This is a genomic window from Stieleria bergensis, from assembly GCA_007745635.1.
In the GTDB taxonomy this organism is placed as follows: domain Bacteria; phylum Planctomycetota; class Planctomycetia; order Pirellulales; family Pirellulaceae; genus Stieleria; species Stieleria bergensis.
In genome coordinates this window covers 3599924-3646302 of record CP036272.1, presented here as the reverse complement: position 1 = coordinate 3646302, position 46379 = coordinate 3599924, and the positions used below count along the sequence as shown (strand labels likewise).

General features: G+C 54.8%; 40 protein-coding genes and 1 other RNA gene. 24 read left to right on the top strand and 17 right to left on the bottom strand.

The features are described from left to right. Together SV7mr_RS25370 and SV7mr_RS12725 are read left to right on the top strand one after the other, a co-directional pair. Positions 1 to 258: hypothetical protein (locus tag SV7mr_RS25370; protein WP_419187330.1), on the top strand; the 258-nt coding region annotated here is incomplete at its 5' end. Positions 259 to 451: 193 nt separating this feature from the next. Continuing rightward, on the top strand, positions 452 to 1720 hold the full coding sequence (locus SV7mr_RS12725; RefSeq protein WP_145272539.1) for a tagaturonate epimerase family protein: 1269 nt from the start codon (positions 452 to 454) through the stop codon (positions 1718 to 1720). A 58-nt stretch (positions 1721 to 1778) separates the two neighbouring features. Here SV7mr_RS12725 and SV7mr_RS12720 read toward each other — a convergent pair whose 3' ends face one another. Both SV7mr_RS12720 and SV7mr_RS12715 read right to left on the bottom strand, forming a co-directional pair. Further along, on the bottom strand, positions 1779 to 2009 hold the full coding sequence (locus SV7mr_RS12720; protein ID WP_145272537.1) for a hypothetical protein: 231 nt from the start codon (positions 2007 to 2009) through the stop codon (positions 1779 to 1781). A gap of 179 nt (positions 2010 to 2188) precedes the next feature. After that, complete coding sequence (locus SV7mr_RS12715; RefSeq protein WP_145272535.1) at positions 2189 to 2560, bottom strand: DUF6331 family protein; 372 nt, start codon at positions 2558 to 2560, stop codon at positions 2189 to 2191. 244 nt (positions 2561 to 2804) lie between these two features. On the opposite strand from SV7mr_RS12715, the gene SV7mr_RS12710 reads away from it, so the two are divergent. Beyond that, positions 2805 to 2990: a hypothetical protein gene (locus SV7mr_RS12710; RefSeq protein ID WP_145278394.1), complete on the top strand. Its 186-nt coding sequence runs from the start codon at positions 2805 to 2807 to the stop codon at positions 2988 to 2990. Here the strand turns inward: SV7mr_RS12710 and SV7mr_RS12705 are convergent. From SV7mr_RS12705 to SV7mr_RS12670, 7 genes are all read right to left on the bottom strand, one after another. Further along, positions 2975 to 3880, bottom strand: a complete 906-nt coding sequence (locus tag SV7mr_RS12705) for a hypothetical protein (RefSeq protein ID WP_145272533.1) — start codon at positions 3878 to 3880, stop codon at positions 2975 to 2977. The two genes, SV7mr_RS12710 and SV7mr_RS12705, sit on opposite strands and share 16 nt — an antisense overlap. 146 nt (positions 3881 to 4026) lie before the next feature. Then, on the bottom strand, positions 4027 to 6027 hold the full coding sequence (locus SV7mr_RS12700) for a vWA domain-containing protein (protein WP_145272531.1): 2001 nt from the start codon (positions 6025 to 6027) through the stop codon (positions 4027 to 4029). Continuing rightward, the gene (locus tag SV7mr_RS12695) at positions 6024 to 6917 is read right to left on the bottom strand and encodes a DUF58 domain-containing protein (protein WP_419187329.1); all 894 of its coding nucleotides are present in this window, start codon (positions 6915 to 6917) and stop codon (positions 6024 to 6026) included. Before SV7mr_RS12695 ends, SV7mr_RS12700 begins: the two co-directional genes overlap by 4 nt. Positions 6918 to 7184: 267 nt before the next feature. Further along, complete coding sequence (locus SV7mr_RS12690) at positions 7185 to 8996, bottom strand: tetratricopeptide repeat protein (RefSeq protein WP_419187328.1); 1812 nt, start codon at positions 8994 to 8996, stop codon at positions 7185 to 7187. 280 nt (positions 8997 to 9276) lie between these two features. Continuing rightward, positions 9277 to 10134, bottom strand: a complete 858-nt coding sequence (gene ygfZ / locus SV7mr_RS25365; protein WP_419187327.1) for a CAF17-like 4Fe-4S cluster assembly/insertion protein YgfZ — start codon at positions 10132 to 10134, stop codon at positions 9277 to 9279. A gap of 174 nt (positions 10135 to 10308) precedes the next feature. Next, positions 10309 to 12156 (bottom strand): Gfo/Idh/MocA family protein, encoded by a 1848-nt coding sequence (locus SV7mr_RS12675; RefSeq protein ID WP_145272525.1) that lies wholly within the window; start codon positions 12154 to 12156, stop codon positions 10309 to 10311. A gap of 110 nt (positions 12157 to 12266) precedes the next feature. After that, entirely contained in the window at positions 12267 to 13142 is an 876-nt protein-coding gene (locus SV7mr_RS12670; protein WP_145272523.1) for a DoxX family protein, read from the bottom strand. A 738-nt stretch (positions 13143 to 13880) separates the two neighbouring features. On the opposite strand from SV7mr_RS12670, the gene ffs reads away from it, so the two are divergent. The 3 genes from ffs to SV7mr_RS12655 all read left to right on the top strand — a co-directional run bounded on the left by ffs (position 13881) and on the right by SV7mr_RS12655 (position 17957). Next, positions 13881 to 13975: signal recognition particle sRNA small type (gene ffs / locus SV7mr_RS12665), an RNA gene on the top strand. A gap of 777 nt (positions 13976 to 14752) precedes the next feature. Continuing rightward, positions 14753 to 16459, top strand: coding sequence for a prenyltransferase/squalene oxidase repeat-containing protein (locus SV7mr_RS12660; RefSeq protein ID WP_419187326.1), 1707 nt, complete (start codon positions 14753 to 14755; stop codon positions 16457 to 16459). A 235-nt stretch (positions 16460 to 16694) separates the two neighbouring features. Further along, positions 16695 to 17957: an outer membrane protein assembly factor BamB family protein gene (locus tag SV7mr_RS12655; protein WP_145272520.1), complete on the top strand. Its 1263-nt coding sequence runs from the start codon at positions 16695 to 16697 to the stop codon at positions 17955 to 17957. Between the two features lie 35 nt (positions 17958 to 17992). On the opposite strand, the gene SV7mr_RS12650 is transcribed toward SV7mr_RS12655, so the two are convergent. From SV7mr_RS12650 to SV7mr_RS12635, 4 genes are all read right to left on the bottom strand, one after another. Continuing rightward, positions 17993 to 21067, bottom strand: coding sequence for a CRTAC1 family protein (locus SV7mr_RS12650; protein WP_419187325.1), 3075 nt, complete (start codon positions 21065 to 21067; stop codon positions 17993 to 17995). Positions 21068 to 21194: 127 nt separating this feature from the next. Then, entirely contained in the window at positions 21195 to 22619 is a 1425-nt protein-coding gene (locus tag SV7mr_RS12645) for an arylsulfatase (RefSeq protein WP_145272517.1), read from the bottom strand. Positions 22620 to 22859: 240 nt separating this feature from the next. Beyond that, positions 22860 to 23123 carry a (2Fe-2S)-binding protein gene (locus SV7mr_RS12640; protein ID WP_145272515.1) on the bottom strand — a complete coding sequence of 88 codons (264 nt, stop codon included), beginning with the start codon at positions 23121 to 23123 and terminating at the stop codon, positions 22860 to 22862. 76 nt (positions 23124 to 23199) lie between these two features. Then, positions 23200 to 24411 carry a M20/M25/M40 family metallo-hydrolase gene (locus SV7mr_RS12635; RefSeq protein WP_145272512.1) on the bottom strand — a complete coding sequence of 404 codons (1212 nt, stop codon included), beginning with the start codon at positions 24409 to 24411 and terminating at the stop codon, positions 23200 to 23202. A 187-nt stretch (positions 24412 to 24598) separates the two neighbouring features. Between SV7mr_RS12635 and rlmN the strand changes: the two genes are divergently transcribed. Both rlmN and SV7mr_RS12625 read left to right on the top strand, forming a co-directional pair. After that, complete coding sequence (gene rlmN / locus SV7mr_RS12630; RefSeq protein ID WP_145272510.1) at positions 24599 to 25702, top strand: dual-specificity RNA methyltransferase RlmN; 1104 nt, start codon at positions 24599 to 24601, stop codon at positions 25700 to 25702. Positions 25703 to 26363: 661 nt separating this feature from the next. Further along, positions 26364 to 28418 carry a glycosyltransferase family protein gene (locus SV7mr_RS12625; RefSeq protein WP_145272508.1) on the top strand — a complete coding sequence of 685 codons (2055 nt, stop codon included), beginning with the start codon at positions 26364 to 26366 and terminating at the stop codon, positions 28416 to 28418. A 61-nt stretch (positions 28419 to 28479) separates the two neighbouring features. Here the strand turns inward: SV7mr_RS12625 and SV7mr_RS12620 are convergent, their stop codons facing one another. After that, positions 28480 to 29991 carry a carboxypeptidase M32 gene (locus SV7mr_RS12620; protein ID WP_145272506.1) on the bottom strand — a complete coding sequence of 504 codons (1512 nt, stop codon included), beginning with the start codon at positions 29989 to 29991 and terminating at the stop codon, positions 28480 to 28482. 153 nt (positions 29992 to 30144) lie between these two features. Next, the gene (locus SV7mr_RS12615; RefSeq protein ID WP_473163635.1) at positions 30145 to 31386 is read right to left on the bottom strand and encodes an integron integrase; all 1242 of its coding nucleotides are present in this window, start codon (positions 31384 to 31386) and stop codon (positions 30145 to 30147) included. Positions 31387 to 31729: 343 nt separating this feature from the next. Here SV7mr_RS12615 and SV7mr_RS12610 point away from each other — a divergent pair, with 343 nt between their 5' ends. The 15 genes from SV7mr_RS12610 (at position 31730) to SV7mr_RS12535 (ending at position 43179) form a co-directional block, all read left to right on the top strand. Next, positions 31730 to 32203, top strand: a complete 474-nt coding sequence (locus SV7mr_RS12610; RefSeq protein ID WP_145272504.1) for an SMI1/KNR4 family protein — start codon at positions 31730 to 31732, stop codon at positions 32201 to 32203. A gap of 119 nt (positions 32204 to 32322) precedes the next feature. Continuing rightward, positions 32323 to 32721, top strand: a complete 399-nt coding sequence (locus SV7mr_RS12605; protein ID WP_145272502.1) for a hypothetical protein — start codon at positions 32323 to 32325, stop codon at positions 32719 to 32721. A gap of 400 nt (positions 32722 to 33121) precedes the next feature. Then, complete coding sequence (locus tag SV7mr_RS25360; RefSeq protein ID WP_419187324.1) at positions 33122 to 33355, top strand: hypothetical protein; 234 nt, start codon at positions 33122 to 33124, stop codon at positions 33353 to 33355. Between the two features lie 131 nt (positions 33356 to 33486). Next, positions 33487 to 33918, top strand: a complete 432-nt coding sequence (locus SV7mr_RS12595; protein ID WP_145272498.1) for a DUF7832 domain-containing protein — start codon at positions 33487 to 33489, stop codon at positions 33916 to 33918. 115 nt (positions 33919 to 34033) lie between these two features. Continuing rightward, positions 34034 to 35119: a serine hydrolase domain-containing protein gene (locus SV7mr_RS12590; protein ID WP_419187323.1), complete on the top strand. Its 1086-nt coding sequence runs from the start codon at positions 34034 to 34036 to the stop codon at positions 35117 to 35119. A 90-nt stretch (positions 35120 to 35209) separates the two neighbouring features. Beyond that, a complete protein-coding gene (locus SV7mr_RS12585) occupies positions 35210 to 35722 on the top strand; it encodes a DUF6714 family protein (RefSeq protein ID WP_145272494.1) in 513 nt (170 codons plus the stop codon). 538 nt (positions 35723 to 36260) lie between these two features. After that, positions 36261 to 37805, top strand: a complete 1545-nt coding sequence (locus tag SV7mr_RS12575) for an amidohydrolase family protein (protein ID WP_145272490.1) — start codon at positions 36261 to 36263, stop codon at positions 37803 to 37805. Between the two features lie 558 nt (positions 37806 to 38363). Further along, on the top strand, positions 38364 to 38996 hold the full coding sequence (locus tag SV7mr_RS12570; protein WP_145272488.1) for a hypothetical protein: 633 nt from the start codon (positions 38364 to 38366) through the stop codon (positions 38994 to 38996). 552 nt (positions 38997 to 39548) lie between these two features. Beyond that, positions 39549 to 40031, top strand: a complete 483-nt coding sequence (locus SV7mr_RS12565) for a phage tail protein (protein WP_419188471.1) — start codon at positions 39549 to 39551, stop codon at positions 40029 to 40031. A gap of 97 nt (positions 40032 to 40128) precedes the next feature. Then, positions 40129 to 40770 carry a hypothetical protein gene (locus tag SV7mr_RS12560; RefSeq protein WP_145272486.1) on the top strand — a complete coding sequence of 214 codons (642 nt, stop codon included), beginning with the start codon at positions 40129 to 40131 and terminating at the stop codon, positions 40768 to 40770. 356 nt (positions 40771 to 41126) lie between these two features. Next, positions 41127 to 41357, top strand: a complete 231-nt coding sequence (locus SV7mr_RS25355) for a hypothetical protein (RefSeq protein WP_419187322.1) — start codon at positions 41127 to 41129, stop codon at positions 41355 to 41357. After that, positions 41354 to 41896, top strand: a complete 543-nt coding sequence (locus tag SV7mr_RS12550; protein ID WP_145272484.1) for a hypothetical protein — start codon at positions 41354 to 41356, stop codon at positions 41894 to 41896. Before SV7mr_RS25355 ends, SV7mr_RS12550 begins: the two co-directional genes overlap by 4 nt. A 243-nt stretch (positions 41897 to 42139) precedes the next feature. Continuing rightward, positions 42140 to 42499, top strand: a complete 360-nt coding sequence (locus SV7mr_RS12545) for a hypothetical protein (protein WP_145272482.1) — start codon at positions 42140 to 42142, stop codon at positions 42497 to 42499. A 159-nt stretch (positions 42500 to 42658) separates the two neighbouring features. Then, the gene (locus SV7mr_RS12540; RefSeq protein ID WP_145272480.1) at positions 42659 to 42874 is read left to right on the top strand and encodes a hypothetical protein; all 216 of its coding nucleotides are present in this window, start codon (positions 42659 to 42661) and stop codon (positions 42872 to 42874) included. Further along, complete coding sequence (locus SV7mr_RS12535; protein WP_145272478.1) at positions 42874 to 43179, top strand: type II toxin-antitoxin system RelE/ParE family toxin; 306 nt, start codon at positions 42874 to 42876, stop codon at positions 43177 to 43179. Before SV7mr_RS12540 ends, SV7mr_RS12535 begins: the two co-directional genes overlap by 1 nt. Positions 43180 to 43267: 88 nt before the next feature. On the opposite strand, the gene SV7mr_RS12530 is transcribed toward SV7mr_RS12535, so the two are convergent. Both SV7mr_RS12530 and SV7mr_RS12525 read right to left on the bottom strand, forming a co-directional pair. Further along, positions 43268 to 43639: a helix-turn-helix domain-containing protein gene (locus SV7mr_RS12530; protein ID WP_145272476.1), complete on the bottom strand. Its 372-nt coding sequence runs from the start codon at positions 43637 to 43639 to the stop codon at positions 43268 to 43270. Beyond that, entirely contained in the window at positions 43636 to 43983 is a 348-nt protein-coding gene (locus SV7mr_RS12525) for a type II toxin-antitoxin system RelE/ParE family toxin (RefSeq protein WP_419187321.1), read from the bottom strand. The genes SV7mr_RS12530 and SV7mr_RS12525 overlap by 4 nt, the downstream gene beginning before the upstream one ends. 817 nt (positions 43984 to 44800) lie before the next feature. On the opposite strand from SV7mr_RS12525, the gene SV7mr_RS12520 reads away from it, so the two are divergent. Next, positions 44801 to 45886, top strand: a complete 1086-nt coding sequence (locus tag SV7mr_RS12520; RefSeq protein ID WP_145272474.1) for a hypothetical protein — start codon at positions 44801 to 44803, stop codon at positions 45884 to 45886. The last annotated feature ends 493 nt before the right edge of the window (positions 45887 to 46379 follow it).

The following is a 46379-nucleotide window of genomic DNA, read 5'->3' as shown; positions in this document are numbered from 1 at the left end:
CATAGCAGTTGGCTAGACTTTCTACGTAGGACACTTTCATTCCCTATCTCAATCCGGTTTTATCCCGGCACTCCCCTCACCTCGCTTAGGCTCGACTCTCCCGCAAGCGGGAGAGTTCAGTCAACGAATTTCCCCATCAGCAACAACCTCCTGCTCAACCCGGCGATGGCAGATAAAGAAATTCTTTTTCCAGAATATTCTGCTTCAATGGACCGTTTGCAAACGGGCTTGTTTTTGTGCTTTGCGACATTGAAATAGGATCGATCAGCCGAGCCAGCGAAGGAGATCAGGATTCGCTGGTGTGTTTGCGGTTCTCTGTGGCGATCGAGCACTGTGCGAGTGCTTTTAAGAATGGGCAAGTCGTTTTAAGCTAGGGGCTGTTGATTGGCGCCGCGGTCACAGCGGTTTGCCTCGTACTCCTCCCCTCCTCATTCCACCGGTCTTTGCGACAATGAGTAAAAAGTGCACCACCCTTGGTCTTGAACCTTCGTTTGGATTTGGTGATCGAACTGGACTAGCGACGCCGGGGCATGTTGCTGCGATGAAACGTTGCGGTCAGGGGATCGCGGCGATTTTCCCTCAGCAGTCCATTCGTGAAATGACTCGCACGGGGCGTAATCCTGAAGGCGTGATGGCCGATGCGATGAACGGTGCGTTGGCTGCGGGTTGGGACGGACCCATCGGAGCCGACGCGGATCACTTAAAAGTCAATGAGGATGTCGACATCACCGCGGCAGCCGGATTCACTTTCTTTACGATTGACCCGTCGGATGACGTTGATCAGCAGGCCGATGACTACGATGAAGCGACGCTGCGGGAGAAGTTTGCCGCCGCTCAAGATCATGCAACGTGGTACAACGACTATGTCGGCAAGACGATCACACTTCCAAGCGGCTCGAAGATCGAGCTGGATGAACAAGCCTGCATGCGAGCGGCTGTGAAGTATGGCCCGGCAATCACCCGGGCGCTTAAGCTGGGCGATTACATCAAAACCGTTAATGAAGCGGCGGGGCAGGATTATGAAATCGAATTGTCCGTCGACGAAACGGATCAGCCCACGACCTTGGCCGAGCACTACATCATTGCCGATCAGTGCTTAAAAGGTGGCATGAAGCTTGTGAGCTTGGCTCCGCGATTCATTGGTGATTTTGAAAAGGGAATTGACTTCATCGGCGATCATGACGCTTTGGAGGCATCGCTGGCCGATCACGCGGCGATCGCCGAAATGCTGGGGCCCTATAAGTTAAGCTTGCACTCCGGCAGTGATAAAGTTTCGATGTACGCTGCTCTAGCTCGCGCGACGAAGGGCAAGTTCCACGTCAAGACGGCAGGGACAAGTTACTTGGAAGCCCTGCGTGTGGTGGCAATCGAAGATCCGATGAACTTCGCAAAGATCATCGAGTTTTCTCGGGATCGCTACGAGACGGACAAAGCCACGTATCATGTCTCGGCAACCTTGGCCGATGCTCCGACCATTGACATGGGAACCGACAAAATCTTGCAGCGAGAATACTTGGAATTTTGGAGCGAAGTGCCGCAAGGTAAAGGTTTCACCAAGCCTGGCCGACAAATCTTGCACTGCACGTTCGGTTCCGTACTGACCGATCGCCATTGGGGCCGTATTGTGTTGGAGTGCTTGAAAGACAATCCGGACACTTACTGCCAAGTTCTGGACGATCACTTTGGTCGCCACCTTGATGCGTTGCGCAGCGGAATGTAATCCGCATCACTGATTGGCTATTCAATCAGCAGGTCCCCACCGGCTAGCCGCTCTGCCGCTAGCGGTGGATTCTTGTGCTGCGTTGGATCGCAATCAAGCGCGCTGTGTTGTACCCGCAATGCAGATGGCTGGATTCAGCTCTGTCCCGGTTCGGTGTCCAGGAACGGGAAAGCCCAAACACAGCAGTGATGAAGACTTGCTGGACCTTTCCGGAGACGCTGATCAGTTCGCTGCGCGACTCGACGATCTCGGGGGTTTTGTACTTCGGGAAATCGCTTTGCTCGCTCACGCTCTTTTCCGTGTTGGGTGGAGAGAAGATGGTGTGAGCACGGCACCTTATCGTTCCAATCAGCACCAGTGCCTGGAAACGCACACAACGGCACCCTCTGTACCAATCAGGTGTGGTGCTGTGTTGCAGCCCAACCACCGGGGCCATTCGCTGTGGGAACCTTTGCGTTGCCAACGATCCTAACTGTCAATCAAGCAATCGATGATGTGTTCAATCAGCGTCAGAAAGTCTTGCTTGATCATCCACTGATTTAAGATCTGCGACTCAATCGCCTGTGCATCAAGTTGTTTGACCGTGAGCTTTAGCTTCAGGAACTTTTTGCCGGTGCTGGCGTCATGCGTTGCGTCGCGTGCGTGATAGATCCCTTGGGCAGTCCAGTCAAAGGCTTCGATGCCGCAGCACTCGGCGTTGCAGTGGAGCTGCAGGTGGTTCCAGAAGGGTTGCAGCGTTTCCAATTGGCTGTCAATGTTGCGCCAGGTGCATTCAGTTCCGACGGTCTGCAGTTGCAGCACTCGGGTAGGCGATAACTGAATTTGCTGTTTGCTGGCCACACCAGATCCTTAGAGTCACGCTGGATCGCTTCCAGTCGGTTGAAGCGACGGTTGGGACCGCGGACCGACATTGTCTGTTAAAATAGGATGAGCTGCCGTTTGTGGGGTCAGTGGCGATTGCCATGCGTCGCCGGACTCTGGCAGAATCTGCCGTCATCCTTCATCGTGCTGGACGATGGTGCCCCTTGACCTTAATCCGCTGTTTGATCAAGTCTGCTGAATGATTACCGAGATTGCGATCTGGATGATTGTGTTTGTTGCCATTGGCACCTATTTTCTGCAGCTTTGGACCGGGATAGCCGTCGCCGGCTGGGCGGGCGATTTCAAGCTGGTCGAGCGCGAAACGAAGCCGGGGCCGTACTGGTTCGTCATGCTGCTGCAAACGGCTCTGATGATTGTGGTTCCCGCTCTGATCTACTTTTCTGAATAGGTTGCTCCATCGGCGTTGGGATGGATCAGGTTTGTTTTGTGTGACAAACGCTGGGGCGAGAGGGCTTCGTTGATCCACTGCCAGGCTTCATCGCGATAGCCACTTGGTTTCAATAGCCAGCGATCGTTGTGGCTGTGAATGACGATGTCATTGGGGATCACGCCGAAGATCTCCTGCATGTTGACATCGTAATAGGTGAAGTTTGTGGTGTCTGCGAGTCGCTGTTCGATGAAGGCTTGTGTTGCTTTGGAGTTGCGAACGTAGTAGGGCCGGCCGGCCACTCGTTGCAGTCGATTGGTTGCGGACGTTTGGTAATCGGCCAACGGAGTGCCCCAGTCGGTCCCATTCCATTGCCGCACGCCATCAAAGTGATCATGCGCGACGAAGGCCGTCCACAGTTTGGCCACTTCATCGTCTGCGAGTCCCAAGAAGTTCGCTCCAATTGCGCCCCGAGAGAAACCACACAGAATCACAGCTTCGGAATCGCCCCCGAACTGTTTGATCACGCGTGGAACGTTGAGTTTCAGATAATCGATCGTCGCTTGCTGGTCGCCCCACCAATGCGTTTCGTTAGCATCACCGGTCGCATTGACATACGGTAACGAGACCCAAATGAATTGGCCGGCACTAAGCCCATATCCTAGGCTGGCGTCTTGAGGCTGGCCGGTCGAAGCACAGGCAGCCCACTGATTGCCGGTGAGTTCAAAAATCACCGGCCAGCGTTTGCCAGACGCCTGCCAATTTGATTTCCAGTCCGGTGGGAGATAGAGCGTGTGAAAGACATTCGTGCCGTCGTATTCGGGGGCCGTCACGCGAACTTTGCGCCCCGGTGCGGGACTCCCAGCAGACAGTTTGGGAAGTTGCAGGACCCGCTGCGAACCAACAGGCAACACGACCTCGTGTGTTGCTGCTAGCTGTATTGTTTCCGCAGTGGTTGTTACCGGGGGAGCTTGCGCAGTGGCCAGATGAGGCTGCAGCGCCCAGCATAAAAAGGCCCAGCATTGCAGCGTGCCAGCGAGTCGCCTCGCACCGCTGGCTAGGCGATGCGATGATTGTACAGCCACCATTCTCCCGCCAACACCAACAGGACGATCAACAGAAGCCATCGCCAGTACTCCATCCGTCGTTCGGTTGTTCCCTCCGCTTGGATCGCTTCGTAGCCGAGGTCGAAATTCTGTCGCGGCTTGACGTTGCTTTCCAGGGAGCTGAATAGATTGATGCAAAACATTTCCACCAGTTCTTGTTCATCGCCTTCGCTGCTGGTGACTTGATAGACCCCCGGCGCGTCGGTGTCGACGAACTGAATGAAGCCGTTGCTTCCCGTCATGACGGTCTCGGGAGTGCCTGAGCCCCGCGCGATGTCGACTTCAGGAAGCTCGCTGGCGACGCGCAATCGCACGGTTTCGCCTGGCCGGAATGTCCCCGCGGCGCTTTCGTCGGCGGCACCTGCGAGGTGCCTGAGGACATTCAACAGAAACACGGGCCACGATCGTTCGCTAAACCAGTTTGTGTTGGTCAGCAGGTTGCCTTCATCGTCGGTTGAAATGATTTCAAAGGCCAACACTAGATCTTGAAATCCCTCACGTGGGGCCAGCGAAAGGACAGCGCCGGAATCAGATGCTAGTAGCTCCTGGGTTCCCTCGGGGCCTTTGACACTGCGACCTTCGAAGATCAACAGCGAATACAGTTCCAGGTAGCGCATCAAGGGATGCGTTCGGTCGCTGTCAATCAGCAAGACTTGTCCGGGATCGCTGGTCCACTCCCATTCATTCGAAGGCAGCGCGCCGATGAAAAAGGTGTTCGTCGCCGGCATGTCTTTCGGCTGACAGCGATCGTAAACGATTAAGTCATCAAGCCCGCTGCTGGCTCGCGCCGCGTACTCTTCGCTGTCCAGATAACTGGTGGGCTGGACATCAACGATGGACATCTTTTTTGCGTTGGCCGTGCTCATGCCGACTTCCATCGGGCGATTGCCTTCGGTGATCAGCAAGACCGACACGGTTCGCATGGGGCGAAGGCCTGCGTAGGCGACATTGTCCAGCGGCAACGCATCTTGGTAGGGCAGGTCGTCCTCGTTTTCCAAGCGGATCTCAATGCTGGCGGCGTCTTCTTGTCCGGTCAGCGGAAAACTGATGCCGCTCTCTTCGCCCGGGTCCAGCTGGACGCCGGTGCTGTCACGCCATTGTCCGTTGACATACAGCGACAACGTAAACGACTGGGCCAGTTTTCCGTAGTTGACAACCGTGCCATAGGCTTTGACCTCGTCCGGTGTTTCAATGTTTCGATCTGCCGTGAAGGCGACAATGCCGACATTTTCGACGTCATCCGATCCGATGCGGATGTAGGTGGGCGCCAAATTGCCAACATTGAACTCGCTGACATCGGGAAAGCCACCATCGCTATAGATCACCAAGTCGGCGTTCATCGCATCAGCCACTTGAATGTCAGCGGTGTCACCCATGGTGCTGCTGCGGCGAGGGTTGGCTAAGCCATCGGCGGCCTTTAAGGCGCCATAGATGTCGGTGGTGCGATTGGTCAACTGCACCCGATTGAGTGCATCACGCAATTTGGCACGATCACCGGTGTAGGACTGCATGACTTCCGAGCGATCGCTGAACGTGATCAGCATTGCCGTGTCGCTGCTAGGCATGGTGTCAATGCGCTCACGGATCTGCTTGCGGGCTGCTTCGAAGCGATTCTCGGCGTCGTCGACATCGTCGGCCATCATGCTGGCCGAGGTGTCGATCAAATAAATCGTTCGGCCAAAGTTTGATCTTTCGCCGCGAAAGCCTGGGCTGAGCAACGCAAACGCAGCTAACAGAATTGCAAGCAGCTGCAGGAATAGCAGCAAGTTCTTGCGGATCCTTTGAAACAAGCTGTTCACATGCAAGTCTTCGACGGTCCGCGCCCACAGAAAGGTACTGGGAATCTGCACCGGCTCGCGGCGCAGTTTCAGGAAGTACAGCAGGATGATGCCGGCGGGAATGAGCGAAAACAAAGCCCACTGCACGGGCGTTAGCATGGAAATCCAGCTCATCGCACCACACCTCGCTCACGCAAGTATCGCGTCATCACATCTTCAACGCCTTGATCGGTTCGCACTGGCAAGTAGGAAATGCTGCGACGTGAACAGAAGCTTTTGATCGACCCAATGAAGGACTCCAGCGTCTCCTGGTACTTTTTCAGCACGAACGCGTTGATCGTGATCTCCGTTTCATCACCATCTTCGCTATCGATCAGACGGCGATCACCTTGCAGTGGTGGATCAATCTCTTCGGGTGACAGAACATGCATAACGTAGACGTCCATGCGGCGTCCGATCAGCATGCGCAGTGCCGAGTCAAATCCGTCCTTGTCCATCAAGTCGCTGATCAAGACCACCACACCGGTGCCGGAGTTCCGCAGCGAAAAGTCCTTGATGCCATCGTGTAGGCTGAGGTTGTCACCTGATTCAATCGAGTCAACGTACTGGAGCAATTGCCAGAGACCGCCTCGGCCACGCAAGACCGGTGCACTGCGTCCTTGGCTGCCAAGTGCCTGGACACTGACTCGGTCGGCACGGCACAGTCCAATGTAGCCAATCGCCGCAGCCAGTTGCTTGGCGACATGCAGCTTGGACGGTTCCGAGAAATTCATTGATTCGCTGCAGTCGATCAATGCATAGATATGAAGATCCTGCTCTTCTTGAAAGAGCTTCAAAAACAGCTGATCCAATCGTGCATAGAGATTCCAGTCAATCAGACGGAGGTCATCACCGGGAACGTAGTTGCGAAAGTCAGCGAACTCGACGCTTTCGCCTTTGCGTTTACTGCGCCGCTCACCTTTCATTCGGCCCTTGAACACTTTCCGTGAAACAAGTTCCAAACGCTCTAGCTTGGCCAGCAGAGAAGGTGACAAAAGTTCTGTGGGTTCCGTGGTTGCACTCATTCCCATAGTGTAACGCAATCCGTTGACCGTTGAGGTCCCGGCCGGCACGCTGGCCGCGTTTATTTTCAGCTAATTGGCAGCACGCCCCGGACGCAGGATCGCACCAAGGCGTCGCAGCGATTTCCTTGGAGCGTTTGCGTTGGAACGCTTGCACTTCAGCGGCAGCACTTCAGCGGCAGCACTTCAGCGGCAGCACTTCAGCGGCACAGGCGCCCGCTGCGCTTGGTGCCGAAGCAACGCACGCCCTGCGCTGAAAGATTGCCGGGGCTACTGTGCGGCTTGTGCTTGCAAGGCCTGAATGCGTTCCTGCAGTTGATTGGCCAATTCGCTGTGCTTGGCGGCCTGATCTTGTTGTCCCAGTTGTGTGTAGATCTGGGCTAGCAAGCGGTGCGAATCGGCAACGTTGGGTGCCAACGATGCAGCCCGGTTCAACGCCGTGATCGCGGCTTGTGGGTTGCCCAGCGATTGTTCGCAAAGCGCCAGGTAGAAAAAGTCAAACGGTTGCAACTGGTACGTTGTGACTTCACGATAGAACTTGACGGCCGTTTCATAATCTTGTTTCTGAAACGCCATCTGAGCCAGTAAACGCAAGGCTTCGACTCGCGGCCGCTTGGGGGACTTTTCTTGTTCCAGGACCTCTTCGGACAATGTTTTGGCAATCGTCGGTTGGCGCTGAGCGGCTGCCAGCAAGGAAAGCACGGTGTTCACTTCCGCGTCGCCCTTGCCTTGGTTCTTTACTTCGATCAACGCACGGGCTGCGTCAAAGCCATAGTCGCGGAAGTGAACGTTCTGAGGGTCTTCCTGAGACACTTGGTACTTGGCAATCGCGAGTGTGCGTTGTTTCTGCAGTGCACTTAGGTCGTCGAGTGATAACACCGATGCGAGTCCCGTGTTTGCCTGTTGGACGGGGGCTTCGTCGCGGTGAATCCCAATGCGGTGATGGCGAAACGCTGTGTGTGGGACTTCGGTATCAAGCTGCGGCATGTGGCACTTGGCGCAATCATTACCAGCCAACGAGTCACGGCGCTGTTTGGTTTCACCACAGTCCTGATCTTGGTGACAACTCAGGCACTTGGCACGATAGAAGGCAACGGTGTCTTCCGGCGGCGGCGTATGGTGTGGATCATGGCAGGTGATGCAAGTCAATGAATCGGTTTTGGTGTAGCACTCGCTCATGTGTAGCTGTTCGATGTGCCCAACCACTCGCATGCTGTCGTCACCAAGCTTGTACTGATAGTCAACGCGGAAGTCCGTCAGTGGCAATCCTGGACGATAGTCCCAATCGTCTTTGTTGGCCAACAAAGCTTTGCCGGCGGCCTGCAAATGGCATTGCTGACAGATTGCTTCAGAGAGCACGCGATCAAGTTTCTCTGGATTGACGATCTTGCCTGTTTCGTCCGGTTTGGCATTCGGCAGCTGGTAGTGTGCAACATGTGCTTCACCCGGCCCGTGACAGCGTTCGCACCCGATCGCTACTTCGTTGATGTGAAAGACATTGGGATTGCCTTGTTTGCGATCCATGTCACCGACGTGACAGAAGAAGCATTCCGAATTCAGGATGCGACCGAAACCAGGCTGAAAGGGAACGTCATATCCAGGGGAGACATCCCAGGTTTTAGAACTCTGGTACCAAGACACGGGGGACTGACCCAGAAAGTCACCGTCTTTGAAGATGTAACCCTTGCCGTGAGTTCCCGAGCCAATGGTGTACAGCACCGGGTGTTCATTGCGAACCAGTTCTTGCCCATCAACCCCACGGATGATTTCGCGGTGGATCATTTGATCGCCTTTGCGAAATACTTCGTAATCGGTCATCGAGGGCTTGTGGTAGAACTTCGCGGGCAGTTGCTCCTGGTCCGGATCAACCGAGACCATTGAAACACTGTGTTTGGTCTCCAGGTACGATTGGTACTGTTCCTGATGGCAAGCGATGCAGGCCTGGGTGCCCACGTAGCCGACGTCGGGTTTAGCATTCGCAGGCGTCTGGGCGAGGGCACCACCGGCTAGCAAAATCAGTTGGCAAAACGTGATCCCAAACAGGACAGCGAAGCATCGTGACAGGTTTGGGGTGGGCATCATCGCTTGCATGGCCTGTGGCAAAATGAGAAGAGGCTGCTTGATTGCACGGCAGGTGTGAATCCCAGGCGGGACTTGTTTTACGTTCAGAGTGTCCGTCGGTTCACACTATTCTACTTGTTCCAGCAAAAGCCGGGCGAGTCCGTTTCACGATTGCGTGTTGGACTTCGATGCCCGCCCGCGTTGCGGATCTTTCGGAATCGCGATCGCCCAGCTGCTTTATCGCCCAGCAGATGTACCGTAGAGCAACTTTATCGTACAACCGCTTCATCCTACAACAATTTTATCGTACAACCGCTTCAAAGCCTTCTCCGCTGGCAGCGGAGCCGGGATCAAAGTGCGAACGTCGAGCAATGCCGATCGCGATTGCTTGGTTCTCTGCGGTCGAGCAGAGGCTGGTGAGACGGCCAACGACTTTGTTCGCGCTGCTCACTTCACTGCCCGGTGCGGGAATGCTGCCCTCAGTCTGCCAACGCACCAATTGCTTCTGGACCTGACCTAAGGCATCCAGGCGAGCCACGGTTTCCTGGCCCAGGTAGCAGCCTTTGGTAAAGCTGATCGTTTGCTCAATCCGGTTCACCTCTTGCGGCAGGTTCTTTTCTGAAAAGTCGATGCCGTACCATGGAAATCCTGCCTGCACTCTGGCCATGTGAAAGGCCTGTTGGTCGGCAACCGGTTCGCCACAGGAAACACAAACCTGTTCGACCGCACCGGGTGTCTCGGTCAAGACCACCAACGTGCCGGTGCCTAGCCACTGTGTGTCAAACGCGATCGCATTGCATTGTGTCCAATCGGTTTCATCACGCAGCGAACTGCTGGCCTGGGGATGAATCACAAAGGCGGTGAAATCGCCGGATCGGTCTTGTGGTTTGACGTCTTCAGTGATGGTGTACTTTTCCGTTTGGTTGGCGATGGTCTCCGCTTGCCCTGGAGCCCCAATGAGGCGAAAACCATCGGCAGTGCGGTAGGCTTCGACATGGCCGATCGTGCGCCCGCGAACTTCGGTAATGAAGGTCTCGCACCCAAAGCCTTGTTGCAATGCCTTGACATCGTTGGTCGTCAAGTTGTGCAAAATGGTCTGTGCGTCATCGCCAACGACATCCAGCACGGTGACTTCATCAAGCCGAAAAATAGTGTTCATGAAAGTGATCTCAATCGTGTTGTCCAATCGCATTGCCAAGGTCAACCGAATGGACGCGGGCAAGCACTCAATGGAAACTGGCAAACAGCAGAGCAGACATAAAAAGAACGCCCGCGTTAACCGAAGTTGATAACGCGGGCGAGCAAAAGTGTTGCGTGCGAGAGTTGCAGCCGTTTAGGTTACATCCTTCAGCATGTATTCCATCTCGCGTTTGACTTCGCTGCCATCCGGCGTAGCGTCGTCATCAACTTCGAACCATTCTTCTTTATACTCCATATAACCGCCTTTGCCAGCCTGCGCGTTCTTCAGGGCAACATTCGCACCCAACGCGATGACTGCGTCGCCCATCGCGACCTCGGGGTTACAACGGACTTGGTTCTCGGCGTCAGGGTTGCGGATGCAGTAAGCCCAGTGCTCGATCTCTTCACGGTAACCGCGACTGACCGGACCTTGCTGAGCAGCTTGTGCGACCGGTGCGGCGCTGTCGCCGCTGGCGCTGGTGTCCAGAGCGTAGCTGCCTTCCTTCGCTTTAACGCCAACTTTGCTGCTGGTGTCACTGTTGCGATAAAGCAAGACGTCGGTTTCTTTATCCAGGATCAGAGTTCCCTTGGTCCCCATGACAACTTCACCCCAGCCACCAAAGCCATTGCCGTTGATGGTGCTGTAGGTCACGACGACTTTCTTGTCGGGGTCCGTTTCGTATCCCGCCACGGGCCCATCGGGGTAGTTCCGCACGCGGTCATAGTAACCCACGTCAAACTTCTCGCTGTATTCAGGGCCGGGGAATTCAAACATGCAGTAGATGTGATCTCCTGCGTCGCGATCGTGTGGCATCATGTGCCGCCCGCCGACTGCGTGGACAGACAACGGATGAACTTTCTTTTTATCGTTACGCAGTGACGACAGGAAGATGCTGACGGCATCCAGTTGGTGGCTGCCGAGTTCGGCCATCAGACCGGCACCGGTTCGTTCAAAGAGGCGCCAGCGATGAAGCTCGTGCATCGATGTGAAACGATAGTCTTTGTTGAACTTGTCGGTCAGGACGAAATCGTTGTAGCCGTGCTTGGATGGATCAATGTCTTTGTCCTTATTCCAAGCTTCCCACTGCCTGATTTCCCATGTCAAATTTTCACGATCGGTTGGGTCAGAGGTGTTGTCCAGTTTGTCGCGACGGTAGTTCAGGTCCGACATGATCTTGTCGAACATTTTGCCGTCTTTTCCAGCCATTGGCTCACCGCCAGGAATCGGCATTGACCAGCTGTCCTTGCCGGGAACATTGCTGCGGTGCCACTGAGCACGGATATGGTGCAACTGTCCCAGCAGTCCCCACTTGATCAGGTTCACTGCGTTCTCGTACTTGACGTTGTAGTGACGCTGGTGACCGGTGGCCAAGTGGATGGGGTTGCCGTTCTTGTCTTTGCTGGCCGCTGCCATGCGAGCCATCGCTTTACACTGAGCGACGTTGTGCGCCATCAGCTTCTCTGTCAGCACGTGCAGGTTTCGCTCCATCGCCAACGCTGCAACGGGAGCGTGCAACCACAAGGGCAATGCGATTATGACCGCTTCGATGTCCGGATCGTCCAGGCAGGCCATGATGCCGCCATTGGTGCTGTCGTAGACCTTGACGTTGTCGCGGGCTTCCTTTTCGCTCGAATAGCCTGCAACGTTAACCAAGCCGGGGCGACGCTTCAATGCCGAGGTGCTGCTGCGGTCACCATTGAACGCGCGGAACTGTCCGAACGGGCGAATGTCACAGATGGCTTTGACGTCGACGTAGTTCGGATTGCAGCCACCGATCAGGACGTTGCCCTCGTCGCCGGTTCCAATCACTGCCACGCGGACGGGATCGTTGACCGAGCCGTAGCCGAAATAGGCGGCGCCTAACCCTGCTCCACTGACTGCTCCCGCGGCAACAATGCCACGTAAGAAGTCACGACGGTTCACGTCGTAGTAGCTGCCGACGGCGCTGTAGTAGTTCTCTTCGCCGATCTTGCGTTCATCTGCAGATAATTTATCGACCATGTTTGGGCCTCAATAAAAACGAATGTTGTGCGATGTGATGTCTGAAAAATATTTCTGCCTGACGGTAATTGATTGCCAAGGCAGGGAAGAATGAATGGGGTTCGGGGCAATTAAGCCTTCGCTGGTGACGCGTCTTTGGCGACTGATCGCCGCACGAACAGGTGCATAAAGAAGTCCAGGCCAGCGAAGCGACCGGCACCTGTACCCGCCAAGACCAAACAGGCCAGAGCCTCAATCAGCTGGTACATGCTGCTCGTTGGACCCGGTCCGGGCGGGAACTGGCTGATAAAGACGGTCGCTAGGAATCCAGCGGCAGCCAAGGATGCCACGGGAGTGAAAAGTCCCAGGATCAGCATCCAACCAATCGCCAAGTCAAAGTACGGCACGTACTTATCCATGATGCTGGTATCGACCACGCTGCCAGTTGGAGTGATCGGCAATTGCAGCGGCGGCGCAACCGCTAGTTGGTTCGGTGCCGCGATTAAGTTGATCTCGGTTTCAAAGCCGCTGATCAAAGCGTCGACGTCCGACATGGCCGTTTTTAACTTGCCTTTGATGTCCCGCTCCATCGAGGCAACTTGGCCGGCGCGACCCTCGACTTCCATTCGGTCCGCTTGTGCTTTCAGTCCCTTTAACTCTTCCATGCCCTTGTCGTATTCGATCAAATCGTCTTTGTACGATGCGATCAATTCTTTGTGTGTCTTGATGGCAGTGGCGAGAACAGCGTTGGCGCGAGCCTTGCGTTTGGGATCAAAGCTGTAGTAGTCGGTGGCCTCGGTCACGAACTCTGTGAACCACGCCTTGATGAACGCATTGTCACGGCGCTGCATCCCGTTGTAGTCCCAGACCAGTTCCTGGAAGTGATCGGCATAGGGGCCTTTTGCGTTGGCAAAGAACGGCGCCGCGCTCCAGTTGCCGTTGCGTATTTTGTCGCTGCCTTCACTATGGAAGTGCCAGCCGATTGTAATTCGTAATAGAATCAGCATGGCAATTCCAATGCCGCTGATGAGTCGGGGCGAGATGCCCCAGCCGACAAGAAGTCGAAGCAGAGAGGTCAAGGCGTTTCGCACGACGATGAATGACTCCGAAAGGCAAGTGAATGAATGAACTTCAGTGCAGAATAATTGGGAAGCATTGATCAATGCGGCTGCAGAGGATCAGCCCGTCTCGCGACAACAACTGTTCCGCTAAATCAGTCGCAGAGCAACTGGCGGATCTTCGTCGGTGGATTAACGGCGTTTCCAAGTCATTCAGCCCGGGACCGAGGTCGGTGGTCCGAAGGCAAAGTGGTTGCAGAGCTCAGTCTGGCCAACAGCATTCCGGTGCACTTCGGCTCTCGGCAATGGCCAGCGACCAAGCGATTTGGCGGGATCAACAAGCTTTAACTCACGTGCATTATGATTGATAGGCCAGCATTCGCCAACCAGAAAGGCGACTCAGGACGCCTTGGATTGCATGTTTTGCCCCGCCTGTGCAATCGCTGCACCTCTTCCTGATCGCTTCAAGTCAAATCCATCGCTGTAAGTCCTCCCGTCGCGCCATTCGTTGAAGCCCGCAAATTCGTAGGCGATCCCCGCTGGCAAGGTCCCGCCACCAACCGTCTTCGGATTGCAAATTCGTTCACACTGACAGGGGTTTTCAGCAGTCCAGTCGTTAGCTAGACTCTCGATCCGGATAGCGAACAACCTGCCAAGATAGTTTGTTTGGTGGGATTGATGCCACTCGGTGGCGACTCTTGCGATTGTGAATCGTGAACCTGGTCAGGACTTAACTGGAGCAGCCATAAGCGGTGTAGCTCTGTGTGAGAGTCGCCTCCGAGTGGCATTTTTTATGCGCTGATGCAAGTGCTTCGGGTTCGCCCCAGCGGCCTTCAAACGCTCTAGGCCGCTCCATTCCTGGTTTCCCCGCCCGGTGAGCCTGCTTTAACACCTTGCCTGCGTTTTAACACCTTGCCTGCGTGTTTTCAGTGTCGCATAACACTCCCTTTAGGGGCCTGGTTTGTGCCCCACCCAAAGAGAGTGTGAGTGGGCTGTCTTTTCTAACGCTGTTGGACAGAAAACAGCCCACCGAATCGGTATCACAGAGCGAATGTCGCGTAACTCGTTGCGATGTGTTATCATGACGACAACTGAAAATCACGTGATTGTCTGTCATTTCGGTTCGCGACCGATGGCGGTCGCCAATCCAAAAAAAACTCTCGGTCTTGAAATTGCCTGAGCGTTGCTTGGTAGGGCGGTCCGATAATGCAGAAGGATCGTCCTTCGTGGCGCAGTGCGTCGCATTTCGGCCTTGTAATCACGCTTGTCCAAACAACTTGAACGCCAGCGACAGCACGCCCGAGCAGATTGATGGGTGCTCCGTTGGCAACAGGTAACGAACCGCAATGGCGCGAACGGTGCGATTGGCTTGGTCGCATGGGCCTGAAATGGTCCGGGTGAGACGGCCTTGTGAAGAAGAATTACCAGCAATGATCGACTTCTTTGTGACCAAATCGATTCGCCGAGTCGTTCGTTTGAGGAAGGCGTCAGCAGTTTGAATTGACCTCGCTCTAGCGTTGGTGCTTTCATCCCATTTGCCGCATTGACGGAATCAAAACATGTCATCGCAACCTCCTGGTTCACCACCGCCAAATGCATCATCCAACAGCGACGTTGCGGATGTGCCATTGGGGCTTGCGCCACCGAGTATTGACGGTGCGAAGGCTGCCGGTTCTGCATTGCCACCGCCGCCCCCACCGCGGGCAACGTTGCCGCCGGTCAATCAAGCCGCAAGCGTCCCCAGTACTTCTGCATCCAGCAACGGCATCGGCTCGGCCCGTCCGCGATGGAAAGGTGACATTCCCACACTCGAAACGGGCCAGCAAAAAGCACCCGGAATTGTGGTCGAGGGCGAGGCCCTGGCGATCGGCACCTACGAAGAAGAAGCCGAAGGCGAAAGCGCAGAGGAAATCGTCTCTCGCTCCGCCCCTTCTTGGTTGTTAAGCCTGACGGTTCACTTGATCATTCTGTTGGTTCTGGCGCTCTTTAGCCTGCCTGCTGGCAATGGTTTCAAGAACCTTGTGCTGACCGCTGGCATGAGTGACGTGGACTCCGATGGACTGGAACTGGATTTAGCAACGCTTGAGTTTGAAGAGTCCACTGAAGCGGAGACCGATGCGATTGATGACACGGTTGCCGAAGCCGATGTGCCCGATCTCTTTGAGCCCGAGGAGCAGCTTAGCCAGGAAATTATTGCTCCTGACATGCCCGGAATGTTTTCGCCGACCATCGACAAGCCAATGTTTAGCGGTCGTAGCGGAGCGATGCGAGAAGCCTTGATGGCCATGTATGGCGCCACACCGGACACCAAGCAAGCCGTCGCGATGGGCTTGGAATGGCTCGCCCGCCAGCAACGTTCACGCGGCCAATGGAGTCTCATTGGGCCCTACGAAAATGGTGGCATCACCGAAAACGCCTGTGCCGCAACGAGTATGGCGTTGATTGCCTTTGCTGGGGATGGCCATACACACCTCAACGGGCAGTACAAAAAGGAAGTGTCTCGTGGCGTGAAGTACTTGGTCAGCCAGCAGGATCGCAGTGGCTACATGTGCGGCAAGAAACAGGGACATGATAACGCTTATGCTCAGGCACAAGCGACCATTGCCCTCTGCGAACTCTATGCCATGACTCAAGATTCTTGGTTGCGTCCCTACGCACAGCGGGCCATCGATTATGCGTTCAAATCGCAAGGCCCCAACGGTGGCTGGCGGTACAATCCGGGTGAATCAGGAGACTTGTCTGTCACCGGTTGGTACGTCATGGCCACTCAAAGTGCCCTCGCGGGCGGTCTGGAGGTTCCAGAGGAGAAATACGCTCGGGTCTCCAAGTTCCTCGATTCGGTCCAGGTCTACAACGGTGCCGGATACACTTATTTGCCGGGTCGAGCCGAGGGCACGCCCCCAATGACCGCCGAGGGTTTGTTGTGCCGGCAATATCTAGGCTGGAAACGCGATCGTCCCGAAATGGGAATGGGGGTCAAAACGTTATTGCAGGATCATCCAATCACGTTGGATAAGGCTAACGTTTATTATTGGTATTACGCCACCCAAATCATGCACCACTATGGTGGCCAGCCCTGGCGCGAATGGAATGATGTGATGAAGGTCAAGCTCCCTGCCGCTCAGGTCACGCAAGGCCGCCAGCGCGGTAGCTGGTCGCCCCAGCGTTTTCACTATTCCAGCTACGGCCGGCTGTACACCACATGCCTGAATCTCTATTGCTTGGAAGTCTATTACCGGCACTTACCGCTGTACAAAAGCCACTGATTCAGTGGGAACGCTGATTCAGGCCCACAGCGCTGGCCATCCGTTGCCACCGAATGCAGGCATTTCATCGCGCCAGCCTCGATTGAGCCTGCGTCAGGCTGCATTCCCCCCTCCGGGCGCTCGATGGTTTACAATATCGCGGGCGTACTGATTCCCCGCGATCGGCCGTACACGTTTTTGTGTGCCGCTGATCGGTCGCGATTGTGTCATCCACCTTCCTCTGTGCACCTAAGACATGCTTTTTTCACGACGAAATTGTGGCTTGTTGGCTTGCTTCGTGGCCTCGCTCTTTGGCCTTTCCACGCCCTCCGCTGACGGCGCTGATTGGTTGGGCTTTCGCGGTGATGGACGCTCCTTCGCGCCAGAATCCAAGCCGCCCGTTGAATTTGATGGGCAGACCGGCAACAACATCGCTTGGCGAACCAAAGTCGGAGGTCGCGGCATCGGCGGACCGCTGGTGATCGGCGATCAAGTGATTGTGACTGGATGCCTGGGTGAGGACGAACGTGACTTGCTCGTGGAATCTTACAGCGCAGCGACGGGGGACTTGCAGTGGTCGCGCCCCATGCGAGCGACCGGACGGCCTTACACTCACCCGACCAGTTCCAACGCATCGCCCACACCGGTCAGTGATGGCCAGCGCGTGATCGCGCTCTTCAGTAGCTGTGACTTGATCTGTTACGACCTTGCCGGAAAAGTTCAATGGTATCGCGCCTTGGCGGTTGATCATCCCAAGACTGGCAATGATGTCAGCATGAGCAGTTCCCCAGTGATTGTTGATGGCGTCGTGATCGTCCAGCTTGAAAACCAGGGGGACAGTTTTGCTGCCGGGATTGACGTCAGAACTGGCAAGACGCTGTGGACCGTTGACCGGAACGAAGGCTCAAATTGGTCCAGCCCGCAAGCAGTGAAGCTTGATGACGGCTTGATGGCGGTGTCCATGCACAACCGCGAATCCATTGATTTGCTCGACGCGAAAACCGGAAAACAACTCGCTCATTATGACATAGAGGCAGACGGGACGGCGTCGGCGACCTTTGCGTCCCCGTATTTGGTTGTCCCCGGTAGTACAACGGTTTGCATTCGCATGACAGTGAATCCAGAGACCGAGCCCGCCAAAGCAACTGACGTCAAAACCAGCATTCTGTGGGAAAGCAATCGCCTGCGTCCGTCTCGTTGCAGCCCCGTGATCAGCGATGATCGCGTTTACATGAGCAAAGGTTCGGTGATGGTGGCCGGTTCGCTGAGCGACGGTTCCGTCCTGTGGCAACTGCGTCTAGGCAAGCTGAAAGACATTTGGGCCACTCCGGTCATGACCGGATCTGGAATGTACGTTGTCGGTTCCGATGGCACCGTGGTTGTTGTCAACGATGACGGCAGCAAGGGCAAGGTGGTTGCTGAGAATCAACTCGGTGAGAAAGTGTTGGCCAGCCCCGCTGTTGCTGGTGACGCCCTGTATTTTCGCACTGAGAAAGGACTGATCAAAGTCGCCAAGTAGCCCGTGTTGGTCGTGGCGGTGAACTCTGTAAAGGCTTACTTTGCAACGGAAAACGCTTCGCCGCTGCCTTCGATCAGCACGTATTCCTGGCCGGTTGGCAGGTCGCCAAAATTCTCGACCCAGCCCGACGGCCAGGTTACCGTTAATCCCTGTGCTTCGTCATGATCACCCGCACCTAGAATGATCTGGCGTTGTTGGGATCCCAGGAATCCCTCGCCTGCGACCAGTTGAGCTGCGTTTGTCATTCCGTTGAAACTGCCTGCGACAACCGCGCCGATCGCGTCGCGTTCTGATTTGGTCGCCACCAGTTGTACCGAAATCGATTGCCCCGCATCGGGCGTGTCGTTGATCAGCAGCGAATGAGGACTAAATAACGACGTGATCAGCAGGTCCTTCTTTCCATCGCGATTCAGGTCACAGGTCAGCAGCGCTCGTCCTACATGCTTCTTGGTAAAGTAGTCGCCGACCTGCGCTCCATCGGCTTCACTCCAACGTCCATCGGCTTGACGAAGAAACAGTTGGGGAAGCATCGCTTGTTCAAAGCCTTCTTCTTTGATGTCATGGACGTGCCCGTTGGCGACCACCAGTTCCATGCTGCCGTTATTGTCAAAGTCAACAAACTCGGTGCCAAAACCAAGCAGTTCCGAGGTCGGTTGCACAAGCCCAAGTCCGTAAGTATTGTCTGACCACAGTCCGGGCGCCACTTGCTCATAGAACGTGTTGTAGTCCTTGCTGAAGTGAGTGACATAGAGGTCCAAGTCGCCGTCGCTGTCCGCATCTCCCATCGCCACGCCCATGGAAGCTTGTGCTCGCGACTGACCGCTGACACCCACTCCGCGAATCACGCCTAGATCCTCCAATTGAAATGCCTTGGAATCGCTGGTGTTACTTGTCGCAGTCGGTGACCATAGATGATTGGCACTCATGTCATTGGCAATATAAAGATCCAAGCCTGGACGCTCGTCGATGAAGCCTGCGATGACGCCGAGCGCTCGTCCAGGAGACTCTTGACTGACCCATTGATTGGATTGATCGATGTATGGCCCATCGCTTTGCCCCTGCAGAAACGTATCCAGGGCGGCATCAAAAATCAGCGGGGTGCAGGTCACGACGGTATCGTTGCTCTTGCAAACCCTTTGAAAGGGGGCCTTACCCGCACAGTATGCCCCGATGTAGATGTCGGGAATGGCGTCGCCATTCATGTCACAAATGACCGCTGACGTGCTCCAGGGTTCAGTGGAGGCTGGCAAGCGATCAGAAACGTCCGTGAAAGTTCCGTCACCGTTGTTTTGAAACAAGCGATTACGACCGATGTTGCAGGTCAGGATGTCAGGGAAACCATCGCAATTGATGTCGCCGACCGCGATGCCTTGTGAGTAACCGCGATCGCGGAGACGCGTTGAATCGCCCAGGTCCTGGAATGATCCCCCAACGTTTCGAAACAAACGTTTCCCGGACGAGTTTTCCTGCATCGGATCTCCGTCCAGGTGCGCTGCAATCAGATCCGCCCAGCCATCGAGGTCGAAGTCGGCAATCCCTGCCCCACTACCGAGGGTCATGTCGATCGATTGGCCTTTGGCTAACGCTTTGGCATTCAGTCTACTGGTGTGACTCAACCCCAGTTCCTGAGCCACATCCGTGAAGTGGATGCGTCTTGGCGGTTGATAGGCAGCCAGACGAGTCGGTTGGCTTTCCAGTTTCCAATCAATGTCCGGCAAGCCTTCACAGTTGATCCGATGAACGATCTGGGTCTCCGGCAGTCTCCATGGCGTTGCCCGATTCAGACGTTGGCGAATGGCCATGTAGCGTTTTTGGCCGTTGGAGACCAAATCGTTGGGCAACTGAGCCGAGCCCCTGGCCCAGGCTTCAGCTTCCCACAATCGGCCGAGCCGCATCAGCGCGTCTGCAATCTGGAACGCTGCGTCTTGCGATTTCGATTCACGCTCCAGAAATAAGTGAATCGCATTGTACAGCCGCTCGTAGTCGCGAATCTGTCCGGCGACGAGTTGAGATTCACGCTCCTGTTGCATGATCTGTAAACTTTGCAGCATCGGTTGCAACGAAATCGGCTGCCCGTAGGGATCAAAATTTAACGCGTTGACAAATGCTTTGACGGCTGCGGGATGGTTGCCTTGGTGCTGTGCCCAGCGACCGGCTACCCACCAGTACTGGTCACTCTGTTGCATCGACCGGGGACAGTTCGCTTGCCACTGTGATAGCTCATCAAATCGTCCCAGGTCCACCAACAGACGCCCCAACAAAGCATGCGCGGGCGTGAATTCAGGGTGTTTTTTGATCACCGCGGGTAACCTTGCCGCGGCCTCGTCCCACTTGCCTCGCTGAGCCTCCCTTAGAGCCAAGGCGTATTGCGGTCGCAGGTCATCCGGATTAATGTTGAGTTGTCGCTCGCAAAATGTCTGGTCCGGCTCGATTCGCCGCGGCCTAGCCAGGGCTTGCAGCATGTCGACTTCGGAGAGGTTGATATGTTGCAATAGAAACTGCATGGCCGGGATGGAGTGATCCACCATGCCGATCATCGCTGCCAAGCCAACCAAGTCCATGCGCGGTTGGATCGAATCGGGATGCGATTCAATCCACCGTTCGATCATTTCGAGCGCGTCATAGGCGCGGCCTGCCCGGACCAGTTGCATGGCAGCCTTAGTCATCAACGTTTCAGTCGGCTGCGTCTGCATCTGGAAAGCGCGTTCGAACATCTTCGCTGCAAAAGCGGCACGGTTCTGACGTTGGGCAATGTCACCATACAGTTCCACGCTAAGCGCATCATCCGGGGCTTCCAGGATCCGTTTGCGAATCGTTGCTTCAGCCTTGTCCAGGTCCCCAGCCTTGGCAGCACGAAGAGCGACACCAAAGAGATCCACACGCGGTTCCGAATCGGTTCCCGTTTGCGAGTCATTGTCGCCGCCAGAGCCTTTTTCGGTCCCCGCTGGCTGTTCAATCTCTGTGGTTTGACTGGGCTGCACAGCAGGATCGTTTGGCGTTGTCCGGTCGTTGCAACCACTGAGAGCGATCAGCAGTAAAACGGGGACGAAGATAGCGTTTCGCATGCGGATCACGTTCTCTTCAGTAACTAAGTGATTTCCAGGACTCATGAATCTGCGACAAGGCTCCATCATGGGGAATGGGCCCCCAAGAGTGGTCTTGGCCAGGGTCGATTCCGGCCGCTGCCTGGGACGAGGCTCTGATGGATACGCACGGATCAATTCCAGCGTTCATTTTTTACTCGATCAAGCCGTCGCGGCGGAGCTGTGTCAGCAGGCCTTCGAGCCGCTGGGGTTGGTCCGCAGCCAAGTTCTGTGCTTCGCCGATGTCCGTTTTCAAGTGATACAAGCCCCATGCAGGACCTTTGCCCGGGTGACGGAACTTGACCAGTTTCCAGTCTCCGAAACGCGCCCCAATCGACGTGGCACCTTCGGAGCTTGCCCAGAATAGATACGGATGCATTTCCTGTTGGTCGTTCTGACCCAGCAGCGTTGGCAAGTACGAAATGCCGTCGATGTCTTTGGGCGATTCCACCGCCGCAATCTCGCAGGCGGTCGGCAAAAAGTCATACCCAGCGGAGGGCAAGTCGCTTTCCGTCCCGGCGGCGACGACTCCGGGCCACCAAGCGATCATCGGCACGCGAATGCCGCCCTCGTGCATCGAACGCTTATAGCCACGCAACGGGCCGGCGGACTTGAAGAAGTCTTGTTTGTGATTGCCTTCATTGTGAGGCCCGTTGTCGGAGGTGAAGATCACCAGCGTGTCTTTGTCCAGTTTGAGCTCTCTTAAGAGTTCAAGCAGTCGGCCAACATCCTGGTCCATTTTGGCGACCATCGCTGCAAAGCCCTTCTCCGGTTCAGGCCAATCCCGGTTCGCATATTCGCCCAGTTCTTTGACCTCCATGCCGTTCTGATAAACGCGACTGCCTTCATTGTTGGCGTGGGGGATGGTCCAGTGAATGTGCAACAGGAACGGATTCGCGACGTTTTGTTCGACGAACCGAAAGGCAGCGTCGGTCATGGCATCATGTGCAAAGGTCACGCGTTCTTTGCTGACTCGCCCACGAGCACCCGGATGATCCGACAACACATTGCCCTGCAACGTGACCTGCGTCATGTTCTCCCACAGATACGGTGGAAAGTGATTGTGCGCCAGTCCCTGATTCATGAACCCAAACCAGTAGTCAAAGCCGTGCTTGTTGGGGTGTCCAGGGTTGTCGATTTTTTTAGGGTCGTTGACGGTTCCCAGTGACCACTTGCCAACTCCGCCGGTCTTGTAGCCGGCGTCCTTTAGCAAGCCGGCAACGGTTGTGTGGTCAGAGCTGATTGCAAACTGTCGATTGCCAATCAGGCCGGTGCTGCCAACATGCTGGCCAGTCCACAGCGTCAGGCGTGACGGCCTGCAAACGGTATGACCGGCGTAGTAGTCCGTGAAACGCATGCCATCTTTTGCCATTTGGTCAAGATGCGGCGTCGCAATCTGTTTCTGGCCGAAACAGCCCAAGTCACCATAGCCAAGATCGTCCACCATGATGTAAATGATGTTTGGCTGGCGTTTGACGGTGCCAGTCGCCTGACCAGACGCATGAGTGCCAGACCAAACAGTGGCAAGACCGACCATGAAACTCAGGACGGTGAGGGTTCGAACGAGAGAAGCAAGCATGGCGGGAATTCAAACAGGGATCAGTGAACAGCTCTTCAAGGAAGAGACGAAAATGCTGACGCTATTCTAATCCAATTCGTCGCCCTGAGGTTCTGCACCAACCGTTCCCGGTCGCTGGGAACAAGATTCTCTGTCGGTTCGAGCCAGTAGCCACGGCAAAGCCAGGTCAAATGCCGGAGACATGCTGCGGACAAGCACAACGCAGCCGACCACGAACTCATTCCAGCCTTCGCCCGCCTGTCAGCCTTCCCCCGACGGATCACGTTCTTTTCGGTACGCCTCGCGCTGCTGGCTGTACTGTTGCAAATCCGGCAGGTCCACGGATTCTGGTTGATTGGCTTCGTACAGCCGTTGAAGATAGGGACGGCACCAGCCACAGCCCGTTCCAGCCCCAAAGCACTCCGCCAATTGTGACACGGCTTGGGGCCGACGCATCTTGATGAACTGAATCACTTTGCGTTTAGAGACCCGAAAGCACAGGCAAACCGGTTGATCGTCATCCATCTGAATAGCCGCTGGGGAATGAAATCGATTACGCTCAATGCGGCGGCGAACACGGCCAGCGCGCCCTGCGATTCGTCTACGATGCCGTGGAAGTGATCAGTAAAGTCGCGACACGACACGCGTCATGATAGACATCGATGTCTAATTGTTCGTCAGCGGTATGAATGTTCATTTGCCCGCAGCCCACCGTCACTGCTGGAATGCCGTGAAGGTTCAACCAGTTGGCGTCCAGGCCGCCGTTGGCAACTTCACGAAACGATTCACGACCGATCGACGCCAAAGCGGTCTCCAATGCGCTAACGGATGAATCATCATCAGCAAGCCGAAAGGCCTCATAGTCAACGTGCGATGAGAACTCGCAGGACCCCGACGTTCCATCGGCGGTGCATGTCGACGCCGCCGCAGACTCGAAAGCCGCTTTCATTTTGGCAACGATCTGGGTTCGAAAGTCGGCGTTGTGACTACGAGCCTCCGCACGCAATGTAACCGCTGGCGTGATCACATTCGTCGCTTCACCACCTTTAATCACACCGACATTGGCTGTGCCCACCGCGTTCTGCCCCAGCGTCTGGGATTTGTCCACCAATCCCAACCAGCCTTCGGCTTCCAAGGTGGCGATGGCTTTCCCAGCCATGACAATCGCACTGCAGCCCTCTTGAGGTGCAACGCCTGCGTGTGCCGGCGTGCCACAAAGTTCAATCTCAATGCGTTCACCACCGACCGCACCCGTGGTGACCTTGTCCAGCGAACCGCCGTCAAAGTTAAACGCCTGATCGATGTTGCCCACCACCGACGGATCCAAGTGCCGAGCGCCTTCCAAACCAACTTCTTCCTGAATCGTGAACAACAACGTCGCCGGATGGAGCGTTTGATCCGGGTTGGCTTTGGCGAAATTGATCCGCTCGATCGCTGCCGTAAGGACCACCGCACAGCCACTGCGATCATCCGCCCCAAGCCCGACGCCCGACTGGCTGTTGACCCGTGCCCCGGAAACTTCCGGCACGCAGCCGATACAAATTGGCACCGTGTCCATATGAGCCGAAAGCAGCGTTCGCGGCCCATTCGTTGTGCCCGGTAAGTCGACGATCAAGTTGCCACAGTTCCCCTTGATGCGGGTCTTTTCATGTGCCTTGTCAAACCGAATCGCCGACGGATCCACGCCTGCGCTGACCAGCAGCCGAACAATTTCATCGGCAACGGCTTTTTCATCGCCACTGCCGCCCGGAATCGCGGTCAATTGCAGATATCGTTGCAACGCTTCGGTGGTATCGACTTCGGTTTGCGGCATGACTGGGGTACACTGATTTAACGGGGATGAGGCTCTTGGGCCGAAGAAATAACCTGCTCATAAGCTATCCCATCGACACGGTTCAAGAAAGGTGGCCTGTCCACTTTCACCGCCGGCCGTCCCCGGTCGCCCTGTTGTCGCTTCCGTCAGTTCATTTGGCTATCGCCTGTTTTAGGAACACTGAAACGTGAGTCTACCCACTGTCTCCGAATCACAGATCGCCAATGCCACCGGCTCGGATTCTGGCAAGTTACACCTGCTGAATTTGACCTTCGCTGACTTGCAACAGTGGTTGGTTGATCATGACGAGCCCAAGTTTCGCGCCAAGCAGATCTTTCACTGGGTCTACCAGAAACGTACGCGCGAGTTTGATCGAATGAGTGATTTGGCCAAGGGCCTGCGTTCCAAGTTAGCGGAACACTTTGACATCTATCGCTCCCACGAGAGTAGCCTCCAAACCAGCCGGGATGGGACCGACAAATTGCTGGTCGGCCTCGCCGATGGCGGACAAGTCGAATGTGTACTCCTGCGGGACGGGAATCGCCGCAGCATTTGTGTCAGCAGCCAAGTCGGTTGTGCCATGGGCTGTGTGTTCTGTGCCAGTGGACTCGATGGCGTTGATCGCAACTTGACTCAGGGAGAGATCGTGGAACAGATGCTGCGATTGCAGGACCGTTTGGTTGACGGCGAACGACTGAGCCACATTGTCATGATGGGCATGGGCGAACCGCTCGCCAACTTGGACAAAGTGCTTGGCTCGTTGCAGATCGCCAGCAGCGCCGATGGTTTGGGAATCAGCCCGCGGCGGATCACGATCAGCACCGTGGGGTTGCCCCCTGCCATCGATCGTTTGGCCAACAATGGAATGCCTTATAATTTGGCCGTCAGTCTGCATGCACCCAATGAGGAATTGCGTTCACAATTGGTCCCCGTGAACAAAAAAATCGGGATCAACGCTGTCCTTGAAGCCGCCGATCGTTACTTCGCTGCCAACGGTCGACGATTGACCTTTGAGTATGTGTTGTTAGGAGGCATTAATGATCAGCCAGAACACGCCAAGCAATTGGTGCATCTGTTGTCCAAGCGGAATGTGTTGCTCAATGTGATCCCCTACAATCCCGTCGAAGGGTTACCCTACGAGACACCGACCAAACAGTCCATTGCCCGTTTCCGGAAGACGCTCGAAACCGGCGGCATCAACGTCAAGTTTCGCCAGCGCAAAGGCGACGAGATCGACGCAGCCTGCGGACAGCTACGCCGCAACCGTGAAAAGTTAAACGCTGGCGGATAAGGCTCCCCCCCGGACCTGTCCCCGATCTAGTGCCTTTTCTTCGCACGCACCGCACTTACACGTACCAGCGCCCTCTCTTCGTACGCTCCGCACTTACCCCCCACCCCTCCCCCGCGTCCCGCTTTCCAACCGCCTGCGTCTACGCCGGCGAGGCAACTCCCTCACGCCATCTGCTCGGGATTCTCCCCCACAACCGCCTCTGGGAACACTTCGCAAGCTATCTATAGACATGGATGCAAATTGTCTGCCCGGACGGCAGTGGCTCGCACGTTCCAATCAAACACGATGACGACTCAAGCCGATGACGAATCAAGCAAAGCCAAGGCAAACGGCAAAGCGACGTCAGCGGACGCCTGTTGCGCCCGATCAATCCGCTGGCCCAATACAGATGCCCGACGGGATCGCTGAACCCAGTCATGCCGACACGAATCAAACAGACCACGTGACGTCGTCCCAATTGCACGTGACGTCGTCTCGATTGCAATGGTATTCAGAGTTCTGTCGTCGCCTGCTTAGCGAGTGAATGTCGCTTCGCAGTCCACGCCGAAACAGCTGTCCGCATTGCAGCTCAAAGACGCCGTCTGGGAACGATGGATACACATGTTCGGACGGTTTCTTTGCCCGCCCGTCTGGAACCCCTTAGCGACAGACTGTTGAGCGAATGAATTTTGAACCCACCGGACCGATTGTTAGCTTTCAATCGGCATCTGCGCAGATCGCAGATGTTCTGGGGCTCGTCGTTCAAACTCCGGCCTATGGCGTGCTGGCACTGCTGCTGGTCGGATGGTTGGCGGTTTGGAAATTGACGTTGTCGCTAATCGGGGTGGTCAAAGCCAGTGTGGATTATTCGTGGTGGGCCAAGCGCCAGCGACAGCAATCTGCACGCGAACTGGGCGTGCCCAATAATCGTACCGCGGTCCTGATCTATGTTTCCAATCATGATCTGGAAACCGTCCTCAGCAACGTGCAGTGGATGATTGAATCGACCTGCCAAGCGTTGCCGGCATTCAGAAGCTCCGCCCAGACAACCTCCTCGGCTGGGCAACCGATCGACTTCTTTGTGCTTAGTGACACCAGTGAACCCGATCAATGGGGTGCCGAACAATCCAGTTTGATGGAACTGCAGGCCAAGTATGAATCAGGTCCTTGCCGGTTGTTCTATCAGCGTCGAACGGACACCGAAGCCGGCCGACTGGGCTGTCTCCGCGAATTCTCATCCAAGCGAGGAACACAGTACCCTTACTTTGTGCCGCTCAATGCCGGAACCGTGATCAGCGGCACGACGCTGGTTCACTCCATCTTCCAAATTGATCGCGATGCAGGACTTGCCGCCGTTCAGTTTTCCCGGCTCCCAATGTGTCGCCAACCTTGGACAGGTGACGCCGGTCCCGCTGATCACTCTGCGGCGTCGACCAAGTCAACCATCTCGTGCGGCGGCGTTGACACTCCAGCGACCATTTTCGAACAGTGGGGAACCAGCTATTTGTTTTCCGATTGCTATCCGCTTTCGTTTGATGGATGCGTGGTTCGCAGCAGTGCATTCCTACAGAACAGTAAACCGCCCAAATACCCTTGGGACGACGTCACGGCCTCGCCCCAACAGGAGATCCATGATCAGTCGATCTCCGCATTGATGGGACTTGCTGGGTGGAAACGACAGCTCGCACCAGCCATTGATCAAGCCCACCATGCCCTGCCCACTCACACCGAAGCTCCCATTTGGAGCCTCGCTTCCGATCATCAACGCGGTGCTGCTGTCCGTAACACCCACTCGGCCGCCAAAGCCATGGGCATGGTGTTCTGCGATGGCATCGACTGGAGTGACCGCTGGTTACTACTGCTCGATGCAGCAAACAAACTCAAAAGCCTCTGGTGGTTGCTGGTCGCGTGCGCGTGCTTCAGCATGTTGTGGCATGATGGTTGGGGCCAAGCTCGCACGGACAGATTATTGAAACTCACCCTCGTGATCGCGACGGTTTCTTACCTGCCAAGGCTCTTGGAACTCTTCGCGATCAGCTTCTGTGTTTGGCGGACAGAGCAGGGCAAGGCGGTCTCGCCGCGACATCGTTTCCAATACGCTGCAACTGCAGTCGCTTGTGATTGTATCGGCCTGATCGGATTACCCGTTCGCGCAGGAGTCCACCTGTGGTGCTTGGGGGTCTACTGCCTGCACAGCGCGGCCACGCGGATGGGGCATCGTGGCAGATTCGCATGCTACATTCGTGCCTCCGGTGTTGATCAGCCGCCGGCACAGGTCGGATGGGTGGTCGCGGCACTAGGACTCTGGTTGGCAACGGGCAGCGTTCTGATGCCTCTCGGGCTGCTCGGAATTTGGATGTTGGCAGCTCGGCTGAAACCATTCGTCCGTGCTCGCTTGAGCTCACGCGCCCAGGAGGCTACCCAGCAGGCTCAGGCCATCAACGAGCAGCAGAGCGAACGCACTGGGGCGACCGCCCAAGTGTGCAGGCCGATGAGCCGCCGCATGGATGAATGCCAGCGAGTCGCTCAGAAATTTCGTCAGTCGCGGCACCCGAGCGTCTTGCGCTTTGATGATGTCGCGGACGAATCAAAAGCAAACAGCGGGCTTCAACACCAAGTATCCGCGCCAAAAACGCTCGTAAAGCAAGGGCGTAACGCGACGCAACAGCAAACTCACACGAACGGGCTTGCTGATAAACGAGCGCTGTCCTCCGCACCAGCAGCGAAGCTCCGTTAAGGCGGCGCAACGAACTGCGCACGCAGCATGCTCTTGACCACGTCACTTTATCGACGTGAAACTAGATGCCGTAGATTGGCTTCAGTTTGCCTTCCAGTTGATCCAGCAAGTGATCGCTGCTCAGTCCTTTGCCGGTGACCTGACGCACCAGTTCCAAACTGCTATAGCGTCGGCCATGGCTGTGAACGTTCGTCTGCAGCCAGCCCAGCAATCCGGAAAATTCGCCGCGTTCGATATCCTGATCTAGCCCCGTGATCTCTGCACGAGCATGATCAAACAACTGAGCCGCAATCAAGTTGCCCAGCGTGTACGTTGGAAAATAGCCAATCAGTCCTGCGCTCCAGTGAACGTCTTGCAGCACACCATTGGCATCACTGTCGGGCATGATCCCCAGCGTCTGCTGGTACTGGGCATTCCAAGCCTCTGGCAGATCGTCGACGGAAACGTCTCCTGCGATCAGCTGCTGCTCAAGTTCAAAGCGAATCGCGATGTGCAAGTTGTAGGTGGCTTCGTCCGCCTCGACCCGAATCAAACTAGGCTGCACGTGATTGACGCAGCGATACAACGTCTCCACGTCACAGGTCCCAAACACGTTCGGAAAAGTCGCTTGGACTTGTGGGAGCACCCAAGTGATGAACGATCGGCTGCGTCCCACTTGATTCTCCCAAAGCCTGGATTGAGACTCATGAACACCCAGTGACGCGTAACTGCCCATCGGGAGAGCGAACTGCATTTGGTCCAGTCCTTGTTCGTACATCCCATGGCCTGCTTCGTGCAAGCCCGCATAGATTCCTGCCGGAAACCAATTCGCTTCATAGCGACTCAGGATGCGGCAATCGCTCGGTCCTAGTGTCGTGCAAAAAGGGTGACTGGTTTCGTCCAGTCGCCCACGCTGAAAATCGAATCCGACCGCTTGGCAAACCGAAGACACAAAACGTTTCTGTGCCTCCGTGTCGGTGGTTGCTTTCAGGAGGCTGACGTCGACTGGCGTCGGTCCGTCGGCCAGTTCCCCAATCAAAGTCGCTAAGCGTCCCTTTAAATTCTCAAAAACCGGCGCAAGCTCAGACGTCTTCGCACCAGGCTCGTATTCATCCATCAAGGCCTCGTATGGCGATTGATCGGTGCCCTCGGCCAAACGGCCGCCAATGTCCTGCTTTAGCGCAATGATCTGCTTCAACACAGGAGCAAAGCCAGCGTAATCGTTGCCGTGCCTAGCCTTCTCCCAGGCCTGTTGCCCTTTAACGATCATCTCGCTCGCCGATTCCACAAGCTCCTGCGGTAAGCGTTGGTCACGCTGGTAATCACGTCGCAGCTCTCGGACATTCGTCGCCTCCAGAACGCTACCGGCTGTCTGGTCGCTCAGCCGCTCAAGCGCCTCTCCATATCGAGCACCCGTGCGCAGCTGATGAGCATGACCACGCAGTGCCGCAACTTGCTGTGCTCGATAGTCTCCGCCATGCGGCGGCATTCCTGTCCGCTCATCCCACTCCAGGGTCTCGGCAGAGGTTTGGTAGATCATTGCCTTGCGAGCGGTTTCGCAGACGAACAGATAATCTTGATCGAAGGAAGACATCGTGCAACGTGACTCATTAGCGAAGGGAAAACAACATTGTTGCCCAACCCGCGGCAAACAACAATCCCGCTGCAACATCGTTGCTGTTCAGCGAAGATGCCGGCCAGCGCGTGAAAACGCGTTCCCTCCGACAAACCTCGCAATTCCAAACCGCTAATGTTTTAACAGCCCCAGTCGATCCGAAGGACTGTGCACCGCCAGTCCCGGACGATTCATGACGTGGGTGTAAATCTGTGTGGTGGTGACGTCCTTATGCCCCAGTAACTCCTGCACCGTGCGGATGTCCGCGCCGTCTTCCAGCATATGCGTCGCAAAACTATGACGCAGCGTATGAGGCACGGCGGGTTTGACGATCTCCGTCTGAACCAGAGCTCGCTTAAAGTGTGTTCGGAATGTGCCTTCATGTAAATGATGGCGACGCATCATCCCGCTACGCGGATCTTTCGAAATGCGCGGCGATGGAAACAAGTACTGCCAGCCGAAACTGGTCGCTGCGTTGGGGTACTTTCTGGCCAACGCAAAAGGCAGGTAAACGCTGCCGAATCCGTTTTCTAGGTCACCTTCATGTACCATCTTCACCCGCGACAACTGACGACGCAACGCGGTCACTGCGCTGTCTGGCAGTACCGTGACGCGATCCTTTTGCCCCTTGCCATCGCGAACCAAGATCTGACGCGAATCAAAGCACAGATCCTTCACTCGCAGCGTACGGCATTCCCGGTGCCGCAAACCACTGCCGTACATCAGCAGGAACATCATTTGATAGACACCACCGAAGTACGGAAACAGTTCCGAGACTTCGTTCTTGGTCAAGACAATCGGACGGTACTCGCCGGCTTTTGCGCGGACTGAGTTAACGAATTGAACGTTCCGAGAAAAAACTTTCGTATAAAGAAACAGAAGAGCACTGAGCGCTTGGTTTTGCGTGCTCGCTGATACCATCTGAGTCACCGCAAGATCGCTCAGAAACTCCCCAATCTCAGGCTCACCGTAACGCTCCAGTTGCTCGTCATCCAGGTGACGGATGAATCGAGTGACCCAGCCAATGTAGGCGGTCTCTGTACTCCTCGGATGGTGAAGCGTTCGCAATCGAGCCCGCATTCGCTGAACAACCTCGGGTTCAGTTGGGTCGATGCTGCCAGCGTTTCCCTCTCCAGGAACTAGCATTTGCTCCAACGGCTTAGCCGTGCCGCCGGAGGCCTCCCCGCCGTCAAGATCCTCACGGCGCGCAATCTCGTCCAGTGTTGCGCGAATTCGTGGGAAATCCACTGCCGAATGCCTTAGCACTGCGCTCTGGTAAACCTCCATTGCACGGGCCGCGTAGAGGCGTCGCCGAGCAGGGACTCCGCTGTCCCGAAGCGATCGTAGAAAGGAAATCACGCGATCAGTGTCCATCGGCAACAGCTCCGAGGCGTCAAACCATCGCTCCAGCTCCTGGTGGAAGCTGGCGTACGAATGAACCCACTTCGGAAAAGATCTCCGATCTGTCTCATTCAGATTCATCACGTCAAGAATCTGACCAAATCTCTCTGCAGACATCCCCTTCCCCCCCCAGATCACGAGTCGAAAATAGCAACCTTTTCCACTGTAAGGGTGGGACCGCTTGACTCATAGAGGGTGATTGGCTATTTTCGGGGGGAATCGAATATTCCACGGTTGCAACCGTGGCTTATCCAGCGAGCCGCAATAATTCACAGTTCTTGCCTCGCATAATTACTGGTTCGTTGGACTGAAGACCATGTCCTTTGTTGAACGCCTTGCCAAGCATTGGAATCTCGCGGATGTGACTCCAGATGCACGCGTAACTGGCGACGCAATCGCTGCGTTCGAGAATCGTTTCGCATTGACGCTCCCGCCCAATGTCCGTGCTTTCTACCAACGGTTCAATGGTCTGCTTGACATGGACGCCGACCTCAATCGATTTTGGCCAATCGACGAACTCGGCACAGTCCCAGCGATCGTCGAGCCGTATTTAGGAATTCCCGACTATTCCGGAATTGGAACCCAACTTCCAGATGCGGGGCGGTACTTTGCATTCGCGGACCACTCGATCTGGGTTCACGTCTATGCAATGCATCTTGCAGACCATCCCGATTCGGATACGTCCATCGTTTGGATCGCCGACGGCAACACTTTTGATATACTCACGGATACGTTTGCGGGTTTCTGGGAGCTGTACTTGGCGTCTCCTAACCGGATACTTGTTCCGTAGCGCAAGTTGCCAACGAACCATCACATGCACCGAAGCCGGGCTTGCAAGGTTTTACGAATGGAACATCGACTATCCCGGCTCGGTGATGTGTAACGTTATCCGACTGAATCGAACGAACAATGCTCGATCAAACCCCGTCTTGCTTCTCGGTCGTTCATGTCGATTCATCAACGGGTATCATGCTGAATCGGATTCCTCCGCACTTGCAAATCCGCAAGACGCATTTGACATCTGCAGTGCGTTTCGAGACCGATCTGGACGCTCGCAGTTACGCCGACGCGACGTCAGAGCGATACTCGCACGTTACCTGCATCGTATTAGACAAGAACAACTTTACGCTTTATCAAAGCCCTGGCAGTGACAGCGGCTGGTTTGAGCACCCCATTCCAATCGAGTACTCTAGGCGTGCACAGCGTCTAATCGACAAAAGAAGATCCAAGCCTTGGTACCCTATCCTTCTGTTCTGCGATATCTTCGTCGGTTGGCTTGATTCGGGCGTGCCCCAAGAACGCGGATAACCAAGCCATGCACACGGAGCACGGCTTGCAAGTTTTCACAAATGGATACATCACTCTCCGTGCCCGGTGATGGCAACCGTTCCCCGAATAGAACGCGAATTTGATCGACGCTTCAACCGACACTTCTGTTTACATCGCCGTACTGGAAGGCAGTCAACAGACGGCTTGCGTGCACCATCACACTGCGTCCATATCCGAACTGTGTCACGCTGAGGGGCGTCTCGCTGCACTGACTCCTGAAGAGATTTGGCATCGATACTTTCGTCCGCCGCTTGAGGATCCGGGCCTTCTCTCGGAATCAAATTTTGAGACCCGGCATTTTCCGAGTACCGCGACATTGGACAGTTTCCTAGTTGCCAATCGGCACTCTGTTTGTTTTCCGTCTGACGATTTCTTTCTCGTGGACACAGCCAAGTTCGATTCAAAGCAGCAAGCTTGTTCAACACTAGAGAATTGCTCTGGCTGGTGGCGTTTCTCTCGCATTGGCTACAATGAAGACGGTACCGAGGCCATTGTCCATACGGACTACGATCATCCGAAGTACGGCCTTATGGGCATGGGATACTTTCACTTGTTGGCCTTGACGGACGGGAATTGGTCGATCCTGGCACGCGATATGACCTGGATCTCGTAGAATGTGTTGGGGAACCATCGCGTGCACACGGAGGCCCGTTGGTTTGTTTGCTCGAATGGATGCTCAACTCACGGGCCCCGGTGACGCGGGTCGTTATCCTTTAGGCCGAATTGCCTCGATTAGGAAATCAAATGTCTGATGTGCAGGTATACGACAAGGCGAAGTGGCATTTTGAAGGCCGATTTCCCAAAGGACTCCCCAAGTCATGCGCCTTTACTCACGGAGGATTCTTGGTCGCCTGGCTCCTTCGGAGACAATTCATAAGTGAACGTTGCATTCGCGATCACTCTGACGCATTCGATGCCTTTAATGATGGAAAGAAGTCGGCCGGAGAACTTTACCAGTCTCTCGACGGAGTACTCGAAAGCGAGATGCTGACTGACCATGCCAGGCGGTTTGCATCAGACTACATTGAGGAATCATATCTTGAGGACTACGAAATGCTGTTTGAGGATATGTTTCCGAAGGTCTATGACGTTCCGGACAACGCAGAGCATTTGGAGATGGCGTGTGAAATGCTCGACACCATCTATTCAGAATGGCTAGAAGAAGACGGCGGGTGATCGTAAGCGGATAACCACGCCGTGAACCGGAGCGGCCGAAAACGCGTTTTCTGAAATCAGAGTCCTTCGCGGCCGCCCGGTTACGGCCACCGTTATGCCATTTAGAGACCCGAAGATGAACACGCAGGCATTGGGACTACTTGTGGTCGGACTTTTATCATGGAACGTATCGCGATCGTGCACTGCGCAAGACCTCTACTTTCCCAACGCCGACAAAGACTGGGAGATAACGAGCCCCGAATCACTGGGTTGGGACTTGAAAGCGCTCGAATCAGTTTTTGAGTACGTCGAAAAGTCTAACGGCAAATCGTTTCTCATATTGAAGGACGGAAAGATCGTTGCCGAGCGTTATTGGACGCCGGATGGCGCAACTCACGCGCAATACATTATGTCATCTGGCAAGAGCATCACTGCTTTCCTCACAGGGATCGCCAGAGAGCAGGGCAAACTGAAACTCGAACAGCCTGCTTCAGACTTTCTTGGCACAGGATGGTCGCGTGCGTCCAACGCTCAGGAAAAGGCCATTCGGATTGAATACATGCTGGAAATGACCAGTGGTTTGAACGGCAGAATGGCATACGAAGGAAAGCCAGGTTCGATTTGGAAATACAACACCGAAGTCTACCAGCAACTCCATCCGCTATTGGAAAAAGCTGTTGGTTCCACCATGCAGGAGTTCACGAGGAAAGTGCTATTCGAGCCTTTGGGGATGAGAAATTCCAGATTTCGCTATCATAGCTTTGTGATGAACGCACGAGACATGGGCCGCTTTGGACTCATGATTCTCGCCAAGGGGAACTGGAACGGCCAGCCGATCATGAAAGACCGAGCGTTTTTTGATGCGATGCTCAATTCGTCGCAGCAACTCAACCAATCTTATGGCTATCTCTGGTGGTTAAATGGCAAAGAGTCGTTCCGCACGGTTGGACAACAACGCCAAGCCCTACCCGGTCCACTAGTCCCTGACGCTCCCAAAGACATGGTCTGCGCAAATGGAAAGGGAGGGCAGCGGATCTACGTCGTTCCAAGTTTGGGCCTTGTTGTGGTCCGTCTTGGCGATAATCCGGTGGATGTTCTTTCGGCCCTCCGAAATCTTAATTCCGACGGAACGCAATCCAAATTCGACAATCAACTGTGGGGTAAGCTCATGCTCGCACTGCCAAAAAGTGATGAGACCAAGAAGGGCATAACCAAGCGGTGAACGGGAGCCGCCGATAACGCGAGTTTTCAAATCATAGTCTTTTGGCGGCGGCCCCGTTACCGCCGTCGTTCGTCGCACTGAGAGAATCGTTTGCGAGATTGGCTGATTCGATACATCGAACACGCGTTTGCTGGTGTTACGCTGGGGCATGGGACAACGCTCTACGAGGCAGCATTCCACGCAGACTACGGCTTCGACCCACGCGAACTCGCCCGCTCCGACAACGCCGAAAGAATCGACTGGCGACGTGTTCCGTTCGGCGATTTATTCGCCCGGCACGACGCTATATTTTTCATGAACTCTAGTGGCAAGAGATTTTACTCACCTGCGATTATGCGCGCGGTGCTGACCGACGGGATGCGAGATGGATTGATGTACGACGCTTTCATCTTTGATCTTGCTGGCTTTGTCCACGCGAACAAAGAAGATGACATTCCGTTTGCTACGCTCTATAATGCTCATCAGCGGGCGGCTTTTGTTCGGTTCTGCAAATTCGCTGCATTTAATGCGTCTAGAGAATTCGGACGGGATGATCCACTGCGAATTCTAGATCGCATTCGGCAGCTTGAACCTGCACCAAAGAGCCGACGAACCAAGCGATGAACCGAAGTCGCGGAGTCGTCGTTTTTGACAATGGAAAATCAATCGCCGCGACTCGGTTATCGCGGGCGTTATGCGGCGCGGATGGGCCCTGTCTTGTGATGCGTTGTTCTCTGATCATTGAAGAAGGCTGATTCATACCTTTGGGATGCTACTGGTCCTTCGTGGTTCATCCGTGACTCGTTGAGGTCTCGAATCGGAACTCTGGTGCAAACTTTTGGAATACCCGAATTGGGTGACCGCTGGTCTTTACTAAACGCTTGACAACTCTCCTGCGAAGTGGGACACTGTGATCCGAGACACCAGGCTGCTGATCCCAACGCTGGTGCCTCGCGCTACCCAGTTCGAACGTGCCTAGCGGATCTGTGGGGTGTTGGCTGTTCCAACTCTCCCGACGTGCCCCAAACTCGCATAACAGAACGATGCACACGGAGCGGGGAAGGGGCGCGCGGCTTCGCTTCGCTCAACAAACTTATTCCTTCCCCGCCCGGTGATCTTGGGCCGTTATGCCTCATAAAACAAACATTTCACGGAGGGCTGAATGCCAATTCGCCTTTTCATTGCCATACTCTTCCTAGTCGCTCCCTGTTTGCCAGCGCAGACGTTACTTGCGCAGGAAACATACGACCTTGTCATCTCTTCAGGACGTGTCATTGATCCGGAAACGAACCTTGATGCGGTTCGCAACATCGGAATCAATGGGGGAACGATCGTATCCGTTTCGGAAGAACCACTTACCGGGAGAGCAGTGCTTGATGCCAAGGGCGCGATCGTCGCGCCCGGATTCATTGACTTTCACGCACACGGGCAAAATATCCCGGCTGATCGGATGCAGGCCTTTGACGGAGTGACAACAGCTCTCGAGCTGGAATCCGGAATCCTCCCGGTTGGACCTTGGTACGACATTCAAAAACAAACGAGACGCGTGATCAACTATGGTGTCGCGGCGGCTTGGACGTACGCACGCGTTTCCGCGCTGGAAGGACTCAAGCCAGAGCCGAATTTGAAGTGGTTTCAGGACGCCTACGCATTAACCAGATGGGTGAACGACGTCGCCACGGAAGAGCAGACGAAAGAGATTCTCGATCTGGTTGAACAAGGCATCAATGATGGCAGCATCGGCATTGGGCTGAATTCCGGCTATGCGCCGGGTTACGGATACAAGGAAGTTCTCGCGGTGCATCAATTGGCAGCGAAGCGCAAAGTACCGACGTTTACGCACATCCGTAATCTCAGCCGTGTTGATCCAAATAGCTCGATTCAGGCTTATGGTGAGCTGATCTCGTTTGCTACCGGTGCTGGTTCGCATGTTCACATTTGCCATTTGAACAGTACCAGCTTGACTGATATTTCGCTTGCGGTTCGGATCATTCGGGATGCTCAGGAACGCGGAGCAAAAATCACGGTTGAGGGGTATCCCTACGGTGCGGGTAGCGGCGCTGTAAACGCAGCAATGTTTCAGCCAGCGAACATGAAACGAATGAACGCCAAGGCTGAGGATATTGAGTATCTCGGAAAACCGCTGACTGAGGAAAAACTGCGACAGATTCAAAAAGAATCTCCTGGGGAAATTATCGTTTGGCATTACTACCGGCTGCCGAGAGACCAACACCTGCTCGATCTGGCAGTGTTGTATCCCGGCGGAATCATCGCTTCTGATGCGATGCCGTGGATCGACAAGACGACCGGAAGGATAATTGACGCAGATGTGTGGCCCTTGCCGAAGAATGCCTTCGCCCATCCTCGTACTGCGGCCACCTATGTGAAATTCCTCATTGACTACGTCCGCGATCGGCAAGCCGAGACTCTGATCGAGGCAGTTGCGCGTTGCTCATTCCGCCCTGCTCAAATTCTCGGAGAATATGTCTCACAGATGAAGAAAAAGGGACGCATACAAGTGGGGATGGACGCCGATATTATTGTCTTTGACATGGACAAACTCGAAGTGCGGGCCACCTATACTGATCCGAACCAACACACGCGAGGAATGCGTCACGTCATTGTCAACGGCACGCCACTAATCAAAGACGGCGTTCTCGACACCAAAGCGTTTCCCGGACAAGCGGTTAGGAGACCCGTTCGATAATCGGCATAACAATGGCATGAACGCGGAGCCGTCGATAGCGCGTTTTCAAATGGAGCATCAACCGCGGCGGCCCGGTTATGCGTGCCGTTATGCGGCGCGGACGGGCCCTTTCTTTGGATTCGTTGTTCTCTGATCATTGGAATAGGCTGATGCATGCGATTGGGATGCTGCTGGTCATTTGTGGATCAACCTCGATTCGTTTAAGTTTGGGGACGATCTCTGGTGCAAACTTTGGGATGCCCGAATTGCGACCGCTGGTCTTCACTGATCGCTTAACAACTCAAGTGCGAAGTGGGACACTGTGATCCGAGACACCAGGCTGCTGATCCCAACGCTGGTGACTCGTGCGACCTGGTGCGAACGTACCGAGCGGATCTGTGGGGTGTTGGCTGTTCCAACTCTCCTGACCTGTCCCCGACCCGGCATAACAGTACGATGCACACGGAGCGGGGAAGGGGCGCGCGGCTTCGCTCAACAAACTCATTCCTTCCCCGCCCGGTGATCTCGGGCCGTTATCCGACTGAAACTCAATCTTCCTTCGTTGCGTCGAAGCACCCTATGCCAACTAGTTCACGTCCGCTTGTCGCATATGTCGTTCAATCCGGGCTTCGTCCCAAGTACGGCGTCTACACTGATGCGTACGGACTTGAGATGACTTTTGACGACGACTGGGACGTCGACGTCGTCATGTTCTCGAAGCCTAAGTTGATTGAACACATCGCTACACAAACCGGAATTCACGAGTCCTCATCAATTTCGCTTGGCCTTACGCAACCCACGGATTCAAACGAGTATGCCTCATGGCAACTTGTCGATCTGACGCGACGCCTGGCCCGAAAACAGATTTCGCCGGGGCTCAAGCCTCTGATCGTTGCTCGCTCCGTGGGTGACCTTGAACGGTTTACGACGGCCCAGTCATTGCTGCGTGACCTCGAATTTGCTGTGTCGTTGCGTATTGACCTGGGTGCCGACGCTGAATCTTTTCCTGCTACCGTCCTTGCTTGCCGAGACATGCTCGAAGCGCATTTTGCTGGATGCTATCGACTACTGATTTATTCAACATCGACACCCGAAAAGCTACTTGAGGCTCTCCCTGTCGCCGGAATTGACGGCGTGTTCTGCCCGGGTTCAGAATATGCCGAGATGTTGCCTCTGATGTCCGCTGCTGTTTCCGCATTCCCGCATCATTAAGGCGGCGGATAACAATCGCGTGCACGCGGAGGACCGGTGGTCAGTATTCACAAATGGACACTCAACTCCCGATCCCCGGTTACACGGGTCGTTATGCGGCGCGGATGGGCCCTGTCTTGTGATGCGTTGTTCTCTGATCATTGAAGAAGGCTGATGCATACCTTTGGGATGCTGTTGGTCCTTCGTGGTTCATTCGTGACTCGTTGAGGTCTCGAGACAGTTCTTTGGTGCAAACTTTGGGATTCCCGAATTGCGACCGCTGGTCTTTTCTGAACGCTTGACAACTCTCGTGCGAAGTGGGACACTGTGATCCGAGACACCAGACTGCTGATCCCAACGCTGGTGACTCGTGCTACCTAGTTCGAACGTGCCTAGCGGATCTGTGGATTGTTGGTTGCTCCAACAACACCGCCGTGTCTCCGACTCGGCATAACAGAACGATGCACACGGAGCGGGGAAGGGGCGCGCGGCTTCGCTTCGCTCAACAAATTTATTCCTTCCCCGCCCGGTGATCTTGGGCCGTTATCGGGCCAACCTAACTCTGGGGAAGACATGAAGATCACACTCGCTGGCATGTTGGCAGTCGGCGTCGCGACTGTCACTGCATATTCACTTTTCGCTAACCAAGAATCGACCACGCAACCACCGGAAGAGACGATTGAATCGACGCCGTTTCTGGGTGAAATCAGACTTGTCCCCTACAGTTTTGCTCCCAAAGGATGGGCCGATTGCAACGGTCAGTTGCTTCCAATCCAGCAGCACACATCATTGTACTCCCTTTTGGGAATTACATATGGTGGAGACGGCAGAACAACGTTTGCGTTGCCGGACCTGCGAAGTCGAGCAGCCGTCCACGTTGGCGAAGGGTCAGAATTGCAGAGCGTAAGGCTCGGACAGCCCGGCGATGAGATCCCCGTCAAATCAGCTCAAAACTCTAACAAATCAACACCCGCGTTTCTTGGTTTGCGTTTCATAATTGCTCTAGATGGACAATTGCCTCCACCAAAAGGCTCACCCTTCGACTTCTCCCGATAACAAAGCCGTGAACCGGAGCACTCATTCACGCGGCAACTGAAATCAAAGTCTTCCGTTCGTGCCCGGTTACGGCAGGCGTTATCCCTCTTGAATACCGATGGCTACAAGTACCGCAAAACGGTTCATTTGGAAAAGCGGAAAAGTCCTGAGTCTCAGGCTGCGCAATGGCCAACATACGCTCTTGCAACTTCTGGATGGAAAGTGGCGTTTCGCTGCATTTAACATTTTCCGAGATCGCGATGAATGGGATGACGTTTATCTTTCAGCTGAGAGCCTCCTATTCACCAATATCGCTGTAAAGCAGTTCTTTATTGAAAGCGAGCTGACGCCACAAAAGGGGGTTGCACCTGCTTCTGACGTGCATCATGAGGAAGATCGCATATCGGCTGGTGACACGCCAACAAAATACAGGCTTTGGAAAGACTCACCGAACGAGTTTGATATCACTCTTATCGGCGGCGGCCCCAACAGACTGCGAAAAATCGTTGACTACAACGAGCTCTTTACTCCAATCGCGAATTCGGAGTACGAAGAATATCTTCACATTGAAATGAAGGGCGTTCAGAATTACCCGTATCTAAATGAACGGCTGATGCTATGCGGTGAGTTCGGATGCAATGCAGACCCAAAGAAAGAATTGATGTTCGACCGTCATCTGCCGTTAGAGTATCGCCCGTACTTCGAGCTACTTGCACACACAGACAACTATGAAAAATATGGTTACAACCCATTGGGATAACAATGGGTTGCACACGGAGTCGCGGGCCGCGCGGGTCTTGAAAACAATGTCGTTCGCCGCGGCCCGGTGAACCCGACCGTTGAACTTAATCGCAGTCGTCTTTGCTGTTGGCTTGTTTGATTGGGTTGCGTTGCATCGTTGTTGATGATGGCGTTGGTTTCTTCTGTTCGCTCTTTTGAACTGTCTGGTTGGGTTGCCCGTTTGTAGGCGCGAGACTCCTTTACCAACTGTCTTTCTTGGCTGTTTTCGCAGTTCCAACTTGCGCTTTTTCAGGCCCGCAACACCCTTGTTCTGAACGCAACAAGCATGTCGCTTGATGGTTCATTGAGCCCTCTTCAGAACAAGGATCGCAACTCATGATGTCGCACAAAAAACGCTCTTGCCCAGTCACCAAACGCTTGGCAGAGGACATGACCATTCGAAACATGGCCCAAAACACAATCGACGCCTACACCTACCATGTGCGCTGCTTCGGCAACTTTATCAAAAAAACTCTCGACCGCGTACTAGACGGGGACACACCCTATGCTGCCCGCGCGCTCGGCAATGCAATCGCACGGGAGGGTCACGCGAGCAGGTACCGATGACGCTTTCGACCGACGAGTTCGTTCGCCGCTGGTGCTTGCATATCCAAACGCGGCAGTTGACCAAATCACGATGTTTTGGCGGCTGGAATCATTCGAAGCGAAAGCGTTACCAAGCGGTGATGGCGGCTTGCATTGAAGTGGATGAATGTTCGCGTGAGAACGACTTGCGGTCGACTGATTCGAGTATCGATTCAGCGACACAGGCCGATCGTGGGAAGCTCAGTTGTGAGTCCTGTGGCAGTGAATCGTTGACACTCAGTGCGTTGTCTCCCAAGCCGAGTTGGTCCAAGGTATTGGGCTTGGATTCGCAGTGTAGCCCATGGTGGTGGGGCGAGAGTCAAGAAATGCATGGACAACAGCAATGGGATGAAGCGATGGGTGCGGGCTTTTACGACTGGTACGTCGCGGAGGTATTAAGGCCGGCTGAAAGTGCAAAGGAAACCGCACCGCCGATCACAGCAGCGGTCAAACAACTTCTTCTGCCAGGTCTCGACTGGCAACCAGAATCGACTGGCAATTATTTCGCCGACTCGTTCTAATCAGTCCTTCCACGTCGCAACACGAAAGCGACAAACTTCAACGCACGATCTATCCCGGCACACTCCGTGCCCGGATAGATCGCATTTCGTTACCCGTGCAAAGCGAACGTGATTCTCTACGGTCCCATCATCGCTTTCACGGCTCTTGCCTTAGCGGCGGCCCCGATTCTAATGATGCGTCCTCGGCGACGATCGCGGTGGCGTCCGAGGCGACCTCGAGAACTGAACCAGTCGGACTCGCCGATGTCGATTGCCCACGCTAGTGCGACGATTGAGTCTCTACTGCGACAATACTGGCACGACGATCCACGCAATCAGCACCGACTTGACCAACTTCTCGTAATCTTTGAATCCGGCTGGGATTACGGGGCGTGGGATGTTGCTCTCGGAGACGTTCAGACGTGGCCCGACGAACTTGACGATCCGATTGAATTTGACGACAGAATCTTATGGGACTTTCAAACGTTTATCGACTCGAATCACTGCACCGCTTTCTCCGCAGACAGGACTCGCTCCGATTTCCTGAAACTGGTCGCCACGCTCGAAGCTGCGGGGATCGTACTTCCTGACGCAGATTCCGTCACCTTTAATACTATAGACTGACGGGTAACCATCCCGTGCACCGGAGCCGGGCTTGCGTGTTTTCACTGATGGACAATCAACTTTCCCGGCCCTGTGACGGGTACCGTTATGCCGTAAAACGAGGCGTTTGTCGCCTTCCTATCCTGAGGGTAGAATAGGGAGACCATATAGGAGACTGCCATGCCTGATTCACCACTGCCTGTGCGTGACACGCTATCCGAGATTGCTCGAATGCTTCCAAATGACGCATCGCTTGAAGACGTCCAGTACCACCTCTACGTGCGGCAGCAGATTGAAGCTGGACTAGCGGATGACGCTGAGGGGCGATTGATCGACACCGACGAGATGCGGAAGCGTCTAACCGTACATAAACGGAAGAACGGAAATCAACGTTGATGGATATCCGATGGACTGAAAAAGCATCCGCCGACGCTCTAGGCATCTTTGATTACATTGCACATCAGTCACTTGCGTATGCAGAATCCGTGTACGAACGGATTCTCGAACGACCATCACAGTTGACTGACCATCCCCTGTCTGGATCTGTAGTGCCGGAGTTTGGACGCGAGGACGTTCGCGAAGTATTTGTCTATTCATTTCGACTAATCTACCGAGTTGCGGACGACGAGATCCGTGTATTGACGGTCATACACGGCAGCCGAATGCTGGCTCCCGAGTCGCTTGGAGAGGCAGAACAATGAATTGCACCGAAGCACGCGAGTCGATATTTATCGAAGTGGAGAATCCATCGCGCGTGCTCGGTGACGCGTGACGTTCTGTCGCTCAGGTTTACGCCTTCGCCAATCGTTTCTTTGCACGTGCGGGTTTTCTCTGCCTGCGAGCAGCTGACCTCGTGCCAACAATTTTTCCTATCTGGGAACGAGAAGCGCCGAGAGTGACCAACGATCTCAACAAAAGCTCCACCGATACGGACCGATCGGCCTGCTCAAGCTTTGCAATTCGTGATTGACTGGACCCCAAGAGCTTCGCAAATTGTTGCTGTGTAATCTTTCTCTTGATTCGCAACTCTTTAACCTTGCTGGCCAGCGATAGCTTGATGTTTACAAGCATTTCTTCAGCATCGCTAAGCTCCAAAAAATCGGAGGCAGATCCTACTTTCCACCCAGCTGCTTCGAGCTTTTTTCGCTTTGATGGTTTCATTTCACTGCCTCATCGTACGACTTGAAACGCCGCTTACAAGTATCGATGACTTTCTTTGGCGTCTTACCCGTCTTCTTTGCAAAGACCTCGCCAATGACAATCGCGTCACCGTCTGTTCGGTAAATGATTCGCCACGTCACATCTTCGTCCGGAATCCGCAGTTCGTTGCAACGTTTTCCAATTGATGGCATTGGGCGACTGTGTGGCAACCCAATGCTCTCGCCCTGCTGCAATCTCCGCAGTAATGTACCTGCCTCGACTCTGGCTTCTCGTGAAAACGGCGGTGTCTTCACCTCTCCGTGCAGCCAAGCGAGCGGTTTGCCTTCATCCATGCACTGTACCATGTGTCACATTCGACATATGTCAAGGCTGACATGCGCCGTTTTTCGCGAATTTGGGCGAAAACCGCTACAATGCGACAGAACAAACGGATGAACCGGAGTGCTCAAAACGGTCCTGCGAAGTGGACGGTCCAATCTTCGCACCCGGCAATCCTCAGCGTTGAACTTAATCGCAGTCGTCTTTGCTGTTGGCTTGTTTGATTGGGTTGCATTGCATCGTTGTTGATGATGGCGTTGGTTTCTTCTGTTTGCTCTTTTGAACTGTCTGGTTGGATTGCCCGTTTGTATGCGCGAAGCTCCTTCACCAACCGTCTTTCTGGCTGTTTTCGCTGTTCCAACTTGCGCTTTTTCAGGCCCGCAGCACCCCTGTTCTGAACGCAACAGGCATGTCGCTTGATGGTTCATTGAGCCCTCTTCAGAACAAGGATCACATCTCATGATGTCGCACAAAAAACGCTCTTGCCCGGTCACCAAACCCTTGGCAGACAACATGACCATTCGAAACATGGCCTAGGCAGCCATCGACGCCTACACCTACCAGGTTTCAGGGGACAGTCCCGGTCAGGCAAGATTGCTTGATAGCAAATGGGATTGATTCGTCATTTATAAGCGGAAGCGTATTGGCGATTCTAGAGATTGGCTCTTCGAGTTGTAGGAATTTCAAGGTCGAGAGTCGGTAGACGCTTGACTGCTGTTCGCTTGGTTCTTAGAACCATCTAGATGTTTCAGGGTGTGAAGATCCGCCCTTTGATTAAACGCATGGTACTGGCAGGTACGCGTGGCTTGGTCCTGCTGCTTTATCTTTAGGAACCTTGCGTTTATGTGTCGTGACCCTCGTTCAGAGGTGCTCGATCCTCATCAGGTCGAAGCGGTGCACCTCTATAATCGGACCATTGATGGCCTTTATCTCCTAGGCAAAAATCCAGACACCGGCGAGGACTTTTCCTATCGCCAGGGCTGGCTGGTGGACAAAATGAACCAGCTGTTTGCACACCTGTGCATTGAGCTGCTCAGTTATGGCGTGCTGTCGAATCACTATCACCTCAACGTTCGCACTCGGCCCGACATTGCTGCGTCTTTGACCGATCGCCAGGTGGCCGAGCGTTGGCTGAGTGCGTTGTCAGGTCAGCCGGACAAGGACGGGAATTTCAAGCAGCCCTCTGAGCAGGCTATCGAGATGTTGATGGCGAACAAGGAGAAGTTAGAGAAGTGTCGAACGCAGTTGAGTGATTGCTCGCACTTGATGAAGCAACTCAATCAGTACCTTGCTCAGCGGGCGAACTACGAAGACGGTCGCCGCGGGAGTTTTTGGGGTGGGCGTTATGGATCGACTCGGCTGGTCGATGATGAGGCTTTATTGGCATGCACGGTCTACATTGACTTGAATCGGATTCGAGCGGGTCTTGATAAGCCATTTGACCAGCACAATAGTGGTGCGTTGGGGCACCGGATCACAGAGGTTTTGCGAGCGCAGTACGAAGCGGATCAGGCTCAGGCGGAGGCATTGGCTCGTCGACACCGGTTTGATTTGCGCGAGAAAGGTGCGGATCGTTGCCGGGTGTTATCGAAGTTGGAGATAGACGAGGCGCGTGATGCGGTGGGTTCGGCGCCGAGTCGATCGGGGAAGCGTTGTAGTGACAAAGGGTTCTTGCCGATCAGCTTCGATCGTTACATGGAGTTATTGAAGTGGACGTTGGGGATGAACGAGGAAGGTAAGATTGAGCTTCCGGCGGCGTTGCGATTCTCCAAGTTGCCGGCGAAGGCATGGCTATCGATGGCGAATCGATTCGGCGAGTTGTTTGGGGGCATTGCTGGATCGTTGGATTCGATGAAAGAGGAGCGCAAGCATGTGAGCGGTGATGGATATTTCATCCGCAAGCAGGCTCGTGTGGTGCTGCAGATTTGAATCTGCAGTTAGCCAGAAATCCACACCTATTATTTGCCATCTTTTCCAAGCGATCTGAGAGCTTGTAGGCTGGGGTTGTGCGCTGAGCGTCGCCAAAACCGTTCGAATTTGAACGTTTTTTCTCTTTTCGCCCATGAAACTCATGCGTCGGCAGGCGGTCTCTTGCCAGCCCCACCCAACTCGCCCAGGCCACCAGCAGCGTCCTTCCCCAACAGGGACGCACCCTTGCTAGACGGGGACGCACCCTTGCTAGACGCGCTTGCTAGACGGGGACGCACCCTTGCTAGACGCGTTGTGCTCCTTCAACAGTATGGTCGTGGCGGTTGCATTCGCAGTAGCACCACCAAAAGCTAGCTAGCATTCTCGTTCGTTCCTGCTAACCAGTTGCCTGATGCCTGTGCTAACCTTCGTTCGTCAATGATTCCTTGGCTTAGTGCGTACGGAAGTTCTTCGGTCGATGAAGGAAACTGGTAATCATCGGCGGCGAACGGTT

Coding starts and splice junctions, on each gene's coding strand:
- SV7mr_RS12725 (WP_145272539.1), top strand. CDS start 452: ATGAGTAAAAAGTGCACCACCCTTGGTCTTGAACCTTCGTTTGGATTT.
- SV7mr_RS12710 (WP_145278394.1), top strand. CDS start 2,805: ATGATTGTGTTTGTTGCCATTGGCACCTATTTTCTGCAGCTTTGGACC.
- SV7mr_RS12700 (WP_145272531.1), bottom strand. CDS start 6,027: ATGAGCTGGATTTCCATGCTAACGCCCGTGCAGTGGGCTTTGTTTTCG.
- SV7mr_RS12695 (WP_419187329.1), bottom strand. CDS start 6,917: ATGAGTGCAACCACGGAACCCACAGAACTTTTGTCACCTTCTCTGCTG.
- SV7mr_RS12690 (WP_419187328.1), bottom strand. CDS start 8,996: ATGATGCCCACCCCAAACCTGTCACGATGCTTCGCTGTCCTGTTTGGG.
- ygfZ (WP_419187327.1), bottom strand. CDS start 10,134: ATGAACACTATTTTTCGGCTTGATGAAGTCACCGTGCTGGATGTCGTT.
- SV7mr_RS12675 (WP_145272525.1), bottom strand. CDS start 12,156: ATGGTCGATAAATTATCTGCAGATGAACGCAAGATCGGCGAAGAGAAC.
- SV7mr_RS12670 (WP_145272523.1), bottom strand. CDS start 13,142: ATGCTGATTCTATTACGAATTACAATCGGCTGGCACTTCCATAGTGAA.
- SV7mr_RS12660 (WP_419187326.1), top strand. CDS start 14,753: ATGTCATCGCAACCTCCTGGTTCACCACCGCCAAATGCATCATCCAAC.
- SV7mr_RS12655 (WP_145272520.1), top strand. CDS start 16,695: ATGCTTTTTTCACGACGAAATTGTGGCTTGTTGGCTTGCTTCGTGGCC.
- SV7mr_RS12650 (WP_419187325.1), bottom strand. CDS start 21,067: ATGAGTCCTGGAAATCACTTAGTTACTGAAGAGAACGTGATCCGCATG.
- SV7mr_RS12645 (WP_145272517.1), bottom strand. CDS start 22,619: ATGCTTGCTTCTCTCGTTCGAACCCTCACCGTCCTGAGTTTCATGGTC.
- SV7mr_RS12640 (WP_145272515.1), bottom strand. CDS start 23,123: ATGGATGACGATCAACCGGTTTGCCTGTGCTTTCGGGTCTCTAAACGC.
- SV7mr_RS12635 (WP_145272512.1), bottom strand. CDS start 24,411: ATGCCGCAAACCGAAGTCGATACCACCGAAGCGTTGCAACGATATCTG.
- SV7mr_RS12625 (WP_145272508.1), top strand. CDS start 26,364: ATGAATTTTGAACCCACCGGACCGATTGTTAGCTTTCAATCGGCATCT.
- SV7mr_RS12620 (WP_145272506.1), bottom strand. CDS start 29,991: ATGTCTTCCTTCGATCAAGATTATCTGTTCGTCTGCGAAACCGCTCGC.
- SV7mr_RS12615 (WP_473163635.1), bottom strand. CDS start 31,386: ATGGACACTGATCGCGTGATTTCCTTTCTACGATCGCTTCGGGACAGC.
- SV7mr_RS12610 (WP_145272504.1), top strand. CDS start 31,730: ATGTCCTTTGTTGAACGCCTTGCCAAGCATTGGAATCTCGCGGATGTG.
- SV7mr_RS12605 (WP_145272502.1), top strand. CDS start 32,323: ATGCTCGATCAAACCCCGTCTTGCTTCTCGGTCGTTCATGTCGATTCA.
- SV7mr_RS12595 (WP_145272498.1), top strand. CDS start 33,487: ATGTCTGATGTGCAGGTATACGACAAGGCGAAGTGGCATTTTGAAGGC.
- SV7mr_RS12590 (WP_419187323.1), top strand. CDS start 34,034: ATGAACACGCAGGCATTGGGACTACTTGTGGTCGGACTTTTATCATGG.
- SV7mr_RS12575 (WP_145272490.1), top strand. CDS start 36,261: ATGCCAATTCGCCTTTTCATTGCCATACTCTTCCTAGTCGCTCCCTGT.
- SV7mr_RS12570 (WP_145272488.1), top strand. CDS start 38,364: ATGCCAACTAGTTCACGTCCGCTTGTCGCATATGTCGTTCAATCCGGG.
- SV7mr_RS12565 (WP_419188471.1), top strand. CDS start 39,549: ATGAAGATCACACTCGCTGGCATGTTGGCAGTCGGCGTCGCGACTGTC.
- SV7mr_RS12560 (WP_145272486.1), top strand. CDS start 40,129: ATGGCTACAAGTACCGCAAAACGGTTCATTTGGAAAAGCGGAAAAGTC.
- SV7mr_RS25355 (WP_419187322.1), top strand. CDS start 41,127: ATGATGTCGCACAAAAAACGCTCTTGCCCAGTCACCAAACGCTTGGCA.
- SV7mr_RS12550 (WP_145272484.1), top strand. CDS start 41,354: ATGACGCTTTCGACCGACGAGTTCGTTCGCCGCTGGTGCTTGCATATC.
- SV7mr_RS12545 (WP_145272482.1), top strand. CDS start 42,140: ATGTCGATTGCCCACGCTAGTGCGACGATTGAGTCTCTACTGCGACAA.
- SV7mr_RS12540 (WP_145272480.1), top strand. CDS start 42,659: ATGCCTGATTCACCACTGCCTGTGCGTGACACGCTATCCGAGATTGCT.
- SV7mr_RS12535 (WP_145272478.1), top strand. CDS start 42,874: ATGGATATCCGATGGACTGAAAAAGCATCCGCCGACGCTCTAGGCATC.
- SV7mr_RS12530 (WP_145272476.1), bottom strand. CDS start 43,639: ATGAAACCATCAAAGCGAAAAAAGCTCGAAGCAGCTGGGTGGAAAGTA.
- SV7mr_RS12525 (WP_419187321.1), bottom strand. CDS start 43,983: ATGGTACAGTGCATGGATGAAGGCAAACCGCTCGCTTGGCTGCACGGA.
- SV7mr_RS12520 (WP_145272474.1), top strand. CDS start 44,801: ATGTGTCGTGACCCTCGTTCAGAGGTGCTCGATCCTCATCAGGTCGAA.